Raw genomic sequence first — 55,248 nt, 5'->3', positions numbered from 1 at the left:
GCTCGTCATCATCCCGATCACCGGCGCCATCAACTGGTTCGTGAGTGTCTATATCGCCGTGGCGCTGTGCCAGGTCTATCTGACGCTCGAAAAGATCGTCTGACGCCGTCGGGGTGAGGTCCCCGGAGGCGAGGTCGACGAGGCAACTGGGTCGCCGCCTCGTCTTGCAAGATTGCTCACATCCGGTCGCGCTTGGCCAGCGTCCTCAGACGCAGGGAATTGAGCTTGATGAAGCCGGCGGCGTCCTTCTGGTCGTAGGCGCCGTGGTCGTCCTCGAAGGTGACGAGGGCTTCGGAGTAGAGCGATTTGTCGCTCGCGCGGCCGATGACCATGACATTGCCCTTGTAGAGCTTCAGCGTCACCTCGCCCTCGACATGCTCCTGGCTCTTGTCGATCGCGGCCTGCAGCATCGCCCGTTCCGGCGAGAACCAGAAGCCGTAATAGATCAGCTCGGCATATTTCGGCATCAGCTCGTCCTTGAGGTGAGCCGCACCCCGGTCGAGCGTGATGCTTTCGATCGCGCGGTGTGCGGCCAGCAGGATGGTGCCGCCGGGGGTCTCGTAGACGCCGCGCGACTTCATGCCGACGAAGCGGTTTTCGACGAGATCAAGCCGGCCGATGCCGTTGTCGCGGCCATAATCGTTGAGCTTGGCGAGGATCGTCGCCGGGCTGAGGCGCTCGCCATTGATCGAGACGGCGTCGCCCTTTTCGAAACCGATCTTGATAATCGTCGCCTTGTCGGGCGCGGCTTCCGGCGAGACCGTGCGCATATGGACATATTCCGGGGCCTCAACTGCCGGATCTTCCAGCACGCGGCCTTCGGAGGACGAATGCAGCAGGTTGGCGTCGACCGAGAACGGCGCTTCGCCGCGCTTGTTCTTGGCGATCTGGATCTGGTGGCTTTCGGCGAATTCCAGAAGGTCGGTCCGGCTCTTGAACGACCAGTCGCGCCACGGCGCGATGATCTTGATATCGGGGTTCAGCGCATAGGCCGACATTTCGAAACGGACCTGGTCATTGCCCTTGCCGGTGGCGCCATGGGCGATCGCATCGGCGCCGGTCTTCTCGGCGATCTCGATCAGATGCTTGGAAATCAGCGGCCGGGCAATCGAGGTGCCGAGCAGATAGACGCCTTCATAGACGGCATTGGCGCGGAACATCGGGAACACGAAATCGCGGACGAACTCCTCGCGCACATCCTCGATGAAAATTTCCTTCACGCCCGCCTGTTCGGCCTTCAGGCGCGCCGGTTCCAGCTCCTCGCCCTGGCCGAGATCGGCGGTGAAAGTGACGACTTCAGCGCCGAGTTCGGTCTGCAGCCATTTCAGGATGATCGAGGTGTCAAGTCCGCCGGAATAGGCGAGCACGACCTTCTTGACGTCTTTGTGCGTTGCCATGTGAGTTCAGGTCCATATCGTGTTTTGAATGTGTGAGCCGTTTTAGCGGCTTTGCGCCGCCACGCAAGGAAAACCGTGGCGAAGCGCCGCGCGCGCCAGACGATTTGCGCATTGACATGCCGTGTCATCTGCCAAAAAGTCATAGGCAAAGTCAAACCGCGCGCCCGATCGCTCCCCGTAATCAGGCAGAAGGCGGAAAACGGGAGGATATCATGAGCCAGCATCCGGCACTCAAAGCGGGCAATTCCGCCGTCATTACCGGCGGCGCATCCGGAATCGGCCTTGCCGCCGCCAAGGCCTTTATCGACCTCGGCATGAATGTGATGATCGCCGACCTGAAGGGCGAGCGGCTGAAGCGGGCCGGAAACGAACTGGCCGAACTTGCCGAAAAGAAGGGCGTGAAGGCGGAAGCCCACGCCACCGACGTTTCTGATCTCTCGGAACTGGAGGAGCTGGAGCGCGCCGCCCACCGCGCGCTCGGCAATATCCATGTGCTGATGAACAATGCCGGCATCCAGCCCGGCACCGCCATATTCGGCAAGCAGATGCCGTGGGACCGGATCATCGGCGTCAATCTGACGGGCGTGATCAACGGCACCCGCATCTTCGCGCCGGAAATGCGCGCCCATGGCGAACCGGCGATCATCATCAACACCGGCTCCAAGCAGGGCATCACCACGCCGCCCGGCAACCCGGCCTATAATGTCGCCAAGGCCGGCGTGAAGGCCTTTACCGAAGCCTTGCAGCATGAATTGCGCAATATCGAGGGTTGCCAACTCGAGGCGCATCTCTTGATCCCCGGCTTCGTGTTCACGCCGCTGACCGCCAATGGCCGCGACGAAAAGCCGAAGGGCGCCTGGACGCCGAAGCAGACCGTCGAGTTCATGCTGAAAAGCCTGGAAGACGGCGATTTCTACATCCTGTGCCCGGATGGCGAGGTCGACCGCGCCACCGACGAGAAGCGGATGATGTGGGCGATCGGCGATATCGTCGAAAACCGCCCGCCGCTGTCGCGCTGGCATCCCGATTACGGCGAGGCCTTCAAGGCCTATCTGAACGGCGACGGACATGGCCATTGACGAGGAACTGAGCGCCAGGGTTCGCGACCGCCTCGAAGGCCTTGAGGGTCTCGGCGAGAAGAAGATGTTCGGCGGGCTCTGCTTTCTGGTGAACGGCCATATGGTGGTCGCCGTCAGCCGGCGCAAATCCGGAGAGGGCAATTACCTGTTCCGCATCGGCAAGGAAAACGCCGATGCCGCAGCCAGGCTCGGACGTTCGGAGCCGATGGTCCATGGCGGGCGCAAGATGAGCGGGTTTTACCATGTCGACGCCGACGACTGCCCGGACGCAACCTTCAACGAATGGCTGTCGATCGCCGTTGAAAACGCCTATTCCCTGCCGCCCAAGGCATGAACGCACCGTCTTCGGCGCCGCACTTGTTTTCAGGCGTAAGCCCGCTCATATTGCCGGCGATCCGATGATTTCGAGCAAGCTCGCGCCATGCCCGCGCGACGGGAGAATTCCATGTATACCGGCATCGTCCAGGCCGTCCGGCCGCTCGCCGACATCACCGCCTATCCCGGCGGCAAGACATTCACCATCGAATTCACCGATGAACTGCTTGGCGATCTGAAGCTCGGCGCCAGTGTCAACATCGAGGGCGTGTGCCTGTCGGTCACCGGTATTTCCGGCCACAATGTCACCTTCGATGCCATGAACGCCACGCTGGAGCGCACCAATCTCGGCACGCTTGCCGCAGGCGACGGCGTCAATCTGGAGCGCTCGGCCAAGATGACGGATGAGAATGGCGGCCACGTGATCGCCGGGCATGTGGCGACAACCGCCACCGTGGAAGCAATCAGCACCGCGGAGGAAAGGGCCTTCATTCGCTTCCGCGTGCCGGAAGACTGGGCGAAATATATCTTCCCGCGCGGCTATCTGGCCGTCAACGGCTGCAGCCTGACGGTGGCGGAGGTCGAGGACAATCTGTTCACCATCAACCTGATCCCGGAAACCTTGCGCCAGACCACATTTTCCCGCTACCGGCCCGGCGACCTTCTGAACATCGAGGTCGATCACCAGACCATGGTGCTGGTCGACGTGATCGAACGCACCGTCTCGCGCGTCCTGCCGGGACTGATTGCCGGGCGCTGATCGGGTTTTCCTCGTAAAGAATCCAAACGCTTTCGAGCGCTTGGCGAGCAAGATTAACTGGCCAGTAACCATCTTTTCCTCTCAACCCTTCCCCGTCGTCCTGGCTTCACATTCGGCGCTATACTCCGCGTGACGGACCAGGGCAGTCGGAGGCAAACGATGACATTCAAATTTCTACTGGCGGCGGCATGTCTGGTCGCCTCCTCCGCTGCGGCCGAGCCCGCGAATTTCATCTATTCGGGCGATGCCGATGAGACGACGCTGACGCACCTGTTGCAGCGGCCCGATATTGAAGGTTTCCAGCAGATCTACAGCTGGCGGCAACTCGAGCCCGGCGAAGGTGTGTATGACTTCTCCGAGATCGAAGCGGATCTCGCCCGCACCGAGGCGCTGGGCAAGCAATTCTACGTCCAGCTCCAGGACCGGTTCTTCTCCAACGAAGCCCGCCGCCTGCCCGACTATATCCTGACAGATCCGATCTATGACGGCGGCCTCGTGGCCCAGATGGACGGCAATGGCAAGGAACTGCCCGTTCAGCAGGGCTGGGCCGCGATCCAGTGGAACGACGCGCTGCGGACGCGCTTTCAAGCGCTGCTGACGGCGCTGGCGCAGGAATTCGACGGGCGCATCGCCGGCATCAATCTTCCCGAAACCGCGATCGATATCGACATGAAGGCCGACACGACCGGTTTTTCCTGCGACGCCTATTTTGACGCCGAGCTCGACAATCTCCGCCACGCCCGATCCGTTTTCACCGAGAGCGACGTGGTGCAGTATGTGAATTTCTGGCCATGCGAATGGAATAACGACCACGGCTATATGGAACGGCTATTCGAAATGGCGGCGGCGGAAGGCATCGGCCTTGGCGGTCCCGACATCGCGCCGTATCGGAAGGGCCAGATGAAGAACGCCTATCCGTTCTTCCACGACTATCACGACCGGCTGCCGGTGGTCGCCATGGCGATTCAGGAATCCACGCTGAAATACAAAAACGACAAGACCGGCAAGCCCTATACCAGGGCGGAATTCGTCGATTTTGCCGAGAATTACCTTGGCGTCGATATCATCCTCTGGACGCCCGACGCGCCCTGGCTTTCCGAAGACTGAGCTGATTGCTCGGCCGGTATCTTCAGCCGTGATGGGCGAACCGGCCGAAGGCGCCGCGTGAGAAGATCAGCGGCTCGCCCTCGCCATGGGCGGCGCGCAGCACCCGGCCGACGACGATGGTGTGGTCGCCGGCGTCATGGGCATCGGCGCGGGCGCATTCGAACCGGGCAAGCGTTCCCGCAAGCACCGGCACGCCCTCCTCGTTCAGATGATGGTCGAGACCTTCAAACGCCGCTCCGCCGCGGGTGAAGCGGGCGGAGAGATCGTGCTGGTCGGCCTTCAGCACATGGATGGCGAAATGGCGCGCGCCGGAAAACAGGTCGTGGCGACGCGAAGACTTGGCCGGCGACCACAGCACCAGCGGCGGATCGAGCGACACCGAGGCGAAGCTGTTGACCGTCATGCCCTGCGGCCCGGCATCGCCCTTAAGCGTGACCACGGTGACCCCGGTCGAAAACGCGCCCAGCGCATGGCGATAGCGGCGGCTGTCGGCCGGGTCCGGCACGAACACATTGTCTTTTGCGATCGCCATCTGGTGCACTGTCATTCTCCATATCTTGCCGCATTTTCGCGGACGTCCGGCGTGACTGCGAAATGCGCTAAGGAACCTCGTATCCGCGCGCGGTCTCGAACAGGGCGAACCAGTCCTGGCGGTCGAGTTCGACCTTCTCGGCATCGGCAATCGCGGCAATCCGGTTGAGATTGTTGGTGCCGAGCACGGGCAGTATATTGGCCGGATGCGCTAAAAGCCATGCGATCGCAACGGCCGAAGCATCGACGCCGAAGCGCTTGCCGATCGCCTCAAGCGCGGAAAGCAACGGCTTTCCGGCTTCGGAAAACAGCCGGCCCCCGCCAAGCGGCGACCATGCCATGACCGGCAGTTTGCGCTCCTGCAGAAAGGCGAGATCGCCATTGGTGAAGGGGTCGGTCGCCAGCAGGCCCAGTTCGATCTGGTTGGTGGCGAGCCAGGTTTCCATATTGGCCTGCAGCAGGGTGAAATCATGCGGGCGGAAATTGGAGACGCCGGCGGCAAGGATCTTGCCCTCGGCCACCAGATCGTCCAGCACCCGGCCGGTCTCCTCCGGATCGATCATGGGATCGGGACGGTGGATCAGCAGCAGATCGACATGATCCGTCGCCATATCCTTGAGCGATGCCTCGACCGAGGCGCGGATATGTTCCGCCGACGTGTCGTAATGCTTCACCCGCGCACCGGCATGCCGCCCCGTGGGCGCGACGATGCCGCATTTGGTGACGATCTCGATCCTGTCGCGCAGGCCGGGTGACGCCTTCAGCGCGCCGCCAAGCACGGCTTCCGCCGTGTAGCCGCCATAGATATCGGCATTGTCCATGGTGGTGATGCCCTGCGCCAGGCAGGCTTCGATCTTGGCCTGAACGGTCTTCGGCGCGGCATCGCCCTCGGCGATCCGCCACATCCCGTAGACCAGACGGCTGAAACTCAAATCCTTCGCGATATCGACCCGCTGCATCAATGCCTCTCTCCAACGCCAAGCGGCGTTGCCGGTGTGGTTTCTGGTACCCGGCCATATACATGCGGCAGCGAACAGGTCTCAAGCGCGGGCAGAACTTTCGTGCCGAAATGATCGGCCTCGTCAAGATGCGGATAGCCGGAGAGGATGAAGGCGCGGATGCCCATTGCGCGATATTCAGCAAGCTTGGACAACACCTGATCGGTGGAGCCGACCAGCGCCGCGCCGCAGCCCGAGCGGGCACGGCCGATTCCGGTCCAGAGACCGGGCTCGACATAACCGAACTGGTCGGCGAGTTCACGCGCGCGGGCCTGATGCGAGACGCCGAGCGAGGCGGCGTCATGGGCGCGGTCGCGGATCAGCCGTCCATATTCATCATCGAGCTTCGAGACCAGATGATCGGCATATTCTCGCGCTTCCTTCTCGGTATCGCGCACGATGACATGGACGCGCAGGCCGTAATCGAGCGTGCGGCCATGGGCGGCGGCGCGTTCATGAACCGCCTTCATCCGTTCGGCGAGCTGGTCCCTGGTTTCCGGCCACATCAGATAGACATCGCATTGCGCGCCGCAAAGATCCAAGGCATCCGGCGAATAGCCGCCGAAATAAAGCAAAGGCCCACCATTTTGCTGGTAGGGCCGCGCGGGCTCGGTCGTCACGTTCTTGAACTTGTAGATCTCGCCGTCGTAATTGATTTCGTCGCGCGTCCAGGCCTGACGCAGGATTTCCACCACCTCGTGGCTGCGGCGGTAGCGATAGGCGCTGTCGGCCTCCTCGCCCGGGAAGTTCGAGGAGATCACATTCAGCGTCAGCCGCCCCTTCAGCATGTGATCGAGGGTGGCGACCGTGCGCGCCAGCATGATCGGCTGCATCTCGCCGCAGCGGATCGCCGCCAGGAAATTGATCTTTTCAGTAATGGGCGCGCAGCCCGCCACGAAACTCAGCGTGTCCTGCCCCACCTGATAGGATGAGGGGCACAGGATATTGCGGAAGCCATGGCTCTCCGCCTTCTTCACGATTGCCGAACAATGTTCGAAGGACGAGCGAAGCCTGCCATCCGGCACGCCGAGATAGGCGTAATCATCCGAACACAGCGCGGAAAACCACGAGACTTCGGCAGCGTTCAGATCGGCGGATGTGACGGGCACGACGGTCATGCGTTTCTCCCAATTTTTTTGCTTGCGTATCATCAAATTTCGAGTAAATCAATAGTGTATCAATTTTGAGGTGATGATGAAATCCCGCAATGATGGCAGCCTGCCGGTCTATCTGCAGATCGTGGAACTGATCGTGCGCGATCTGGCGGCGGGGCGGCTGGTCGATGGCGAAAAGCTCGCGCCCGAGCGCAAGCTTGCCGCCGAACTCAACGTCGCGGTGGGCACGCTGCGCAAGGCGCTCAACGAACTGGAGTCGCGCGGCCTGCTGGAGCGCCGCCAGGGCTCGGGCAATTACGTGCGCGCGATTGCCGATCCCGCGAGCGTCTACACCATGTTCCGGCTGGAGCTGATCGAAGGCGGCGGCCTCCCGACGGCGCGGCCGCTCTCCGTGGACCTTATGGAAAAGCCGGCGGATTTGCCGGCATTCGGCGCCTCGTCCAGTGCCCACCGCATCCGCCGCCGCCGTTTCGTCGGCAAGAAATTTGCGGCGCTTGAGGAAATCTGGCTCGACGTGGCCTATGCCGAGACGCTCACCATGACCGACCTTTCGGAAAGCCTCTATCTCCATTACCGCACCCGGCTGGGGCTCTGGATCACGCGGGCCGAGGACCGGATCGGGCTTGGCCGCGTGCCGGACTGGGCGCCGGACGATTTCGGGCTCGCGTCCGGCGCGCCGGTTCCCGAGGTGCAGCGCGTCTCCTTCGACCGGGACGGCGAGAAGGCGGAATTTTCATTCACATGGTTTGACCCGGCGGTGGTGCGTTATGTCGCGCGGCTCAAATAGGAGGGGTTGAGGTGAAGGCAATCTACGGCATTATCGGCTGCGGCATGATGGGTCAGGAGCATCTGCGCAATATCGCGCTTCTGCCCGAGGCGGAGATCGGCGCGATCTTCGAGCCGGACACGGAAATGCGCGCGAAAGCGGCGGCCCTCGCCCCGCAGGCAAGGCTTTGCGACAGCGTCGCCGATCTGCTGGCGGTGGAGGCGATCACCTGCCTGCTGATCGCAAGCCCCAACCACCTGCACCTGTCGCAGATGGAGGAGATCGCCCGCACGCGGCCGCTGCCGCTGATGGTGGAAAAGCCGCTCTTCACCGATCCCGGCGACACCGCCCGGGTGACCGCCTTCAAGGCAGGCTACCCCGCGCCGGTGTGGGTGGCGATGGAATATCGCTACATGCCGCCGATCGCGCGACTTTTGGCCGAGGCTGACGGCGTGACCGGCGGCGTGCGGATGCTGACCATCCGCGAACATCGCTTTCCGTTTCTAAACAAGGTGGGCAACTGGAACCGGTTCAACCGCTATTCCGGCGGCACGCTGGTGGAGAAATGCTGCCATTTCTTCGACCTGATGCGGCTGGTGATGAAAAGCGACCCGGTGCGGATCATGGCAAGCGGCGGCCAGGCCTTCAATCACCGCGACGAGGTGATCGACGGCCATGAGCGGCCGGATGTCTGGGACCACGCCTATGTGATTGTCGACTTCGCCTCGGGAGCCCGCGCGGCGCTGGAGCTTTGCATGTTCGCGGAAGGATCACGCTTTCAGGAGGAGATTTCCGCAATCGGGCCTAACGGCAAGATCGAATGCCATGTGCCCGGCCCGACCCGCTTCTGGCCGGCGGAACTCGGCGCGCCGCCGGAAGCCCGCATGGTCTATTCTCCGCGCCACCCCAAGGGCCCCCGCGAAACGGTTATCCCGGTTGATCCGACGCTTCTGATGGCGGGCGATCACAACGGCTCGACCTTCTACCAGCACCAGAGTTTTGTCGCCGCGATCGCCGGTTCGCGAGCGGTGGAGGTGAGCCTGGAGGATGGCTGGTGGGCCGTTGCCATGGGCCATGCCGCCCAGCAATCGGCCATGAGCGGCCACGCGGTGAAGCTCGAAGGCGACCATTTCAGGGTCCAGACTTGATAAAAGGCAAGAAATTCAAGGCCAAAGCACTGTTTCCGTTGCGTGAGACGCACCATGAAACTGGACGGCGACACAAGATCCGCTGTAGCATGCTGACGAGCTCGAAACAGCGGACGCTAAAAAGATGGGTCGCCTACCCCTGAACCTGACCCTGGGCCCGACAGACCAGCCCAGGGATGCCGTCGATATTATCCTCGAGACGGTGCGCAAGCATTTTGACATGGAGGTCGCCTATCTTTCCGAGATCGTCGATGGCCAGTCCGTTTTCCGCGCGGTCAGCGCGCCGGGTTTCGAGGCGCTTATCAGCCCAGGATCGGTGATCCCGCTTTCCGAGGTCTATTGTCAGCACATTCTCGACGGCGTGTTGCCGAACCTGATGACCGACACCAGCCAGCACCCGGTGGCCGTGGCCATGCCGATCACGCACAACGTGCCGATCGGCGCGCATATGAGCCTGCCGGTCTACCGCGACAACGGCGAGGTATACGGCATGCTTTGCTGCCTGCGCACCACCCCGCATGAAAGCCTCGGCGAACGCGACCTTGCGGTGATGGAGACCTTTGCCGGGCTTGCCGGCAACCAGATCAATGACGGCCTGCGCCGCCGCGCCGAGATCGCCGACATCAATGCCCGCCTGGACAGCGCGCTTGCCGCGGATGGCTTCAGGATCGTGCTGCAGCCGGTAGTCGATCTTGAAACCCTGCGGCCGATCAAGTTCGAGGCCCTGTCGCGGTTTGCCGACGGCAGGCCCCCCAATATCTGGTTCGAGGAGGCCCTACAGGTAGGCCGCCAGGTCGAGCTCGAAATCGCGGCCATTGAGAAGGCCCTGACATTGCTCGGCGACATCCCGCAAGAGATGGCGATCGGCTTCAACGCCTCCCCGCAGACCATCGCCAGCGGCGCGCTGCTGGAAGCAATCGGCCATATGCCGCCCGAGCGGCTTGTGCTGGAGATCACCGAACACGATGTGGCGGAGGATTTCAACGAACTCGCGACCGCGCTCGAAGGTCTGCGTCGGCGCGGCATACGCACCGCCGCCGATGATGTCGGCGCCGGGTTCTCCGGCCTGATCGCGCTTTTGCGCATGCGGCCGGATATCCTCAAGCTCGACATCGAACTGGTACGCGACATCAACGCCAACCTCGCCAAACAGGCGCTTGTGCTGGGTATGGTCGACTTCGCCCGCCAGACAGGCGCGCTCACCATCGCAGAAGGCGTGGAAACCGAAGAGGAATACGCAACCCTGCTCCGCCTCAAGGTCGATCTGGGACAGGGCTACCTGTTCGGCAGACCGATGGATATTGGCGGTGCACGGGAGTGGCTGGCGGAAAGACGTTAAAGCCTGTCAAAAAGAACGCGCCGCCGGTTTTTTACTCGACGACGCGTTCTACGCGATCATTAATCTTCTCCGAGGTCCTTTTCATTATGTATAAGCTCGAGTGCTCCATACATACGAACCGCGGCAGCGCTGTAACCCAGCTTGATGGCAAGATCCAAGGACGTTTCTATGGACCTCAACATTCTCGTTTTCTTTGATTCTTCAATCAGCCAGCGACCAGCGCGCTCCTGATTTTCCGCACTAATATCATGCATTCCTTCACCTCCCTTTTATATTTTCTGAGGCGCGCCCTTTTGCACAATAGCTGTATATTTCGATAGATGAATAATTGAAAATCCTGATACAGGCAATACTAATGATTGTATAAATTGTTACTATTGGGGTGTTTTATTTCAAATCCCGAAGGTAGACTACAACCGAACCGGGAACTTCTGTCAAATCGCACGACTTATACGGCATCAATGACGTCCGGGCGTGACAACAGCCGTCCGGTTCCCGCGAGAATAGCGGGGCAAAACACAATCGGGATATCGAGATGAATTGGTGCCCAGAAGAGGACTCGAACCTCCACACCCTTGCGAGTACCAGCACCTGAAGCTGGCGCGTCTACCAATTCCGCCATCTGGGCAATGACGGCTCGTTTAAGAGGCGTGGCGGCATTAGTCAACGGGTATTTGACGTTTTCGCGACAAAAAAGCTGTTCGCCTCGACCGGACCTGTCGCCTGCCACCTCAGTCCTGCTTTCCGGGCTCGCCCGCGCGATCGACATGGCCGAGATCGCGCTCGGGATCGATGATGTCGCGCACCCTCTGCTTGAGCTCCTTGGGGGCGGGAAAGCCGCCATCGCGCTTGCGCTCCCAGATCAGTTCATCATCGACCCAGATCTCGAAAATACCGCCTGTGCGCGGCTCGAGCGTGACCGCGCCGATTTCGAGCGAGAAGGTCGAAAGCAGTTCCTGCGCCATCCATGCCGAACGCATCAGCCAGTTGCACATGCTGCAATAGACAATTCTGATTCTCGGCTTTTCCGCCATCCGCCGCCTCCTTTTCGCGTTTGCCTCTCAATAGAACAGTTTCGGGTCCGGTGGATACCGGTCATCGTCCCCGACGGCGGAAAACACAGGGAGGTTTCGGCATATGCCGGGTTTGGTTCTGCGGTACCGACACGCACGCGGACAGTGAGCCTTCCATGCAACGGTGCGGCGGGGATGGAACCAAGTCAGCCCTCTTGCAGTTGATTTTTGAAGCCAGATAAGCCTTTCTTGTGTTTGAACCGATTGCGAAAGAGCGCGCCCGTGAAAACGATCCCGATCCTGACCCTCGTCTGCTGCACAGTGCTTGCCGCGTCCTGCACCACCACGCCCCAGTCCGGCCGGCTGCCCGCGACGCCGTCGGCGCCGCAGGCTCCCGTTTCCGCCGTCGACGGCGAATGGCGCGACAAGGACGGGATCATATCGCGCTTTGCCGGTGGCCGGTTCGAGACGCTTTCGGCCGACAGCAACACCACGCTTGCGATCGGCACCTATACCGAGACTGGCAACCTGATCGAGATCGAGCTGACCTCGGTGCTGCGCCGGACCCAGTCCAGGGTCAACTGCGCGCTGGTGGCCCCCTATCTGATGAACTGCACGCCGAGCCAGGGCGCGAAATTCTCGCTCTACAAGCCCAGCATGGCCCCCGTGGGCTTCACCCTGCCCGACCTGTCCCAGCAGGTGGCGAGCGCTCAACCCTCCCAGACGATGCCGGGCAACACCATGACGCCGCCGACATCGATGCCCGCCGCCGCGCCCTCGGTGAATTTCTCCGGCGCGCAGACCGGCGGCAGTTTCTGACAGCGCGGTTTGGCGGCCCGCCTTTGTGGCCGCTCCTGAAATCGGCACTTGACGCGGCGGTTTAAAACGTCGTCACATTCCCGTGTAAAGTTAAGTGCCGGGCGGCAAGTGCCGCGATTTCATTCTTTTCAGGAGTCTGCCATGCATTCCCTTTCGAAAGCCGCCCTCTTCGCGGCATCCGCGCTGACCCTTTCAGCCGGCAGCGCCCTTGCCGATTTCGACCTCGAAATCCTGCATATCAACGACCTCCATTCCCGCATCGAATCAATCAACAAATATGATTCGACCTGCTCGGCCGAAGACGATGCCGCCGGCGAATGCTTCGGCGGCATTGCCAGGGTCAAGACCGCGATCGACCAGAAGCGCGCCGACAACGAAGGCGAAAACCTGCTGGTTCTCGATGCCGGCGACCAGTTTCAGGGCTCGCTGTTCTACACCCAGTACAAGGGCGCCCCGATCGCCGAATTCATGAATGACATCGGCTTCGATGCCATGGCGATCGGCAATCACGAATTCGATGACGGGCCGGAAGAACTGCTCGCCTTCATCGACGCCATCGATTTCCCGATCCTTTCGGGCAACACGATCGCGGCCGAGGACAGCATCGTTCACGGCAAGTTCGAGGGTTATGAGATCTTCGATTTCGACGGCGAGAAGGTCGGGGTCGTCTCGGTGCTGGCAACCGATACCGATGAGACGTCATCGCCCGGCCCCAAGATCACCTTCGAAGACGAGATCGAATATCTGCAGAAGGCGGTTCCCGAACTCGAGGCGCAGGGCGTCAACAAGATCATTCTGCTGTCCCATGTCGGCTACAAGCGCGATCAGGAGATCGCCGCCGCCGTGGACGGCATCGATGTGATCGTCGGCGGCCACAGCCACACCCTGCTTTCCAGCACCGACGACAAGGCCGCCGGCCCCTATCCGACCATGGTCAAGAACCCGTCGGGCGAAGAGGTTCCGGTCGTCACCGCCTATGCCTATTCCAAATATCTCGGCGATCTCAACGTCACCTTCGATGATGACGGCAAGGTGATCGACGTTTCCGGCGCGCCGATCCTGCTGGACGCGTCCGTGACCCCGGACGAAGCCTTCGCGGCACGGGTCGCCGAACTCGATGCGCCGCTTGAGGAGCTGAAGAAGCGGGAAGTCGGCGAAACCGCAAGCGAGGTCAATGGCGACCGCACCGTTTGCCGCGCCGAGGAATGCTCGATGGGCAATCTCGTGGCTGACGCCATGCTCGCCCGCGTCGCCGACCAGGGCATCACGCTCGCGATCCAGAACGGCGGCGGCGTACGCGCCTCAATTGATGCCGGCACGGTGACCATGGGCGAGGTGCTGACCGTGCTGCCGTTCCAGAACACGATCGCGACGTTCCAGCTCAAGGGCGCCGATGTGATCGCCGCTCTGGAAAACGGTCTGTCGGAGATCGAGGACGGCGCCGGCCGCTACCCGCAGGTTTCCGGCATGAAATATACCTATGATTCCAGCAAGGAGCCCGGCAGCCGCGTGGTCTCGGTCGAGGTCGCTGACGGCAATGGTGGCTTCACGCCGATCGATGAGACCGCCACCTATGGCATCGTCACCAACAACTATGTGCGCGGGGGTGGCGACGGCTATGCCGTGTTCGCCGAAAAGGGCATGAACGCCTATGATTTCGGCCCCAACCTGGAAGATGCCGTCGCCGAATATATCGGCATGAACAGCCCCTACCAGCCCTATACCGACGGGCGCATCGTGAACGTGGCGAAGTAATAGAAGCGTCTCAACCCATAATCTCCCCCCTTGAGGGGGAGATGCCCCGACAGGGGCAGAGAGGGGTGCACCCTCTCGGCAAATTCGGAATATGAGGCTTATGCCCATACCCCTCTCTGTCGCGTTCGCGACATCTCCCCCTCAAGGGGGGAGATTGTTTGCTGCCAGGCCCTCACCTCTTCAATGTGAGCAACAGACGGCAGAGCCCCGATCCACCTGCGACACCGTATAATCTGGCGAAGCCTTGTTTGCGTTGTTATATGAAACCCGACAACGACAACAATGGAAAGACTGCCGATGTCAGAAATGCATGCCGCATGGCCGGACAAACACCCCAGCGTCGCCTTCGGCAAGGTCGGCGTCCTGCTCGTCAATCTCGGCACGCCCGACGGCACCGACAAGGCTTCGATGCGGCGCTATCTGGAGGAGTTCCTGAAGGACAAGCGCGTGATCGAATGGCCGCGGGCGCTTTGGTATCCGATCCTCTACGGCATCGTTTTGAACCGCCGGCCGGCCAAGGTCGGCGAGGCCTACAAGCTGATCTGGAACAACGAGCTGGATGAGAGCTATCTGCGCACCTATACCCGCAGCCAGGCCGAAAAGCTCGCCGCGCAATACGCGGACACGCCGAACCTCGTCATCGACTGGGCGATGCGCTACGGCCAGCCTTCCATTCCCGCCCGCATCGAGGCGCTGAAGGCGGCCGGTTGCGAGCGCATCCTGATCTATCCGCTCTATCCGCAATATGCCGCGTCAACCACCGCGACGGTCAATGACAAGGCGTTTCAGGCGCTCCTCGACATGCGCTGGCAGCCGGCGCTGCGCACCGTGCCGCCCTATCACGACGACCCGGTTTATATCGACGCGCTGGCGAAATCGGTCGAAAACCACCTCGCCGCGCTCGACTGGGAGCCGGAGCTGATCATCACCTCGTTCCACGGCATTCCGCAGTCCTATTTCAAAAAGGGCGATCCCTATCACTGCCAGTGTCAGAAGACCGCGCGGCTCTTGCGCGAGCGGCTCGGGCTTTCCAAGGAGCGGCTGATGATCACCTTCCAGTCCCGCTTCGGGCCGGAGGAATGGCTGCAGCCCTATACCGACAAGACGGTCGAGGAACTGCCGAAAAAGGGCATCAAGCGGATCGCGGTGATGAACCCCGGCTTTGTCTCCGACTGTCTGGAAACGCTGGAAGAAATCGGCGAGCAGGCGCGCGAGAGCTTCATGGAGCATGGCGGCGAGAAATTCACCCATATTCCCTGCCTGAATGATTCCGACGAAGGCATGCGAGTGATCGACCACGTGGTTGCGCGCGAGCTGTCGGGCTGGGTAAACTAAACAAGAACCGGCCGAAGGAGGAAATGACATGGAAGCACTGACAGGGTTCTCCATCACGATCATCATTCTGGCGGTGCTGATCCTTCTGACGCTGTTCGCCGGGATCAAGACCGTGCCGCAGGGCTATGGCTATACCGTCGAACGCTTCGGCCGCTACACCCGCACGCTGACCCCCGGCCTCAACCTGATCATCCCGTTCATCGACCGGATCGGCAAGCGCATCAGCATCATGGAACAGGTGCTGGATGTGCCCGAGCAGGAGGTCATCACCCGCGACAATGCCAGCGTCCAGGCCGATGCCGTCTGCTTCTACCAGATCCTCAACCCGGCCTCCGCCGCCTATCAGGTTGCCAATTTGCAGCTCGCGGTTCTCAACCTGACCATGACCAATATCCGCTCGGTCATGGGCTCGATGGACCTCGACGAACTGCTTTCCAACCGCGATTCCATCAATGAACGCCTGCTCAGGGTCGTTGACCTCGCGGTCGAGCCGTGGGGCGTGAAGGTGACGCGCATCGAGATCAAGGATATCCGCCCGCCGGCCGATCTGGTCGAAGCGATGGGCCGGCAGATGAAGGCCGAACGCGAAAAGCGCGCGCAGATTCTAGACGCCGAGGGCCACCGCGCCGCCCAGATTCTCCGCGCCGAAGGCTCCAAGCAATCCGCGATTCTGGAGGCCGAGGGCGAGCGCGAAGCGGCCTATCGCGAGGCCGAGGCCCGCGAACGGCTGGCTGAAGCCGAGGCCAACGCCACCCGTTCCGTCTCCACCGCGATCGCCGAGGGCGATGTCGCTGCGATCAACTACTTCGTGGCGCAGAAATATACCGAGGCGATGGCCTCGATCGGCACGGCCAAGAATTCCAAGGTGGTGCTGATGCCGATGGAGGCCTCGTCGCTGATCGGCTCGCTCGGCGGCATCGGCCAGATCGCCAGGGAAGTCTTCGGCTCCGATGGCGATGGGACGACGGCATCGCGGCCGACGCGTTCCACCCCGTCGGTCTCCGGGTCGCGCCCGAACGACGAAAGCTGACGGCGATGGAGTTGCTCGTCTTCTTCGCCGAGTCGGGGCCCTGGGGCTGGTTCATCGTCGGCCTGCTGTTGCTGTTGGCGGAACTGATCGTGCCGGGCGTGTTCCTGATGTGGGTCGGCATCGCGGCCCTGATCCTCGGCCTGTTGTCGCTGCCTTTCCAGGGTTTCGGCTTCTGGGTATGGCAGTTGCAGCTCGTGCTCTTCGCCGTGCTCGCCTTCGTCAGCATCCTCGTCGGCCGGCGCATTCTTTCGCGCCGCGACACGACCTCCGACCAGCCGCTCCTGAACCAGCGCGCGGCCAGCCTGATCGGCCGCACCGCGATCGTCAGCGAGGCGATCACCAACGGCCGCGGCCGCATCAAACTGGACGACACGACATGGACGGCGGAAGGGCCTGACGCGGCGCAGGGCGCCACGGTGCGCATCACCGGCAATGACGGCGGCAAGCTGGTCGTGGAACCGGTGTAGAAGCCTTCGGAACGAAGCCTAAAAATCCGAAAGCCGCGTCTTCACCGCATTCAGCGCGCCGACCATGTCGGCGAAGCTCTGGCGCAGGCGGTTTTCCATTTCCCGTCCGATATCGGGATATTCCTCGATCAGGCGCAGAAATTGCTCGCGGCGGATCAGCAGGAGTTCCGATGGCGCGCTGGCGCGGGCGGCGAAACGATGGGGCACGGGGCTGATCAGCGCTGCCTCTGCCAGCAGGCTGCCGGGCCCGGCAATGCCGGCGGAGCGCCCGCCGGCTTGAAGATCGAGATGACCGCTTTCTAGCATGTAAGCGCCGGCGCTGTCCTGATCCTCGTCAAACAGCAATTCGCCCTCGCCAAGCGAAAGCCGCGAAATGGTAAAGGCGATGAGACGCAACTGTTCCACCGAAAAGCCGGAGAAAAGCTCCACCCGGCGCAGCGTCGCGATGTCGTCAGACAGTGCCATTATCTCGTCCCCCTCGCCCGAACGCATTACCCCCGAGGCCGCGTCAATGCCGTATCATGGCACCAGCTTGTAGCCGCCGTTTTCGGTCACCAGAATACGCGCGTTCGACGGGTCTTCCTCGATCTTCTGGCGCAGGCGGTAGACATGGGTTTCGAGCGTGTGCGTCGTGACCCCGGAATTATAGCCCCAGACCTCTTCCAGAAGCATGTCGCGGGTTACCACCTTCTGGCCGGCGCGGTAAAGATAGCGGATGATCGAGGCTTCCTTTTCGGTGAGCCTGATCTTCTGGCCGTCTGCTGTATGAAACAGTTTCTGGCCCGGCTTGAACACATAGGGCCCGACATTGAAGGTCGCGTCCTCGCTCTGCTCGTGCTGGCGAAGCTGGGCGCGAATGCGCGCCAGAAGCACGGCGAAGCGGAACGGCTTGGTGACATAGTCGTTGGCGCCCGCCTCGAGCCCTAAAATGGTGTCGCTGTCGGTGTCGTGACCGGTCAGCATGATGATCGGCGCCTTGTAGCCGTTCTTGCGCGCGATCTTCACCGCCTCGCGACCATCCATATCAGGCAGGCCGACATCCATGATCAGAAGATCGATCTGTTCCTCGCGCAGCATCTTCAGCGATTTGGCCGCGCAATCGGCGGAGCGGAGGATGAATTCGTCGTAGAGCTCCAGCTGTTCCACCAGCGTCTCGCGCAAATCCGCATCGTCATCGACGAGAAGTATCGTCCGCTCTGTCATCCGCACCTGCCCTCTGCCTCGCATCCCCGAAGACCATTGCGATACGCCATGGCCCGGCGTATTGCTATGAAACTATATGATTTCACGCACAAAGCAAAAAAAAGTGAAGAAAACCAGCCGTTCCGCGACGAAAACCCGGGGCGTGATCGCGGTGCGCCGCGCGCCGGGTCCCGTCCACCGCGCCATCCTCGCCTTCGGCCCGCTCCGCTTTCAAGCAGCGATCGGCAGGAATGGCATGACGGCCCTGAAACGCGAGGGCGACGGCAAGACGCCGATCGCCGTCATGGCCCTGCTTTACGGCTATCGCGACCCAAGGCATCGGCAAGGCTGGCCGCATTCCGGATTGCGGATCATGGCGACCAAAGCCGATGACGGCTGGTGCGACGCGCCGGGTTCGCCGAATTACAACCGCCCCGTCCGCCTGCCCTTTGCCGCAAGCCATGAACGCCTGCAGCGCGAGGACGGCATTTACGATCTCGTGGTCGTGATGGACTGGAACATGCGCTCGCGCGCCCGCAATCGCGGTTCCGCTGTGTTCTTCCACCTCGCCCGCCCGGATTTTGCACCGACCGCCGGATGCGTGGCGACTGCGCCGGCGGCGATGCGGGTATTGCTGCCCCATCTGAGGCCGGGCATGCGGCTGAAGGTTCTGGGCTGAGGCCGTTCAGATCCGGCCCGGCAACACCCGGTTGGGCGGTCGGTGGCCATCGAAGAAGGTGCGGATATTGATGATCACCTTGTCGCCCATATCGACCCGGCTTTCCAGCGTGGCCGAGCCCATATGCGGCAAAAGCACGGCCTTGCCGGTTCTGGCGAGTTCCAGCAGCCGCGGATTGATCGCCGGCTCGTTCTCGAACACGTCGAGGCCGGCGCCGGCGATGCGATCCTCTTCCAGGCAGCGGATCATCGCCGCCTCGTCGATGACGTCGCCGCGCGCGGTGTTGACGATGTAGGCCTCGGGCCTCAAGAGCGCCAGCCGGCGGGCCGAGATCAGGTGATAGGTCGCCGGCGTCGACGGGCAGTTGACCGACACGATATCGACCCTGGCAAGCATCTGGTCGAGGCTGTCCCAATAGGTCGCCTCCAGCTCCGCCTCGGTCTCCGGATTGACGCGGTTGCGGTTGTGGTAATTCACCGAAAGCCCGAACGCCTTGGCGCGGCGCGCGACCGCGGTGCCGATGCGCCCCATGCCGACAATGCCGAGCCGCTTGCCCCAGATCCTGCGTCCAAGCATCCATGTCGGGCTCCAGCCCTGCCAGGCGTCCGATCCGCTGCCGGCCAGCAGGCGCGCCCCCTCGGCAAGTCTGCGCGGCACCGCCAGCACCAGCGCCATGGTCATGTCGGCGGTATCCTCGGTCAGCACATTCGGCGTATTGGTGACGGTGATGCCTTTTCGCGCGGCGGCATCGACATCGACATTGTCGATGCCGTTGGAAAAGCTCGCGATCAGTTTCAGGTTCGGTCCGGCCTTCTCGATCAGTTGGGCGTCGATCGTGTCGGTCAGCGTCGGCACCAGCACGTCGGCGCGGGCCATGGCCTCGGCGAGCCTTTCGCGCGAAAATGGCCGGTCGTCATGGTTCAGCTCGACGCTGAACAATTCCCCCATGCGCGCCTCCACCGAAGCGGGCAGCTTGCGGGTGACGACGACGACGGGCTTTCTGGGGTTATTCATCGGTTAACAGCTCATTAATCATGTCGGGCGATAATGCACATAATGAGGGCGCTTTTCCACCTGAAGCGGTTCTTCCCGTGATGAAAACCGCGTCGGACACGTAAATCCCTCGTTGAAGGGCAGGCGCGTGGCTGCAAACCCGCGCGAACAGAACAACAACAGGCCGGGAAAACGGCATTCGAAGAGGTCATATGCGTCGTCTGGCAAGATTGCTGATCTGCACATTGCTTGTCTTCGCCATGCTGGAGCCGGCGATGGCGCAGACCGAGCGCAAGGGCGCCTCGGGCGGGCCGCTGCCGCGTTTTGCCATGATCAAGCCGGATCGCGCCCGCATGCGCGTCGGCCCCGGCTTCAACTACGCCACCAAATGGATCTACAAGCGCCCCGGCCTTCCCGTCGAGATCACCGAGGAATACAGCGTCTGGCGGCAGGTGCGCGATGCCGACGGCACCGAGGGCTGGATGCATGTCTCGGTGCTCTCCTCCCAGCGCAACGCCATGATTGCCCCCTGGCTGCGCGACGGCAATGCGGACAGCGAGAATTTTCTGGCGCTGAAGGCCGGCAAGGATGATTCGGCGCGCGATGTCGCAAGCCTGGAGCCCGGGGTGATCGTCCATCTCGAGGAATGCGACGGCACCTGGTGCGAGCTCTCGGTCAAGGGCGTCAACGGCTATATGCGACAGAAAGATATCTGGGGCGTCTATCCGAACGAAGTGTTCAACTGACGCCGCGCAGGGCCGACCGGCGCGCTCAGGCCTCCGGCTTCACCGCAAGCACCATGTAGTTGACGTCGGTATCCTTCGAGCGGTTCCAGCTATCGGTCAGCGGGCTGTAGAACACGCCCTGGCGCTCCACCGGCGTCATGCCGGACGCCTTCAGCGGCGTCTCGATTTCCTCCGGACGCACCAGTTTTTCATACTGGTGGGTGCCGGGCGGCAGCCAGCGCAGCACCCGTTCGGCGGCGAAGATCGCGAGCGCCCCTGCCTTCAGCGTGCGGTTGATGGTGGCGACGAACATCATGCCGCCGGGCTTTACCAGCGACGCGCAGGTCGTGAGGAAGAAATCGACATCGGCGACATGCTCGACCACTTCCATGTTGAGCACGATATCGAAGCTCTCGCCGTCCTCGGCAAGCTTTTCCGCGGTGACGGCGCGGTAATCCACCGGCACGCCGCTTTCAGCGGCGTGGGTCCTGGCGATTCCGATATTCTTTTCCGCCGGGTCGATGCCGACAACGCTTGCGCCCATGCGCGCCATCGGCTCCGACAGCAACCCGCCGCCGCAGCCGACATCGAGCACGCGCAACCCTTCCAGCGGGCGGGCCAGTTTCTCGTCGCGGCCGAAATGACCGCAGGCCTTTTCGCGGATATAGCTGATGCGCACCGGGTTGAACTTGTGCAGCGGCTTGAACTTGCCGTGCGGGTTCCACCACTCGGCGGCCATCTTCGAGAACCACTCGACCTGTGCGTCATCGATCGTCGTCTTGCCGGCAGCCTCGGTCATCGGTCTCTCCAGGGTTGTTTCCCAAGGTTATAGGGGCGAGGGGGCGCTGCGGCAAGGCGCGGGCGGAAGACAGATGCGCGCACCTGCCTCCCGCACGGGGCTGACTTCGCCCGCCTATGCCCGGATCACGCCGCCCGTGGATTTGCCGACATTGGCGACGATCTTTTTCGTCAGCGCCTCGAAATCCTCATCCGTCAGCGTGCGCTCGGCCGGCTGGATCGCGACCTCGATGGCGACCGACTTCTTGCCCTCGCCAAGCGACGCGCCCTCGAAGATATCGAAGACGGTGACGCCGGTGATCAGCTTGCGGTCGGCGCCCGCCGCCGCGCGCTCGATCGCGCCTGCTTCCACCGTACGGTCGACCACGAAGGCGAAGTCGCGGGTGACCGTCTGGAACGGCGACAGCGTCAGCGCCGGCTTGGTGCGGGTCGGCTTCTTCTTCGGCTCCGGCATGGCATCGATGAATATCTCGAAACCGGCGAGCTTGCCGGAAACATCGAGCGCTTCCAGCGCCTTGGGATGAAACTCGCCGAAATGGCCAAGCACAATCTTCGGGCCCATCTTGATGGTGCCGGAGCGGCCGGGGTGATACCAATCCGGCCCGCCGGCGACGATCTGGACATTGCCCATCGGCACGCCGCAGGCCTCGATCACGGCCAGCGCATCGGCCTTGGCGTCGAACACGCCGACTCCACGGCCCGCCCCGGTCTCGCCGTTCGACCACATCCGCCCGGAGCCGGAAAGCGTCGCCGTGCCGCGGCGGATGCCGCCGGCAACGCGGCGCTGGCCTTCCGGCTTGTCATTCTCATAGGTCGCGGCGACCTCGAACAGGGCGACATCGCCGTGGCCGATCGCCGCATTGCGCCGGGCGGCCGAAAGCAGTCCGGGCAGCAGGGAGGGGCGCATGTCCGACATGTCGGCGGCGATCGGGTTCGATAGCTTCAGCGCCGGCGCGCCGCCGCCGAAGAGCCTCGCCTGGTCTTCCGGAATGAACGACCAGGTGACGGCCTCCATCATGCCGCGCGCGGCAAGCTCGCGCCGGGCCGCGCGCGAGCGGATCTGCAGCGTGGTCAGGATCTTTTCATTGACCGCGCCGGCCGCCGGCAGCGGTTCGGGCCTGATCTTGTCGACGCCATGGATGCGCATGACCTCTTCCACCAGATCGGCCTTGCCCTCCACATCCGGCCGCCAGGACGGCACGGAAACGGAAGCCGTCTCGCCATCGCCTTCGAGGCCGAAACCAAGGCGGGTTAGGATATCGCGGCTTTCATCGGCCGATACATCGAGGCCGGTCAGGCGCTTCACCTCGGAGAACGGATAATCGATGATCTTCGGCGCATAGCCGTCATAACCCTCGACCTTCTTCTCCGCAGCCGTGCCGCCGCAGAGTTCCAGCACCAGTTCGGTGGTGCGCTCCAGGCCGGGAACCATATATTCCGGATCGACGCCGCGCTCGAAGCGGTAGCGCGCATCGGTGATGATGCCGAGATCACGGCCCGAACGGGCGATGTTCATCGGGTCCCACAGCGCCGATTCGATCAGCACATCGGTGGTGTTCTCGTCGCAGCCGGAATGCTCGCCGCCCATGATGCCGCCGATCGATTCGACGCCGTTGTCGTCGGCGATGACGACATTGTCATGATTCAATTCATACTCGCGCTCATCAAGCGCCAGCAGCGTTTCGCCTGCCTTCGCCCGGCGCACCACAAGCCCGCCCTTGACCTTGGCCGCATCGAAGACATGCATCGGCCGGCCCTGATCGAAGGTCATGTAGTTGGTGATGTCGACCAGCGCGTTGATGGGGCGAAGGCCGATCGCGATCAGGCGCTGTTGCATCCATTTCGGGCTCGGCCCGTTCTTCACGCCGCGCACCAGACGCAGCGCGAAGCCGGGGCAGAGGTGCTTGTCTTCCGCCGCGAAATCGAGCGTGAGGCCGACCGGCGTGTCGCCCTCCACCTTGAAGGACGGCGCTTTCGGCGCTTTCAGCGTGCCGAGGCCGGAAGCCGCCAGATCGCGGGCGATGCCGTAAATGCTGGTGCAATCCGGCCGGTTCGGCGTCAGGTTGATCTCGATGACCGGATCGTCCAGCCCTGCATATTCGGCAAAGCTTGCGCCCACCGGCGCATCCTCAGGCAGGTCGATGATGCCATCGTGACTGTCCGACATGTCGAGCTCCTTTTCCGAGCACATCATGCCCTGGCTCTCGACGCCGCGGATCTTGCCGACCGACAGCGTCACATCGATGCCCGGCACATAGGTCCCCGGCAGCGCCAGCGCGCCAACTAGGCCAGTGCGCGCATTCGGCGCGCCGCAGACGATCTGAAGCGGCTTGCCGCCATTGATCGCCGGCCCGGCATCGACGGTGAGCACCCGCAGCCTGTCGGCATCCGGATGCTGCTTCGCCTCGATCACCTTGGCAATGGTGAACGGCCTGTAGGCCGCCTTGTCATCGACCTCCTCAACCTCAAGCCCGATCGTCGTCAGCCGCTCGCAGATTTCCGCAAGCGAAGCCTCGGTCTCCAGATGGTCCTTCAACCAGGACAGTGTGAATTTCATGTCTCTCGTCTCGCCATTTCACTCGACTGCAAACCGGATAGATAAACCCAGAGCCGTCGATTTCTGTTCTCATCAAGCGTTTTCGTCGTCACCCAGCGTCACCACCAGCCGGAACCGTTCGCAGATCAGCTCCATGTCCGGCTCGAAGCCGCCATTGCGGGCGAAATAGGCTTCGTGGCCATCGCGCCAGTATTCGAGCGACAGGTCGCCCTCGCCCTCGTCCCGCGCGAACGCCTCGTCGACCTCGTCAAACCGGCGAACCGTCACCTCGGTGGTCTCGATCACGGCAGCGGGCTTGCCGGCGCCGTCGAGCACCACATCGCGGCGGCCGATCTCGGGCATCGGCTCCTGCGCGTCCTTCACATCTCTGAGCGCGGTGCAGGTCGCCGTCTTCTTGCCCTCAAGCACCAGCGCCAGAAGCTCGTCCTTCAGCGCCGGCGTATCGCCGAACGCGAACTGGACGGCGTCCCTGTAGCGCTCCGGAAGCTCGCTCATGACGACAGACCGCCGAACAGCGTCGGGATATCCAGCGGGCGGAAGCCGTAATGGCTGGTCCAGCGTTCATCGGCGGCGAAGAAGTCGCGGAGATCCGGCATGCCGTATTTCAGCATGGCGATGCGGTCGAGGCCCATGCCCCAGGCAAAGCCCTGATAGACATCGGGATCGAGGCCGCAATGACGCAGCACGTTGGGGTGCACCATGCCGCAGCCGAGAATTTCCATCCAGTCCGTGCCGGTTCCGAACTTCACCTGGTCGCCGGAGCGGTCGCACTGGATGTCGACCTCGAAGGACGGTTCGGTGAACGGGAAGAAGGACGGGCGGAAGCGCATGGTCACGCTGTCGACCTCGAAGAAGGCCTTGCAGAATTCCTCCAGCGTCCAGCGCAGATGGCCGACATGGGTGGTCTTGTCGATCACCAGCCCCTCGAGCTGATGGAACATCGGCGAGTGGGTGGCGTCCGAATCCTGACGGTAGGTCTTACCGGGCGCGACGATGCGGATCGGCGGCTCCTGGCTTTCCATCGAGCGGATCTGCACCGGCGAGGTGTGGGTTCGGAGCACCTTGCGCTCGCCGTTTTCGTCCGGATTGAAGAAGAAGGTGTCGTGCATCTCGCGGGCGGGATGACCTTCCGGAAAATTCAGCGCCGTGAAATTATAGTAATCGGTCTCGATTTCCGGCCCTTCGGCAATCGAAAATCCCATGTCACCGAAAATCGCGGTAATCTCGTCGATGACCTGGCTGACGGGATGGATGCGGCCCGAGAGCGACGGCGAGGGCCGCACCGGGAGCGTCACGTCCACGGTCTCGGCGGCAAGCCGGGCCTCGATCGCGGCATCCTTCAGCTCCGCCTTGCGGGCGGCGATGGCCGTGCCGACCTCGTCGCGCAGCGCGTTGATGGCAGCACCCCGGGTCTTGCGCTCCTCCGGGTCCATTTTGCCGAGCGTCTTCAAAAGCTCCGACACCGAGCCTTTCTTGCCGATGGCGTTGACGCGCACCGTCTCGATCGCCGCCTCGTCGGAGGCCGCCGCGATCTCGTCCATCAGCTTCGTCTTCAGATCATCAAGATCGGACATGTTCTCGTCTTCCTGCTGCCGCCTGGACCGATAACGGTCCGTAAGTGTGATCGTCTGAATGCGAAAAACCCGCACTGGTCCTGCCAGCGCGGGTTTCCCAAATGTCGTATAGGTCGGGAAGCGCTGGCTTAAGCTACAGCGCTTTCAAACTCGTTGGCGGTACCTTCTTTCTTGAGGTACTCCAGGCCCTTCTTCGCAGCGGCAACCAGGGCTGCGAACGCTTCCGGCTCATGGATCGCCATGTCGGACAGAACCTTGCGGTCGACTTCGATGCCGGCCTTGTTCAGGCCGTCGATGAAGCGGCCATAGGTCAGGCCGTGTTCACGCACGGCGGCGTTGATGCGCTGGACCCACAGAGCGCGGAAATTGCGCTTGTTTACCTTGCGGTCGCGATAGGCGTACTGCTTGGACTTGTCGACAGCGGCCTTGGCCGTGCGGATGGTGTTCTTGCGGCGGCCATAGAAGCCCTTGGCTTGCTTGATGACCTTCTTGTGCTTGGCGTGGGCGGTAACGCCACGTTTTACGCGAGCCATATCATGATCTCCTTAAATCTATCTGTTGTGCGGGTGTACGGGCGTTACTTGCTGTAAGGCATGAACTGCTTGACGATCTTGGCGTCCGGATCTGCCAGAACCATCGTGCCGCGCGCATCACGGATAAACTTGTTGGAACGCTTGATCATTCCATGGCGCTTGCCGGCGGCTGCCGACTTCACCTTGCCGGTCGCGGTAACCTTGAACCGCTTCTTGACCGACGATTTCGTCTTCATCTTGGGCATTTTGCTACTCCGTTTTATTGATTGCGCCGGGAGACGAACCCCGGCTTCGCATTTGGAGCGGACACGGCATGCCCTGCCGGCCCGCTCGGACGGCGCGTGTATACGCGCTTTGCCCTTATTGTGCAACCTCTCCGTCGCGACAAAAAGACAACGACCGTCACGGGCACAATTCCCGGACGGTCCGTCATCGTTCGTCGACAGTGAAAAGCTTATTTCGGCGCAAGCACCATCAGCATCTGACGGCCCTCAAGCTTCGGCTCGGCTTCCACCTTGGCGATTTCGGCGGTGTCTTCCTTGACCTGGGACAGAAGCTTCATGCCCAGTTCCTGGTGCGCCATTTCGCGCCCGCGGAAGCGGAGCGTGACCTTCACCTTGTCGCCTTCCTCGAAGAACTTGTTCATCGCCTTCATCTTCACCTGATAGTCGTGGGTGTCGATGTTGGGACGCATCTTGATTTCTTTGACTTCGACGATCTTCTGCTTCTTGCGTGCCTCGGCGGCGCGCTTCTGGTTGGCATATTTCAGCTTGCCCAGATCGAGAATCTTGCAAACGGGCGGCGTCGAGTTGGGGGCGATCTCGACGAGATCAAGCCCGGCTTCTTCAGCCATTCTCAACGCATCTTCAGTCAGTACGACGCCCTTGTTCTCCCCGTCCTCGTCAATCAACTGGACTTCGCGGATGCGGATGTCACGGTTGGCGCGGGGACCTTCCTTGGTCGGGGGAGCGGCTCTGTGGGGTCTGCGAATGGTCGTTGTCTCCTCAAATTGTTGAAATTCGACGACTTGTTGAAATTCGGCTGCGTAAGCGCCAACTGCACAAAAACTTGCACGTGTTGGACACAAATGGTTGTTACAGCCGATGAGTCAATAACACAGCGGAAAAAGAAAATCACCTGCCGATCGCCAAAAGCGCGGGTTTGCAGGCGTTTTGAGGGTCGCGGCGGCGCCCGGGACGAGGATGGAGAGCAATATGACCGAAGACAGCCAGCTGACCTATACCGAGATCGACCATGGCGACGGGCCACTCAAGATCGCCATGCGCCTTCGCAAGGGGCGGGACGACGCGCCCACCCTCGTCTGGTTTTCCGGCTACGGCTCCGACATGCTGGGTTCCAAGGCGGAGGCGCTCGACGCCTATGCCGGCGAAAACGGGCTTTCCATGCTGCGCTTCGACTATACCGGCCACGGCGAGAGCGAAGGCGCATTCAAGGACGGCACGATCTCGCGCTGGCTTGCCGATGCACTCGCGGCAATCGAACATGCCGCGCCCGAACGGGTCATCATCATCGGCTCGTCCATGGGCGGCTGGCTGGCGCTTCGCGCGGTGCAGGAGTTGAAAGGCAAGGAAGGCGCACCGGCGATCGACGGGCTTCTGCTGCTCGCGCCCGCGCCCGACTTCACCAGCGAACTGATCGAGCCGGAGCTGACGGACGCCCAGTGCAAGGCGCTTGCCGAGAACGGCTATTTCGAGGAACAGTCGATCTACGGGCCGGAGCCGACCATCTATACCGCCGCCCTTCTCGATGACGGGAGGCGCAACATGGTCCTGACCGGCATTATCGAGACCGGCTGCCCGGTGCACATCATCCAGGGCAAGCAGGACCCCGACGTGCCCTATAAGCACGCGCTGAAACTGATGTCGCATCTGCCGGCCGATGATGTGGTTCTGACGCTGGTGCAGGATGGCGACCACCGCCTTTCGCGGCCTGAGGACATTGCCCGCATGCTGACCGCGCTTTCCGGCCTTCTTGAGACGGCGGCTGAACACCGCGCCGGTTAACCATTTCTTAAGATCTCGGTCCGCCGACCCCTCACGCTGATTGACTCACCGCCCTATTTCTCCTTAACTCTTTGTTAAGAATTCAAGGGCGGATGGGTATAGCGTGCCTCGTTTGGATAGACTGATCATCTCGGCTTTCTGCGCCATTATGGGCCTCGGCTTTGCGACGCCCGCGCTTGCCGCATCGGCCATGCCGGTGGGCGGGGTTACCTCCCAGCCGATCGGCCATTTCGAATTCTGCGAACAGCACCGGCGCGATTGCGCGCCCCACACTGCCAGCACGATTGCAGCACGGCTGACCAATTTCGGCTGGAAGACGGTGGTTTCGATCAACAGCGCGGTCAACGCCGAAATCGAGCCGATGACCGATGAAGAGCTTTACGGTCGCGAGGAAGTCTGGGCCTATCCCGTGAGCGGCGCCGGTGACTGCGAAGATTTCGTGCTGGAGAAGCGTCGCCGCCTGATGAAGGCCGGCATTTCCGCTTCCGATCTGCTGATCACCGTGGTCCGCAAGCCCAACGGCGAAGGCCATGCGGTGTTGACGCTGCGCACCAATGACGGCGACTTCATCCTCGACAATCTGAATGACGATGTGCTCGCCTGGTCGGATACGCCCTATACCTTCCTCAAGCGTCAGGCCTCCTTCGACAGCGGCCGCTGGGTCAAGGTCGAAACCGGAACCGATCTGCCGGTCGCCTCGTTGCGTTGACATCAACCTCGGGCGATGCGCCCGGGGCCCGAGACAGGCGTGACCCATGAAGATTGACACTTCCGCCCCGATCGTTGTTCTGACCGGCGCCGGCATATCGGCGGAGTCCGGCCTTGCCACCTTCCGGGATCAGGGCGGGCTCTGGGAGGGGCACAGCATCGAGGATGTCGCGACCCCTGAGGGCTTTCACAGAAATCCCGATCTGGTTTATGATTTCTACAATATGCGCCGCCGCGAGGCAGCCAAGGCGTCGCCCAATGCCGCCCATAATGCGCTTGCCGCGCTGGAAAACGCCTGGGACGGCGATTTCCTGCTGATCACCCAAAATGTCGACGACCTGCACGAACGCGCCGGCTCGAAGCGGATGTTGCACATGCATGGCCGGCTCGATTCCGCGCTGTGCTATGAATGCGGGAGCCACCAGCACTGGGAGGGTGATCTCGATCGGGACTGTTTCTGCTCAAGCTGCAGCCGCCCCTCGCTGCGCCCCGATATCGTCTGGTTCGGCGAAATGCCCTACGATATGGACGCAATCGAGGTCGCGCTGGAAAATGCTGCCCTGTTCGTGGCGATCGGAACCTCCGGCACGGTATATCCCGCCGCCGGCTTCGTGGCGGCGGCCGCATCCGCGGGCGCGCATACGGTCGAGATCAATCTCGAAGCAACCGGCAACAGCCTGTTCAGCGAATGCCGTACCGGGTCGGCCTCGACCGCCGTTCCCGATTTTGTTGCAGGGCTTATCGGCAAGAAACCCTGATTCCCCATTTGACCTTCGGCGATTTCCGACTTAGAATTATTCTAAACTAAAACCGGAATCAGTCCCATGGTCCTGCCCCTCTTTGGTCGCGCCAAGCGCGACTTCTCGTCCCTGAGCGAAGCCGAAATGCTGGCGCTTGCGATCTCCTCCGAGGAGGACGATGCGCGCATATACAAGGCCTACGCCGCCCATCTGCGCGGCGAATTTCCCGACAGCGCCCGGATTTTCGACGATATGGCCGAGGTGGAGGACAGCCACCGGCGCATGCTGATCGACATGTTCAAGCGCCGCTTCGGCGACGACATTCCGCTGGTCCGGCGCGAGCATGTACGCGGCTTCCTAGAACGCCGCCCCGACTGGCTGATGAAGACGCTGTCGCTGGAGAAGATCCGCCGTCAGGCGGTGCTGATGGAGGAACAGGCCCAGCGTTTCTACCGCGCCGCCATGAACCAGGTTTCGGATGCCGACACCCGCAAGCTCCTCGGCGATCTCGCCATCGCCGAGGAGGCGCATGAGGAGCTCGCCGAGACGCTGACCGAAAAACACGCGCCGGAAGACGTGCGCGACGAGGAGGCCGCCAAGGAGCACCGCCAGTTCCTGCTGACCTGGGTGCAGCCGGGTCTTGCCGGGCTGATGGACGGTTCGGTCTCGACGCTCGCGCCGATCTTCGCCGCCGCCTTCGCCACCCAGGATACCTGGCAGACCTTCCTGATTGGTCTGTCGGCCGCCGTCGGCGCCGGCATTTCCATGGGCTTCACCGAGGCCGCCCATGACGACGGCAAGCTTTCCGGTCGCGGCTCGCCGATCAAGCGCGGCATCGCGTCGGGCGTGATGACCATGCTCGGCGGGCTCGGCCACGCGCTGCCCTATCTGATCCCCGAATTCTGGACCGCGACGATCATCGCCATCGTGATCGTGTTCTTCGAGCTCTGGGCGATCGCCTTCATCCAGAACAAATATATGGAAACCCCGTTCATGCGCGCCGCCTTCCAGGTCGTGCTCGGCGGCGGCCTGGTGCTGGCGGCCGGCATGATCATCGGTAGCGGCTGAGCCGGGAGGGGCCGCTGCCCGACCCTCCAATCCGGCCGCCGCCGACGTTCGGACCTGTTGCCAATCTCACATGCCTTTCATGTCAAAACGGCCTTGCAGCGGAAGTAAGCTTGGCGCGGGCCAGTTGTGTGCTATTTGATATTGTAGCGGTGAGCCATAAACTGAGAAGGCAGCATGGATGAGACCAGCCTGAGCGAAAATCGCGGCCCGACGTCGGCGACAGGCATTTTCCGAAAGCTGGCGACGCCGGTCTTCGCCTTCATCCTGTTGATGACGTGCCTTGCCGCCGGCCCGCTTGCGGCCGATCCGCTCGACCTCACCGATGAGGAACGGGCCTATATCGCCGAAAACCCTGTAGCGAGCATCGGGCTCGTGGCCGACAACGAGCCCTACTCCTTCTACCTCAACGGCAAGATCATGGGCTGGTCGGTGGATGTGCTGGACGCGATCTCCGCAATGACCGGACTTGATTTCGCGGTCCGGCTGGGCTCATGGCCGGAAATCTACGGCCAGTTCCGGCGCGGCGGGCTGGACGTGATCGCGGACATCTCGCTCACCGAGGAGCGCGAGCCCTTTATCGCCTTTACCGAGCCCTACCACCTGCGCCGCACGATAGTGTTCGAAAACATCGACCGTCCGCTTGGCGACCTCGCCGACCTCGATGCGCTGAAAGAGCGCCAGATCGGCGTGATCCGCGACATTTATTACGCCAGCGCCCTGGAAAAGGCCGGGTTCCAGCTTCAGGAATACGCCACCTATCGCGATCTGATGGCGGCGGTCGCCTTCGGCTGGGTCGACGGCGCGCTCGCAGCCGAACTGACCGGCAATTTCTTCATTCGCGAGAACGGGTTCACCAATGTGGTCGCCGCCGGCGCGCTGCCGCTGACAGCGGTGTCACTGGAAGATTTCCGCCTCGGCGTCCTCGAACAGTCCGGCGATGCCGCGGTGCTGTCGTCGATCCTGCAAAAGGCCGTACTGGCGCTGCCCGCCGAAACGCTGGACGAGATTACCGGGCGCTGGCTGACCTATCGCACCGGTCGCACGATGAATGCCGGCCTGCTCAGGCTGCTGCCGGAAGAGCAGGCCTTCATCGAGGAAGCGCCGCCGCTCTCTGTCGGCTTCATCATCGATTACCAGCCCTTCAGCTATCTCGAAAACGGACGCGGTCAGGGCCTTGCCGTCGATCTCGCCCATTATATCAGCGCCAGCACCGGGCTTTCCTTCGAACCGGTCTATGATAATTGGGCCGAACTGTTGCGGCGGTTCAAGGCCGGCGAGCTCGACATCATCACCAATATCTCGCGCACCGAGGCGCGCAGCGACTACACCCTGTTTTCGGAGGAATATCACCGCATCCCCAATGCGGTATTCGTGCGCTCGGGCTTCGGCCCCTACCGGGATATCGCCGATCTGGACGGCAAGCGGATCGGGATCGGCCGCGACATCTATTATGCCGAGGCGGTTTCGGCGCGGTTTGACGACGTGCGCCAATATGACGGCCAGGAAGCGCTGATGCATGCCCTTGCCGATGGCGAAATCGACGCGGCCATCATTTCGCTGAGCAACGGCAATGCGATCATCCGCCGCGACGGTCTGATCAATATCGAGATCGGCGGCGAATTCCTGATGGACGGCGTCGAGCGCGAGGACCTGCGCTTCGGCCTCTCGCCGAAATATCCCTATCTGCAAAGCATCATCGACAGCGTGCTGGTCTCGATCCCGACCGCGCGCTGGCAGGAGATGGAAAACCGCTGGCTCGGCCCGCCGCTGGCCGGGATCGACCGCCACCGCGCTGTGCTCAATGAGGACGAACGCGCCTATCTGCGCGACAGGGGGCCGCTCAGGGTATGCGTCGAGCCGGAATCGCCGCCCTATACCATGGTCGGGCGCGACGGCGAATTCACCGGCGCGGTCGCAGATATCCTCACGCTTCTCGGCGAGAACGGCGAGTTCTCCTGGCGGATCCAGCCGGTGCCGCTTGCCGGGAGAAACGAAAAGGACCCAGCGCTTGCCGGTTGCGACGTCCTGCCTTTCGTCGTCAACGCCGATTTCGCGGCAGACGCCTTCGATACGGCGCCGGCCTATCTCGAAATTGCGCTCGCGGTGGCAAGCCCGCTCCAGGCGCCGTTCGTGGAAAGCATGCGCGATCTCGCCGGGCAGCGCGTCGGCCTGGTTTCCAGCCATGCGCCGGCGGCGATGCTTGCGGCGCGCTATCCCGATGTCACGATCGTTCAGCTCGACAGCGAAGGCGACGGGCTGGATGCCGTGCTTGACGGCGAACTCGATGCCGTGGTCGGCCCGCTCGACACGCTCGTCTATCTGATCGCCGCCATGGATACCAACGACATCAAGATCTCCGGCCGGATACCCGAAAACATCCAGGCGGCGGCGGCCACGGCGGCCGACCAGCCGGTCCTCGGCATTATCTTTGAAAAGCTGATCGCCAGGCTCGACCCCGCCGAGGTCGACCGCATCCTCAACCGCCAGAAGCTCGCGCCGTTCAAGCGCACGATCGACTATCGCCTGCTGTTCGCAACGGCGGCGCTGATCGCCGTCGTGTTCCTCATCTTCCTCTACTGGGTGCGCAAGCTGCGGCTGCTCAACAGGGCGCTGAACACGGCCAACGACCTGCTGCAGCAAACCTCGATCACTGACGGCCTGACCGGGCTCTATAACCGCACCTATTTCATTACCCGCGCCGAAGAGATCTTCGAACAGTGCCAGCGCGATGGCGAGCGCTTTACCCTGGCAATGCTCGATGTCGACCACTTCAAGCCGATCAACGACCGACTGGGCCATGTTTTCGGCGATGCCTGCCTGAAACATCTCGCCGCAATCTTCCGGTCCCACTTCCTGAGGTCCGAGGATCTGGTCGCGCGCTATGGCGGCGAGGAGTTCATTGCCTACCACATCGCCGGAGGGCCGGAGGAAATCCACGCTTTTCACGAAAACCTGCGCGCCAAGGTGGAGGCGCGGCCGGTAGAGCATGGGGTGAATGTCGAGCCGCTGACGGTGAGCATCGGCTACTATTCCGCCATTCCCGCAGAAGGCGACACGCTCGACCGCTTCATCGCCGAGGCCGACCAGCGGCTCTACGAAGCCAAGGAAGCCGGCCGCAACCGCGTCATCGGCAACGACTGAGCGCGGCCTTCATCCGACCCGCGCAGACCTCAGTTCTCGCGTGAGGCCACGAAGCGGGCGGCGGCGATCAGCGTTGCGGCCCGCGCGCCGAAGGGGCTAAGCAGGGCCTCGGCCTCTTCGACCAGTTCCGACAGCCTGCGCTCGGCCCAGTCCGTGCCGTGGAGCGACACCAGCGTGCCCTTGCCGCGCCCGGCATCCTTGCCGGTTGCCTTGCCCATGGTTTCGGCATCGGCCCTCAAATCGAGAAGATCGTCGGCAAGCTGAAAGGCGAGGCCGATCACCGCGCCGAAACGGGCAAGGCGGGCGCGCTCGTCCGCCGCCGCGCCGGCAATGATCGCGCCGGCTTCCGCCCCAAAACGGATCAGCGCGCCGGTCTTCATCGCCTGTAGCGTCACGATGCCGGCCTCGTCCGGCGGGGTCTTTTCCGCCGCCAGATCGAGCGCCTGCCCGCCCGCCATGCCGCCAATGCCCGCCGCCCGCGAGAGCGCGCTGACAAGGGCAAGACGGGCTGCGGGCTCAAGCCCGGTCGCATCGTCGGCAATGATATCGAAGGCGAGCGTCAGCAGGCTGTCGCCGGCGAGAATCGCGGCGGCCTCGTCGAAGGCCTTGTGCACCGTCGGTCGGCCCCGGCGCAGATCGTCGTCGTCCATGGCCGGCAGGTCGTCGTGAATCAGCGAGTAGCAGTGGATACATTCCAGCGCCGCGGCCACCCTGAGCGCCGCATCCGCCGGCCCGCCGAGAAGCCGGGTGGTCTCGATCACCAGAAACGGGCGGAAGCGTTTGCCGCCGTTCAGCACGCCGTGACGGATCGCCGCCATCAGCGTTTCCGGCCGCGCGGTTTCGCCGTCAAGCGGTTCGGGGCCGAGCAGTTGGTCGAGGCAGGCTTCGACGTCCTTGCGGGCGCTTTCGAGGCGGGTGGTGAATTCGGTCTCTGACATGGGGCCATGTCTTGGCACGAGGGGGCGCGGCGTTCAAGCGGTTTCGCGCGCGCTTCCATGCACGGGCGCCACGGCTTTTCTTGGCGGCCGCATCACGCTATGGAAGGGGCGGATTTCACGAAAGCTAATGAACCGATGCGCGACGACGACATGCCGGAAGACGATGAGGATGATGCCCCGCGCCGTTCGCTTTTTCGCCGCCTGATCCGCTACGGCGTGATTGTCATCATCGTGATCGTGCTTTTGCCCTACATGCTGCTGCCGCTTTACCGGCCATCCTTCGTGCACCCCGTATCCGTGCCGATGATGACCCGGCTTTTTACCGGCTATGACCGGCAATGGGTGCCGTTCGATGAGATCGCGCCGGTACTGGTGCAATCGGTGATGATGTCGGAGGACGGGCAGTTCTGCAATCACGACGGCATCGACTGGGGCGAGTACAAGGCGGTCGTCGAGGATGCGCTGGCCGGCAAGGCCGTGCGCGGGGCGAGCACGATACCGATGCAGACGGTGAAGAACCTCTACCTCTGGAACAGCCGCTCCTATATCCGCAAGGCGCTGGAGCTGCCGCTGGCGATCTCCGCCGATATCGTCTGGCCCAAGAAGCGGATCATGGAGATTTATCTCAACATCGCGCAATGGGGACCGGAGACCTTCGGCATCGAGGCGGCGGCGCGCGAACAGTTCGGCGTCTCGGCTTCGGACCTAACGGCGCGGCAGGCCGCGCTGCTCGCCGTGTCGCTGCCCGATCCGGTGGGCCGGCAGGCCGCCGCCCCGAGCCGCCACATGCAGGCCCTCGCCGCCCGCGTGGAGCGGCTAGCCGGGCGTTCGGGCGCCTATATCACCTGCCTTTATGACTGACATTCGACATTGTTGTTGGCGCGGGGCTCCAAAATCGGCTTAACTCCCGCGCAAACGTGGTGGAAGGGCGAGGCATGAGCGATCTGACGCTTTATATCGGCAACAAGAAATACTCCTCATGGTCGCTCAGGCCATGGCTGGCGATGGAGGCTGCCGGGATTCCGTTCAAGGAAGTGCTGATCCCGTTCGATTTTCCCGCCGGCAATCCGCGCTTTCGCGAAGTCTCGCCCGTCGGTCAGGTGCCGGTGCTGCATCACGGCAGGTTCCGGGTCTGGGAATCGCTCGCGATCATCGAATATGTCGCCGAACTCTACCCGGAAGCCCAGCTCTGGCCCGCCGACAGGGTGGAGCGGGCGGCGGCGCGCGCCGTCTCGGCGGAAATGCATGCGGGTTTCCGGGCGCTGCGCGGGGCCTGCCCGATGAATTTCGGCCGCAAACCCGCGCCGCTCGCCGTCGATGACGCCGTCAAGGCCGATATCCGGCGCATCGAAACGCTGTGGGCCGATGCGCTTGAGGCCTCGGGCGGGCCGTTCCTGTTCGGCAGCTTTTCGGCGGCCGATGCGATGTATGCGCCGGTGGTCAACCGTTTCGAGGTCTATGAACTCACCGACAATGCGACGTCGCTCGCCTATATGAATGCCATCAAAAGCGTGCCGGCGTTCCAGCGCTGGCGCGACGGCGCGCTGGCCGAAAGCTGGGTGGTTCCCGAAGACGAGGTGTGAGCCCGGTTTCGCCCCTGTTGCCGCCCAGCTTCCGGATGAGTCAAAAAAATGCCGGGGGGACTGGTCAAACGCCGGTTTGCCCTGTATAAGCGCGCCAAATTTCAAGAATTCCAGGGACGATCTTGCGGTGGTTTCACCCGCCGTCGATTGAGCCTTGCGCCTCAAGTGGAGTAGTCCAATGGCTGTACCGAAAAGAAAAACGACCCCGTCCAAGCGCGGTATGCGCCGTGCTGCAGACGCTCTCAAGGCTCCGACCTATGTCGAAGACAAGAACTCCGGCGAACTGCGCCGTCCGCATCATATCGATCTGAAGACCGGCATGTATCGCGGCCGCCAGGTTCTGACGCCGAAGGAAAACGCCTGATTCATCAGGCAGCTTTCCGCTGAAATTGAAAAAAGCCGTCCCGTGGGGCGGCTTTTTTGTTGGGGCGAATTTTATGGCCGGGCGTTTCCGCCCGGCGTCACTCACATATTGTCGATACGGTCCTGCAGCACCCGCAGCTGGCGGCGCAGGTCGTCGAGGTCGCCGGGGGCTGCATTGTGCATGCCTTCGAGGTCTTCCTCTTCCGCCGCACCGCGATACCGTGTCGCGGCGAGGCCCGCCTGACGCGCGGCCTCTTCCTTGCGGTAGTATTCCCGCTTCAGCGGATTGGCGTAGAGCGCCTTGTCCATCTGCTCGCGCATATGGGTCTGCTGCTCGGAAAACGCCTTCATGGCGTTGTCGAGAAAGCCCGGCAGCATGGCCTGCATCTGGTCGCCGTAATAGCCGATGATCTCGCGCAGGAATGACACCGGCAGGATCGCCTGATCGGACTTCGCCTCCTGTTCGAAGATGATCTGGGTCAGCACAGTGTGGGTGATGTCGTCGCCGGCCCTGGCGTCCTTCACGGTGAAATCCTCTCCTCTTTTCACCATGTCGGCCAGGTCTTCCAGCGTGACGTAGCTGCTGGTGCCGGTATTGTAGAGCCGGCGGTTCGCGTATTTCTTGATGATTGTCGGTCCGTCGCTTACGGGCATTGTGCCTCCTCCCGCGATCTGTTTCCTCTTCCCGCTCTGATGTAACCTCAAAACCGGCCCCGGTACAATGATTTTGTCGCAATGCAGCGACGCCGGCGGCGGGGTCTTTGCTGCGGGGCAAAGCGGCGGCGGCGGCCCGTTTGACTTCGCAAACCGGCTTCTGCACAGTGCCGCTATCGTGAAATGGGGAGAGAGAAACATGTCCGGTTCGGCCATTGTTATTGCAGGCGCGGCGCGCACGCCGATCGGCGTTCTGGGCGGCGCGCTTTCCAGCGTGCCCGCCCATGAGCTGGGGGCCGTGGCGATCGCGGAAGCGCTTGCCCGCGCGGGCGTTTCGCCGGCTGATGTCGATGAGGCGATCCTCGGCCAGGTGCTGACGGCGGGCGCCGGCCAGAACCCCGCCCGACAGGCGGCGATGGCCGCGGGCATGCCGGCCGAGAAGACCGCCCTCGTCATCAACCAACTCTGCGGATCGGGGCTTCGGGCCGTCGCGCTCGGCATGCAGCAGATCCTTTCCGGCGATGCCGAGATCGTGGTGGCGGGCGGACAGGAATCGATGTCGCTGTCGCCGCATTGCGCCCATCTTCGCAGCGCAACGCGCATGGGCGACGCCGCCATGGTCGACACCATGCTGAAGGACGGGCTGGTCGACGCCTTCTATGGCTATCACATGGGCGTGACCGCGGAAAACATCGCCGAGCGCTGGGGGCTGACCCGTGCGGTGCAGGACGACTATGCCGTCCGCTCGCAAAACCGCGCCGAGGCCGCCCGCGCAGCAGGCCGCTTCGCCGACGAGATCGTGCCGGTCACCGTCGCCACCCGCAAGTCCGAGGTGGTGGTCGACCAGGACGAGGGCATCCGCGAGGGCATGACCGCGCACGCGCTCGAACGCCTGCGCCCGGCCTTCATGGATGGCGGCAGCGTGACCTCCGGCAATGCCTCGGGCATCAATGACGGCGCGGCGGCGCTGGTGCTGATGGAGGCGGCGAATGCCGAACGGCGCGGCATCGCGCCGCTGGCGCGGATCGTGTCATGGGCGACCGCCGGCGTCGATCCGCAGGTGATGGGCACGGGCCCGATCCCGGCCTCGCAGAAGGCGCTGGCCAGGGCCGGCTGGCAGGTCGGCGATCTCGACCTGATCGAGGCCAACGAGGCGTTCGCGGCGCAGGCCTGTGCGGTGGTGCGCGAGCTCGCGCTCGACCCGGAAAAGGTCAATGTCAATGGCGGGGCGATCGCGCTCGGCCATCCGATCGGCGCTTCCGGTGCGCGGGTGTTGACGACCCTGCTTCACGAAATGCGCCGGCGCGATGTAAAGAAGGGCCTCGCCACGCTCTGCATCGGCGGCGGCATGGGCGTTGCGATGTGCGTGGAACGCGCCTGAGCGCAAAAGAAAAGGCGTCGCAAAACGCGACGCCTGGATCGACGAGCGGGGGGATGCTGCGAGCCGATCTTGACGCGACAGCCCTAGGCGCGCGCCGCTTTCGATAAGGATCGCCGGCCGGGGTTTGCCCGACCGGCGCATTGGCGATCAGTTGGCCGTTGCAGCGCCGATGCCGCCGCCGATCAGGCCGCCCGCCACGGCGCCGCCGGCACTGTTGGTGGCAAGCGCGCCCACGCCCGCGCCGATGCCGGCGCCAGCAGCGGTGTTGCGTTCCTGCGTGGTGCAGGCGGCCAGCGGAAGAATGAATGCGATGGCGATAACGGTCTTCTTCATGATGTCAGGTCTCCAATGTTCTTCAGTCTTTGTCAGATATAGCCCGCCAAAAGCAGGATTATGACGATCAGCAGCACGAGGCCGAGACCGCCGGACGGCCCGTAGCCCCAGTTGGTGGAATAACCCCACCGCGGCAGCGCGCCGATCAGCAGCAATATCAGAATAATAAGAAGAATGGTGCCCAGCATGTGATTGCCCTCTCCGGTCATATGTTCGCAGCCTAAACGCGGCCGGGCAAAATTTTGTTCCCAGCCCATCTTCCGAACGTGGCGCGGAAAAGGTTAACGGCTGTGCGCGCGGGCAGCGCCAACCGCTTGAAAAATATGGTTAACAAATCCTTCCCGCACCATATCTAGCGGTGAACAAAACCGGAAAATCGCCGGGTAAGCGATTCGTCGCTGATTCGTTCCGGCTTTGACCTGAAAGTTAATGCGAAGCACTTTCACCGGCTTTTGCGAGCCTCTTTACCTTGAGCAGATAGGCCGCGGCGCGAGCGGTGGAAAAGCCCGTGGCGAGGCCGATGACGGCGTTGACCGCGAGCATGAAAAGCACGTTGTTGGCCAGACCCGGGTTTACGGCGAGGCCGGCATTCTGCGCATAGAGCGCGGCAAACAGCGCCAGAACCATCGCCAACGTGTGCCATTCGCCCTCGACACGGGCGCGGTTCCCGCCGGCATAGGAAAGCCGATCCTGCGGCCGCAGCATGACCGTCAGCAACGCGCCGACAATGAGGCCACCGACGAGCCCGACAAGCACCGCATGGGTGTAGTCAAGCGTGGCCAGCCGGTGACCGGCGAGAAACAGAAACAGAAGCGGCAGGATCACGAAGGCGCGCAGATGAACATCGCGCGGATAAAGCCGCTTCACGCCGCGATAGACGAGCAGCGCCAGGATGAGCCAGACGTAAAGGGGCGTGCCTTTGATGATGTCGATAAACATGTCCGCTGTTCCTTTCATCTTGGGGAAACGATAACCTCGGCCGCTGCCATAACATTCCGGGACATCGGGAAAACAGGGAATGAACGAACTGCGCGAAAACTTCGCGAATGACAGCGGCCTGCAATTCACGCTTCGCCAGATGCGGCGCGATCTCGCCAATTGGCGGGTGCATGGCCTGCTTCTTATCCTCGCCGCCGTGCTCGCCTGGTCCGGCCCGTTCGATACGCAATCGGCGTTTTCGCTCGTCGGGCGCTTCGCCTTCTGGGGGGCAACCACGTTTCTGACCTATTGGGCGGCGCATTTCTTTGCAAAGTGGACGCGGTTTCACCTCAGAGCCCGCCGGACGCCGCGCCATTACGCGCTTGTGGCCGTCATTCTCGTTGCGGGTTCTGTCGCCACCATTGCGGTGCTGCCTGTCACGATCGCGGTCGAGGGCCTTGCGGCGCTCGCGCCCTCTGCGATCGCCGCGACCGCGACCCATGCCTTCATCATCGCCACCGCCGCCGTTGCGGCAATGGAGCTTCTTGCGCGCGACGAGTCGGTGGAAGCGGAGACGCCGCAAAGGCCCGAACCGCCGCGACTGCTAACGCGCCTGCCGGTCGAGAGGCGCGGACCGCTGATCTCGCTCAGCGTCAGCGACCACTATGTCGAGGTCACCACCGGCGCGGGCCGCCACATGCTGCTGATCCGGCTGAAGGATGCCATCGACGAGACTGCCCCCGTAAACGGTCTGCAAATCCACCGCTCCCACTGGGTTGCGCTCGATGCCGTCTCTGCCGTCCGGCGCGAGAGTGGCAAGGTGTTCGTCGAAACCACCGCCGGCGACCGCCTGCCCGTCAGCCGTTCCTGTCTCGACGACCTACGTCGGTCAGGCCTTCTGGTGCGTTGAGGCAAATGGTTAATGCGACGGCCGAATCCGGCGCTTCGCCATGGCCCCGGGAAAATCCGAATCCAGATGTGGACCGCCCGCAGTCCCTTTCCGCAATATCTAGCCGTGAACAAATCGGGAAAACGACAGAGTCAGCGATTCGTCTGTGATTCGTTCGCATCTGTTCCAAAACTTAACGGAACGGCGTTTTCGCGGCCGAAATCCAAAGGCCCCTCTTGCTTGTCGGCGATCGGCAGGCCATCTATAGGCGAGCGACCGCTGCGGGCCGATGGAGCCGGCCCGCGCGGATATGAAAGACCGTCGGGGGCGAGCATTTGGCCCCGGCCACATCATTCGGGACCGGACATTGAATTCTGAAGCAATGATCTTGAGCGGGCGCGGCGTTACCGCGATGCTCGGTCCGACCAATACCGGCAAGACCCATTTCGCGATCGAGCGCATGGTGGCGCATTCCTCCGGCGTCATCGGCCTGCCGCTGCGCCTGCTGGCGCGCGAGGTCTATACCCGCATCGTCGAACGCGTCGGCGTCAACAATGTCGCGCTGATCACCGGCGAGGAGAAGATCGCCCCGCCGAAAGCGCGTTTCAGCGTCTGCACCGTGGAAGCCATGCCGCGCGAGGCCGATGTCGCCTTCGTCGCCATCGACGAGGTGCAGCTCGCCAGCGACATGGAGCGCGGCCACATCTTCACCGACCGCATCCTGCATCTGCGCGGGCGCGAGGAAACGTTGCTTCTCGGCTCGGCGACCATGCGGCCGATCCTGCAGAAACTGCTTCCCGGCATTTCCGTGGTCGAGCGGCCGCGCCTGTCGCAGCTTTTCTATGCCGGCCAGAAGCGGATCACGCGCCTGCCGCGACGCTCCGCCGTCGTCGCCTTTTCCACCGAGGAAGTCTATTCGATCGCCGAGCTGATCCGCCGCCAGCGCGGCGGGGCGGCGGTGGTGCTGGGCGCGCTTTCGCCACGCACCCGCAACGCCCAGGTCGAGCTCTACCAGAACGGCGACGTCGAATACCTGGTGGCGACCGACGCGATCGGCATGGGGCTCAATCTCGATGTCGACCACGTCGCCTTTGCCCAGGACCGCAAATTCGACGGCCATCAGTATCGCAATCTCAACCCCGGCGAACTCGGCCAGATCGCGGGCCGCGCCGGACGCCACATGCGCGACGGCACGTTCGGCGTCACCAGCAGGGTCGCGCCGTTCGACGATGAACTCGTGGAACGGCTGCAATCGCACCAGTTCGATCCCGTCCGTGTGCTGCAATGGCGTTCCAAGGCGCTCGATTTCTCCTCGCTCGACAGCCTGAAGGCGAGCCTTGACGACGTGCCGCGCGTGCCGGGCCTGACGCGGGCGCTGCCGGCGGTCGACCAGCGCGCGCTCGAATTTCTGGCGCGCAATCCCGACGTTGCCGGCAAGGCCGATCGCCGCGCCCGCATCGAGCTTCTGTGGGAAGCCTGCGCGCTGCCGGATTATCGCCGGATCACCCCCGCCCAGCATGCCGAGCTGATCGCCTCGCTCTATCTCGACCTTGTCGAGCACGGCACGGTGGACGAGGATTTCCTGGCAAAGCAGGTAAAACACGCCGACCGGATCGATGGCGAAATCGATACGCTGTCGGCGCGGATTGCCCAGATCAGAACATGGACTTATGTTTCGAACCGGCCCGGATGGCTTGCCGATCCGACACACTGGCAGGAAAAGACACGGAAAATCGAGGATCGGCTGTCAGATGCGCTGCATGAGAGGTTGACGAAACGCTTCGTTGACCGCAGGACATCTGTGCTGATGAAGCGCCTGAGAGAGAATGCGATGCTTGAAGCTGAAGTGAGCGTGAATGGTGATGTCTTTGTCGAAGGACATCATGTGGGGGAACTGGCGGGCTTCCGTTTCAAAGCCGTGTCCGGGGCCGAGGGTCCCGATGCCAAGGCGATCGAAGCGGCGGCGCTGAAGGCGCTGGCGTTGGAGTTCGAGGCGCGCGCCGCGCGCCTGCATGCCTCGGGCAATGGCGATCTGGCGCTTGATGCGTCTGGCACCGTGCGCTGGCTCGGCGATCCCGTGGCCCGGCTTGTCGCCTCCGACAACGTGTTGCGCCCGCGCGTGATCCTGCTGGCCGACGAGCGATTGACCGGTCCGGCGCGCGATCATGTCGCAGCCCGTATCGAGCGCTACGTTAATCACCAGATCCAGACCGTGTTGAAGCCGCTCGACGATCTCGCCAATGCCGAGGATCTCGAAGGCATTGCCCGCGGCCTCGCCTTCCAGCTTGTCGAGGCCTACGGCGTGCTGTTCCGCCGCGATGTCGCCAATGAGGTGAAGTCGCTGGATCAGGATGCGCGCGCCTCGTTGCGCCGCTACGGCGTGCGCTTCGGCGCCTACCATGTGTTCATGCCCGCTTTGCTGAAGCCGGCACCGGCGGAGATGATCACGCTACTCTGGGCGCTGAAGAATGACGGACTTGAGAAGCCCGGCTATGGCGACCTGATCTCGGTGCTGGCGGCCGGCCGCACCTCGGTCGTCACCGACCCGACCTATGAGCGCGAGTTCTACAAGCTCGCCGGCTTCCGTTTCCTCGGAAAGCGCGCCGTGCGCATTGACATTCTCGAGCGCCTCGCCGACCTGATTCGCCCGCTGACCCAGTGGAAGCCGGAAGGCGGTTCGCCCCGGCCGGAAGGCGCATTCGACGGCCGCCGCTTCGTCACCACGCCGGCGATGATGTCGATCCTCGGCGCGACCGCCGACGACATGGAGGAAATCCTCAAAGGTCTCGGCTATCGCGCCGATGTCGCCTCGGAAGAAGAGGTCGCCACGCTTGCCGAAATCCAGGCCGCGCGCGACGCCGAAAAGGCCGCCCGCCAGGCTCCGAGCGGCGTGATGGTGGAAACCGTCGCCAAGAAGGCCGTCGCGGAAAAGCCTGCCGAAACGCCGACTGAAGAGACCGCCGAAGCCGCAATGACGGCCGAGCGCGCCGACGCAGCAGAGGCGAAGACTGCCGAAGAAACAACCGAGGTTGCCGCGACGGAAACCGCTGCGACGCAGACGGCCGAAGCGCCGGCGGAACAGCCGTCGGAACCGGCCGCGGAAGACGCTCCTGCCGCCGGCAAGGCGGAAGAAACCGCCGAGGCGCCTGCCGAAGACAAGCCGGAAGAAGAGGCCAAGCCTGTTCTGCTGTGGCGTCAGGCTGGCCGCAATGAACGCAACGCCCGTCCCCAGCATGGCCGTGGCCAGCAGCGCGGCGAAGGCCGCGGGCGCGGACAGCAGGGCGGCCGCAAGGGCGGCGGCGAGGCCGGTGAGAACCGGGGCGACGGCGAGCGTTTCGGCAGAAACGACCGCGGCGGAAAGGGCGGCAAAGGCGGCAAGGGGCCGCGTCGCGACCGCAAGGACGATCACGCAAACCAGCGCCCGCCGCGCCGCGAAAAGGACAAGCCGATCGATCCGGATTCGCCGTTCGCCAAGCTCGCTGCCCTGAAAGAGCAGATGAAGCGCTAGAACCATGGACGAAGCCGCCGAAAAACAGCGCATCGACAAATGGCTGTTCTTCGCGCGCATCGTCAAATCGCGCTCGCTGGCGCAGAAACTGGTGCGCGATGGCCATGTCCGGCTCAACGGGTCGCGGGTCATCCGCCCGAGCGTCGATGTCGGCGACGGCGACAAGCTCGTCGTTGCGCTGGAGCGACGCGATGTCCATGTGATCGTGCGCGCGGCAGGAACCCGCCGGGGGCCGTTTGCCGAAGCGCAGACGCTGTACGAGCACATCAGCTCGCCGCCGGAGGCGCGCGAAAAGCTCAACGCGTTCGAACAGGCCCAGCGGGTTCCGGGTTCAGGCCGGCCGACCAAGAAGGAACGCCGCGACCTTTCGAAATTGCGCGGCGACTGAATTGCCGACGCGGGTTTGGAAAGTTCTACCCGTCACGCCCCGGTTTCGAGCATGAAATGGTCTTGCCCGGCCGTCTGAAAGCCGGTAGTTCCGGGCAGAGTTTATGGGTGCGAAGCCTGCGGCGAACCGGTTTTCGGTTTCAAAGGGCGCGCGCCGGCCGCTTTTCTGGAGTCTTTCATGACCTATGTCGTGACCGATAATTGCATCAAGTGCAAATATACCGATTGTGTCGAAGTCTGCCCGGTGGACTGTTTCTACGAGGGCGAGAATTTTCTCGTCATCCACCCCGATGAATGCATCGATTGCGGCGTCTGCGAGCCGGAATGTCCCGCCGAGGCGATCAAGCCCGATACCGAGCCCGGCCTCGACAAGTGGTTGAAGCTGAACGCCGATTTCTCCGAATCCTGGCCCAACATCACCATCAAGAAAGAGCCGCTGCCCGAAGCGGAGGAGATGGATGGCGTCGAAAACAAGTTCGAGAAGTTCTTCTCCGACAAGCCCGGCGCGGGCGACTGAGCGTCGCGCCGACCGGCTGATCCCGGCATGCTGCGGTAATTGACGCATCGTCAACAAGCGCAGCTTTTTTCCGGCCGGGGCACAATTTTGGGCTTGGCGAAGCGCGCCAATTCGGTTACGTGTCGGCCATGGACCACCCTCCCGCCGGTGACGATGCGTCACGGGTGCACGGCTCATTGATTTCTGCTGCACAACATGCTATATAATTGGCACTGACCCATAAAACGGCAGCTTTGTCTTAAAAGCCGAAGAAAGAAATCAACCCAAACGTCGAATAATCGGAATTTTTTTGAAGGCCTTTGTCTTCAGATCAGGATTTCGTGTCGCTTTTCGTTGCCCGTTCGATGGAAACAGTGGGTGGCAACCTCCGTTGCCCCACCCTCCGGATCATGCATGTCCGGAACCGGCGCCCGCCGGATGCGTAACAGGGAGTTTTTGAAAGCCTATGACAGTACAACAGAAAAAACCTGCCGGCCGCCACGGTTTCAAGCCCGGCGAGTCGATCGTCTACCCTGCCCACGGCGTTGGCACGATCAGCGCGATCGAGGAGCAGGAAGTGGCCGGCATGAAGCTCGAGCTTTTCGTGATCGAATTCGACAAGGACAAGATGCGTCTGAAGGTGCCGGTGGCCAAGGCCATGAGCATCGGCATGCGCAAGCTGTCGGAGACCGATTTCGTCGAGCGCGCGCTGAAGGTTGTGCAGGGCAAGGCCCGCGTGAAGCGCACCATGTGGTCGCGCCGCGCGCAGGAATATGATGCCAAGATCAATTCCGGCGACCTGATCTCGATCGCCGAGGTGGTCCGCGATCTCTATCGCGCCGAGAACCAGCCCGAGCAGTCCTATTCCGAACGCCAGCTCTATGAAGCGGCGCTTGACCGCATGGCGCGCGAAATCGCCGCCGTCAACAAGATGTCGGAAACCGAGGCTGTCCGCCTGATCGAAACCCACCTTGCCAAGGGTCCCAAGCGCGGCAAGGCGGCGGAAGACGAAGACGACGCCCGCGAGGAAGCGGCCTGATCAAGGCGCTTCCAGCAACATGTTGAATGAAAAATCCGGTCTTTTAGGCCGGATTTTTTTATGATCCAGCCCTTTGAACTGAAAAAATGAATTCCATGTTGAACTAAATGCCCCCGCTTTGCGTTGATATTTTCGAGGAGCAACGGATGCGCTTGTCGTCCCGAAGCCCTCGTTGGCCCAAACAACGCGCCTTCCGGGAGCCACGCCATGGATATCGACGTACAGGACCACCGCATTGCCAGCGCAGCAATGGCAGCGCCTTATCTTTCACGCGAACAGGAAACCGAGCTTGCCACCCGCTGGCGAGTGAAGGATGACAGCGATGCGCGCGATGATATCGCCATGGCGCATCTGAGGTTGGTGGTCTCGATGGCCGGCAAGTTCCGCGGCTTCGGCCTTCCCAAGTCGGATCTGGTGCAGGAAGGCTATGTCGGCCTTCTGGAAGCGGCTGCCCGTTTCGATCATCAGCGCGGCGTCCGGTTTTCGACCTACGCAAGCTGGTGGGTTCGCGCCTCGATGCAGGATTACGTGCTGCGCAACTGGTCGATCGTGCGCGGCGGAACCAGTTCCACCCAGAAAGCGCTGTTCTTCAAGCTCCGTCGCCTGCGCGCCAAGATCGCCGCGCGCGACCGCAGCATGAGTTCGCAGGCGATTTACGAAGAAATCGCCGCCAGCCTCGGCGTTTCGGTCTCCGACGTGCAGGTCATGGACGCCCGGCTTTCCGGCAATGACGCCTCGCTTCAGGCCCCCGTCGGCAATGACGGCGAAGAGGGCGCCGAGCGGATCGACCTTCTGGTCTGCGACGCGCCGCTACCGGAAGAGCAGGTCTCCGGCATCATCGACGGCGAACGGCTTCATTTGCGGCTTAAGCGCGCCCTGACCAAGCTGACCGCCCGGGAAAACCGCGTGATCCGCGCCCGCAAGCTTGCCGACGACAGCGCCACGCTCGCCGAACTCGGCGCGGAGCTTGGCATTTCCAAGGAACGCGTGCGCCAGATCGAAACCCGGGCGCTCGAAAAGCTGAAGATGGCAATGACCTCCGACGGCCCGTCGGAACTCGCGATAGCCTAAAAAACGCGCGTTGCCCGCCCGTTACTGCGAAACGATCTTCACCGTCTCGCCCGCAGAAAGCGTCGCCCCCGGCGGCAGCGCGTTCAGGACCTGAAACAGCGCGAGCTTGCGGTTGGTGCCCATCATCTTCGCGGCGAGGCTGGCGACCGTGTCGCCCGGCTGAACGGTGACGATGCGAATTCTCAATGGCTTCAGATCGGCGGCTTCGGCGGGCGACAGCTTGCGGAACGAAGACCGCACGGAAAAGGCGGTATCCTCCAGCGCGCCGCTGCCGCGCGGCGCGGCGGTCAGCAGGCGATAGATATCGCCGCCGTCGCGGATCACCGTGACATCGAACACCCAGTCGCCCGCGACGGCCTTTGCGGTTGCTGCGGGCATGCCGTTGACGGTGGTGGACTGGACCGAGCCTTCCACCAGCCCCGTCACCCAGCCGCTTTTTATATAATCCTCGAGATCGCGCCGGCCATTCGCCTTGACGCCATCGAAACGGATCGCGACATCGCCGGGACCGGTGGCGACCACCGCATTGGCCTTGTCCGTCATCACGAAACCGGGCGGCACCTGGAAGGCGATCTGCAGCTTGGGATGATAGAAATCGCGATTGCGGATATAGCCCTGGTCCGGATTGCTACCATAAAGCAGCCCGTTGATTCCGTTCAGGAAATAATCGCGGCCGACTTCCGAGGCGCCGACATTGTCATAGAGCGCGGCCTGCTGGGCGGCGAGCTCGATACGGCGCGGCGTGTTGGGATGGCTCGACAGGAAGTCGAGGCTCTCGCCCTCCGCGCCCGCCGATTCATACTGCGCATAGGCCGCCATCGAGCGCAGGAAGCGCGAGGCGGCATATGGGTCGTAACCGGCTTCCGCCAGCATGCGGATGCCGATCGCGTCGGCCTCCAGCTCCTGCTGCCGCGAAAAGGCGGCAAGGCGCATCTTGCCGCGCGCGGCGATCTGGTCGACCTCCGGATTGCCCGGCAGAACCTCGGAAATCACCTCGTTGGAAATCGCTTCCGCTTCCTCGCGGCGCTGGCGTTCAATGCCGTGATTGGCGGTGACATGCGCCATCTCGTGCGACAGCACGGCGGCGATCTCGGAGGCATCGGTGGCAAGCGCCAGAAGCCCGCGCGTGACATAGAGATAGCCGCCCGGCAGCGCGAACGCATTAATGCTGGGCGAATTGAGGATGGTGATCCGGTAGGTCTGGCGCGGATTTTCCGACACCGCCGTCAGCGCGCCGGCGACGCGGGCCACCAGTTTTTCGACCTGCGGATCGCGGTACTGGCCGCCGTAGTTTTCGAGAATGCGCGGATGCTCGCGCGCGCCCATGGCCGCGTTCGGATCATTGCGGGTCAGTGCGTCGACGGTCTGCTCGGCGCTGGCAGGCGTTTCCGGCAGGATGAAGAAGGTGTCGTTAGTCTGGCACGAGGCGAGCCCCAGCGCCGCGATCAGTACGAACACGGATGGCCGCACTCCCGGCAGGAAGCGCCTGCGTCTGTCTTGCGTGAGGCCGCGGCCGACCTTATTCACCATACCTGTCGCGTTCGGATGAACGCGTCCCTGATCACTGCGGTCCGGCGAAAGCCGCCCGGCGCCTGTTTTACTTTATCATATTTGTCGTTTCGTGCGCCAAGGGTCAATAGCGCGCGGAAAGTCGCCCGTTCTCGACAACCAGCCGGTGGTCGGCGATCGCCTCCACCTCGTCCGGCTCGTGCGAGACGATAACGACGGTATTGCCGGATTCGCGATGAAGTTCAAGCAGCAGCCTGCCCATCTCGCCGCGCATATCGGGATCGAGCGCCGCGAATGGCTCGTCGAGCAGCAGAACCGGCCGGTCGCGCACCAGTGCCCGGGCAAAGGACGCGCGCTGGCGTTCGCCGCCGGACAGCGTCGCGGGCTTACGCTTGTCATAGCCTTCGAGCCCGACCCGTTTCAACGCATCGCGCACGTTCTCCCGTCCGGCATCGTCAAGCCGCAGCGCCGGGTCAAGGCCTAGGCCGACATTGGTGAAGATATCGAGATGGGCAAACAGGTTGTTTTCCTGAAACACCACCGTCACCGGCCGCCTCGAAACATGAAGCCCGTTCATCCGCTCGCCGGCAATCAGAATGTCGCCGCTGTCGGGCCTTTCGAAGCCGGCGATCAGGTTCAGCAGCGTCGTCTTGCCTGAGCCGGAGCGGCCGGTCACGGCACTCACCTTCGCGCCCGCGATCCGGCCGTCGAAGCGGAAGTCCTTGTCGCCGAGCCTCAGGGCAACATCGTCAAGCGTGATATCGACGGGCATGGTCGCTTTCCCTTTCATCGCGCAGCCTGCCGGCGGGTGCCGGCGACCATCAGGATAAGGCAGATCGCGCCGAGGATCAGTGCCAGGCCGTTGGCATCCGCCGTGCGGTAGCTGCCGAGCCGGCTGTAGAGCAGCCAGGGCAACGTGGTGAGATCATCGCCGCCGAACAGCGCCACGGCACCAAGATCGCCGAGCGACAGCGCCATGGCGAAGGAGAGCGCCGTCAGAAGCGGCCGTTTCAGCCCCGGCCAGTCGACGATCCTCAGCCGGGCGAAACCGGAAAGTCCAAGACTAGCCGCAAGCCGCGCGGTGCGCGCGCGGTGAACCGCGATCGCCGGCTGCAGAACCCGCAGCACGAAGGGCAACGCCATCAGCGCGTTGATGCCGGCGACCACGAGCGGCGCGGCCGCATCGGTCAGCCCGAAGGGGCGCAGCAGCAGAAACCATCCGGTGCCCAGCACGATCGGCGGCACCAGCAGCACCAGCGATCCCATCGCCGCCATCGTCGCGCTGAAACCCTTCTCGACGGTGCTCGGACGTTTTGCCGCAGCCACCGCCCCGGTCGCGGCAATGAAGGCGAGCGCCACGAAAAGCGAGAGCAGTGCGGCGCCAAGCGCAATCGAAAGGCTTGTCGCCGTCGCCCGCAGAAAAATCCTTTCGCCGAGCAGCTTGATGAGGTCCGCCTCCACGCCCTTGATGACGATCATGGCGAGCGGGAGCGCGAGGGCAACCGTGAACAGCGCGATGATGCCGGCGTCGGCCAGCGCCTTCAGCCGGCCCGCGCCATCCGGGCGGGCGATGGCGGTGTCGGCGCTGGTGCCGGGATCGTCGGCCTTGGGCAGGAAGGCGAGCGCGATCAGCACCAGGCCGGTCAGCGCGATCTGCATGCCGGCAAGGGCGACGGCGCGGGCGGGATTGAAATCGAAGCGCAGCGCCTGATAGATCGCGACCTCGATCGTGGTCGCCGCCGGCCCGCCGCCCAGGATCAGCACCAGCGTGAACGAGGTGGCGCACAGCATGAAGATCAGCCCGGCGACGCCGGCGATCAGCGGCGCAATCACCGGCCATTCGACGAAGCGGAACACCGCGCGGCCGGGCATGGCGAGCATCGCCGCCGATTTGAAATATTCCTGCGGCACCCGCTCCAGCCCCGCCAGAAACAGGCGGGCGGCAAGCGGCAGGTTGAAATAGACATGGGCCAGCAGAATGCCCTGCAGGCCGTAGATCTGGAGCGGGCGGCCGAGGCCCACCAGCGTCAGCAGATCGTTGAATATCCCCTGCCGGCCCCAGATACCGATCAAGCCCAGCGCGCCGATCAGCACCGGCAGGCCGAGCGGCACCGCCATTAGCCGCACGATCCACAGCCGACCCGGAAAATGCGGTCTTCGCGCCAGCGCCAGCGCCACCGGGATGGCCAAGGTCACCGAAATCAGCGTCGACAGCGTGGCCTGCCAGAGCGTGAAGCGCAGGATGCGCCAGACATAGGGTTCCTCGAACACCGCCACCGAAGCCTGCAGCCGCCCGAACCCGGAAAGTGCGATAATGGCGATCGCGATAAAGCCGATCACGCCGGCAAGGGCGATGATGCCATAGCCATAGCTGCGGCGGCGTTCCGAGGAGGACATCAGCATGGCGCAGTCCTCGCGTTCAGGCGCAGGCGGGCAGGTTTGCCCGGCAGCGGCTGGAGGATGAATTTGCAGCCTTTTGCTGGACCCGCCGGCCACTTCGCGCCTCAGGGAGCGGGTCTAGTGCATATGTGGCCCGCGTCTTGCTCCCAATACTCTCTCCCGCTGGCGGGAGAGATGCCCCGAAAGGGGCCGTGAGGGTGGCGCGGCATCTCAAAACGTGAGAGCGTTCGCGGGGATAGACTCCCCCCTCACTGTCGCTGTCGCGACATCTCTCCCCTCCGGGGCGAGAAGATTGGGGGGCTATGCGGAGCGGTTCGCCGCAGTATGCGGGAGGTGAGGCAATGTCACGCACCCGCCGCACAGCCAGCCCACGGCCTCGCCTATAAAGGAGCGGGTCTGTTGCATCGGGGCGCGGCACCTTGCTCCCAATACTCTCTCCCGCTGGCGGGAGAGATGCCCCGAAAGGGGCAGTGAGGGTGGCGCGGCATCTCGTCTCGTGAGGGCGTTCGCGGTGATAGGCTCCCCTCTCACTGTCGCTTTCGCGACATCTCTCCCCTCCGGGGCGAGAAGATTGGGGGGCTATGCGGCGCGGTCGTTTGCTGTGGCGCGGCACCAAGCGAGAGGCAGCCTCGCGCCCTCGCCTCACCGCCGGACCTGTCGCTCTCACCGCGCACTCATGGCGTTCAGCCATTCGTCGATCCATTTCTGGCGGTTTTCGGCGACGATGTCGGGGGGAAATTGCAGGGTCTTTTGCGGCTTCACTGCGTTTTCGAAAGCGGCGGGCAGCGGGTCGCTGGTCGCGGCTGCCGGCATCATCCAGTTATGGGTCGGGATCGCGTCCTGGAAGCCGGGGGTGAGGATGAATTCGAGGAAGGACCTTGCAAGGTCCGGATCATCGGCCATCGTCGTCATGCCGGCGACCTCGATCTGGATGTAGAGCCCGTCCTTGAAATCGATCGCCTTGTAGCGGTCGCTCCCCTCCTCGATCTCGTGATAGGCCGGAGACGTGGTGTAGGACAGCACCATCGGCGCCTCGCCGCTGGTGAACAGGCCGTAAGCCTCCGACCAGCCCGGCGCGACCGTCAGGATCCGGTCGGAGAGTTTTTCCCATTGGGCGGCAGCGTCATCGCCATAGACCGATTTCATCCACAACAGCATTCCGAGGCCCGGCGTCGAGGTGCGCGGGTCCTCGATCACCAGTTTCTGGTCGGCGGGGCCGTTCACCAATTCGTCGAGCGTTGTCGGCGGGTTGTCGATGCTTTGGGTGTCATAAACAATGTCGAACCAGCCGTAATCGAAGGGCACGAAGATATCGTCGGAAAAGCCGCCGGGGATATCAGCGGCCTCAGTCGAGACGCCGGATTGCGCGAAAAAGCCGGTTTCCTTCGCCTCGTGGATGAGGTTGTTGTCGAGACCGAGAACGATATCGGCGGGGCTCGACTGGCCCTCGAGCTTCAGCCGGTTGAGGAGCGCAACGCCGTCCTCGACGCTGACGAATTTCAGCGTGCAATCACAGGTCTTCTCGAAGGCGTCCTTCACCACCGGCCCCGGGCCCCATTCGGCATCGAAGCTTTCATAGGTATAGACGGTGAGAACCTTGTTCTCCTCGGCGCCCGCCGGCAGCGCCGGAAGGGCCGCAAGCGCGAGAATGGCGATGGTCGTGCGATAGGTCATGACGCCTCCTTGTGTTCGGTAACTGAGGGGAAAACGGCGTCCTGCGCGTCTAATCCCTCCGCCGGTGCTAGCCGGATCAGGTTCTTCGGGTTGGCTCAAAGCCTCTCAGCGAAAATCGCACCCCGTTAGAGCTGACCAAACACCTATCGCGGCGCACCCGGCATTTCAAGTGGCGCACGATTTGAAAAATCGGCTCACAAGCATTAGGTAAAAGGCTTGTCCGGCGTGCCGGACGAAAAGTCGGTCGTCATGCGAAGTAAAGCGTGTCGGCTCATCCTTCAGGGGCGAAAGCACTCTGGAAAACCGAAAACGGCGCGGCCGATCTCGGCCAGCGTGCAGTGTTTCAAGGAAGGAGCACACGAGATGACAGAAGCAAAAGCGGGCGATACCGTTCGTATTCACTACACCGGAACCCTCAATGACGGTTCGACCTTCGACAGTTCCGAAGGCCGCCAGCCGCTGGAATTCACCGTGGGCGCGGGCCAGATCATTCCCGGCCTCGATCGCGAGATCGCCGGCATGAATGTTGGCGACAGCCGCGACGTGAAGGTCGATTCCAGCGAAGCCTATGGCCCCCATGACCCGCAGAAGGTGCAGGTCGTGCCGCGCTCCGCCATGCCGCAGGAAGTGGAAGTTGCCCCCGGCATGCAGCTTCAGGCGCGCACGCCCGATGGCCAGACCGTACCGCTGATCGTGACCAAGGTCGAGGAACAGGAAGTCACCGTCGACGCCAATCATCCGCTCGCGGGCCAGGATTTGAATTTTGCCGTCGAACTGGTCGAGATCGTGAAGGCCGCCTGATCAGGGCCTGTCGCGCCGTTTTCGAACTATGTGAAAATATTGCGGCGCGAAGGTGGCACATTGCCATGATTTTGCCATTCTTTGGCTGAATGGCTTTGCTAATAATGGGCTGGTACGCAAATGTGTGTGTCAGCCCTTTTTGATGAGCCATCCCCATGCCGGATTCCCGGAACGTCTATTTTATCGATCGAAAATATTCTTCTTCAGCGATGGAACCGAAACGGGCCTGCCTCGTTTGTGACTCGTCCGCGCCCGTCTGGCGACGGGCGTTCGCGCAACCGCGCCTGCGCGCTTCCGGCGGGCGAAGGGAATGAGTATGCTGCTCTGCACCATTTCATTTTATCTATCCATTTAAAGCCAACGGGATTTACGCATGAAGAGACGAACCTTTCTGGCCCAGACCGCGGTCGGCGTGCTCGCTCTTTCGGGGGTGGGCGGCAAGGCCTTCGCGCAGCAGGCGGTCGAGCCGGGAAAGATGCCGGAAGCCAATGCAACGGTCGAGGCGTCAGCGCCGCCTCCTGACGCGTTCAATTTCGACACGCTTACCGAACAGATGAAGGCCAAGGCCGGGGAGGCTTACGAGGAACCCTCCCAGGAGGTCCCCGAACCGTTCCGGGACCTTCAATATGATGATTACCGCGCTATCCGCTACGATCCCAACAAGGCGATCTGGCGCGACCAGTCCGATTTTCAGCTTCAGGCCTTCGCGCTCGGCTGGCTGTTCAAGACGCCGGTTGATATCTACGAGGTCGCCGACGGCGTTGCGCAGAAACTCGAGTTTACGGGCGATGACTTCATCTACCGCGCGCCGCTCGACGTCGAGCAGTTTCATGGCGTCAAGCTGCCGGGGGTCGCGGGCTTCCGGATCAACTATCCGCTGAACCGCCCGGAAGTTTCCGACGAGCTGATCTCGTTCCTGGGTTCGTCCTATTTCCGCGCGCTCGGCCAGAACAATCTCTATGGCCTTTCAGCGCGCGGCCTTGCGATCAACACCGCGACCAGCCAGGGCGAGGAGTTTCCACGCTTTTCCGCCTTCTACATCATGCGGCCGGGCACGGAGAAGGACAAGATCACCGTTTTCGCCGCACTTGAGGGGCCGAGCGTCACCGGCGCCTACCGTTTCGTGATCACGCCGGGCAAGAACACGCGCATGGATGTCACCGCGCGGCTGTTTTTCCGGAACGATATCGAGCGTCTCGGCGTTGCCCCTATGACTTCCATGTTCCTGTTCGGTCCCGCCAACCATCATGCCTTTGATGATTATCGGGAGCGGGTCCACGACAGCGAGGGTCTCAAGATCGTGCGCGCCGACGGCACGGAGCTTTGGCGCAATCTGCAGAATGCCAAGACGCTCGCCAATTCGTTCTTCGGCGAGACCAATCCACGGGCGTTCGGCCTCTACCAGCGCCATCGCGCGTTCGAGGATTATCAGGACGCCGAGGCCCATTACGAGCGGAGGCCTTCGCTTCTGGTGGAGCCGGCCGGAAACTGGGGCAAGGGCACGATTTCGCTGGTCGAGATCCCGACCGACAAGGAAGTCAACGACAATATCGTTTGCTTCTGGCAGCCGGAAGCGCCCGCCAAGAAAGGCGGATCGGCCGAGTTCGG

The 55,248-nt window shown here is 62.9% G+C and carries 57 protein-coding genes, 1 tRNA gene and 1 riboswitch (2 of these 59 only partly in view); of the genes, 32 read left to right on the top strand and 26 right to left on the bottom strand.

From position 1 onward, the window contains the following. On the top strand, positions 1-103 hold the final stretch of the coding sequence (locus tag V6767_RS14325) for a hypothetical protein (protein ID WP_448474091.1). Its footprint begins 587 nt before the window's first position; 103 of the gene's 690 nt are visible here — the last part of the coding sequence; the start codon falls outside the window, past its left edge; the stop codon is at positions 101-103. A gap of 73 nt (positions 104-176) precedes the next feature. Here the strand turns inward: V6767_RS14325 and V6767_RS14320 are convergent, their stop codons facing one another. Further along, entirely contained in the window at positions 177-1,397 is a 1,221-nt protein-coding gene (locus V6767_RS14320) for an argininosuccinate synthase (RefSeq protein ID WP_448474090.1), read from the bottom strand. A gap of 212 nt (positions 1,398-1,609) precedes the next feature. Here V6767_RS14320 and V6767_RS14315 point away from each other — a divergent pair, with 212 nt between their 5' ends. The 4 genes from V6767_RS14315 (at position 1,610) to V6767_RS14300 (ending at position 4,658) form a co-directional block, all read left to right on the top strand. Continuing rightward, positions 1,610-2,476: an SDR family NAD(P)-dependent oxidoreductase gene (locus V6767_RS14315; protein WP_448474089.1), complete on the top strand. Its 867-nt coding sequence runs from the start codon at positions 1,610-1,612 to the stop codon at positions 2,474-2,476. After that, on the top strand, positions 2,466-2,810 hold the full coding sequence (locus V6767_RS14310; protein WP_292058163.1) for a TfoX/Sxy family protein: 345 nt from the start codon (positions 2,466-2,468) through the stop codon (positions 2,808-2,810). Before V6767_RS14315 ends, V6767_RS14310 begins: the two co-directional genes overlap by 11 nt. A 111-nt stretch (positions 2,811-2,921) precedes the next feature. Next, complete coding sequence (locus V6767_RS14305; protein WP_448474088.1) at positions 2,922-3,551, top strand: riboflavin synthase subunit alpha; 630 nt, start codon at positions 2,922-2,924, stop codon at positions 3,549-3,551. 159 nt (positions 3,552-3,710) lie between these two features. After that, positions 3,711-4,658: a hypothetical protein gene (locus tag V6767_RS14300; protein ID WP_448474087.1), complete on the top strand. Its 948-nt coding sequence runs from the start codon at positions 3,711-3,713 to the stop codon at positions 4,656-4,658. Between the two features lie 22 nt (positions 4,659-4,680). On the opposite strand, the gene V6767_RS14295 is transcribed toward V6767_RS14300, so the two are convergent. From V6767_RS14295 to V6767_RS14285, 3 genes are read right to left on the bottom strand one after another with little or no spacing between them, the layout of a single operon-like run. Then, positions 4,681-5,205 (bottom strand): flavin reductase family protein, encoded by a 525-nt coding sequence (locus V6767_RS14295; RefSeq protein WP_448474086.1) that lies wholly within the window; start codon positions 5,203-5,205, stop codon positions 4,681-4,683. 52 nt (positions 5,206-5,257) lie between these two features. Beyond that, entirely contained in the window at positions 5,258-6,148 is an 891-nt protein-coding gene (locus V6767_RS14290) for an aldo/keto reductase (RefSeq protein ID WP_448474085.1), read from the bottom strand. Then, complete coding sequence (locus V6767_RS14285) at positions 6,148-7,305, bottom strand: LLM class flavin-dependent oxidoreductase (RefSeq protein WP_448474084.1); 1,158 nt, start codon at positions 7,303-7,305, stop codon at positions 6,148-6,150. Before V6767_RS14285 ends, V6767_RS14290 begins: the two co-directional genes overlap by 1 nt. A 76-nt stretch (positions 7,306-7,381) precedes the next feature. On the opposite strand from V6767_RS14285, the gene V6767_RS14280 reads away from it, so the two are divergent. The 3 genes from V6767_RS14280 (at position 7,382) to V6767_RS14270 (ending at position 10,555) form a co-directional block, all read left to right on the top strand. Then, positions 7,382-8,089: a GntR family transcriptional regulator gene (locus V6767_RS14280; protein WP_448474083.1), complete on the top strand. Its 708-nt coding sequence runs from the start codon at positions 7,382-7,384 to the stop codon at positions 8,087-8,089. A gap of 11 nt (positions 8,090-8,100) precedes the next feature. After that, the gene (locus tag V6767_RS14275; RefSeq protein WP_448474082.1) at positions 8,101-9,216 is read left to right on the top strand and encodes a Gfo/Idh/MocA family protein; all 1,116 of its coding nucleotides are present in this window, start codon (positions 8,101-8,103) and stop codon (positions 9,214-9,216) included. 124 nt (positions 9,217-9,340) lie between these two features. Beyond that, positions 9,341-10,555 (top strand): sensor domain-containing phosphodiesterase, encoded by a 1,215-nt coding sequence (locus tag V6767_RS14270; RefSeq protein WP_448474081.1) that lies wholly within the window; start codon positions 9,341-9,343, stop codon positions 10,553-10,555. Positions 10,556-10,614: 59 nt separating this feature from the next. Here V6767_RS14270 and V6767_RS14265 read toward each other — a convergent pair whose 3' ends face one another. From V6767_RS14265 to V6767_RS14255, 3 genes are all read right to left on the bottom strand, one after another. Beyond that, positions 10,615-10,809: a hypothetical protein gene (locus tag V6767_RS14265; RefSeq protein WP_230720106.1), complete on the bottom strand. Its 195-nt coding sequence runs from the start codon at positions 10,807-10,809 to the stop codon at positions 10,615-10,617. Positions 10,810-11,096: 287 nt separating this feature from the next. Further along, positions 11,097-11,183, bottom strand: a tRNA-Leu gene (locus V6767_RS14260). Between the two features lie 103 nt (positions 11,184-11,286). Beyond that, positions 11,287-11,589 carry a SelT/SelW/SelH family protein gene (locus V6767_RS14255; protein ID WP_448474080.1) on the bottom strand — a complete coding sequence of 101 codons (303 nt, stop codon included), beginning with the start codon at positions 11,587-11,589 and terminating at the stop codon, positions 11,287-11,289. A gap of 261 nt (positions 11,590-11,850) precedes the next feature. On the opposite strand from V6767_RS14255, the gene V6767_RS14250 reads away from it, so the two are divergent. From V6767_RS14250 to V6767_RS14230, 5 genes are all read left to right on the top strand, one after another. Further along, positions 11,851-12,387 (top strand): hypothetical protein, encoded by a 537-nt coding sequence (locus V6767_RS14250; RefSeq protein WP_448474079.1) that lies wholly within the window; start codon positions 11,851-11,853, stop codon positions 12,385-12,387. A gap of 141 nt (positions 12,388-12,528) precedes the next feature. Beyond that, positions 12,529-14,142: a bifunctional metallophosphatase/5'-nucleotidase gene (locus tag V6767_RS14245; RefSeq protein WP_448474078.1), complete on the top strand. Its 1,614-nt coding sequence runs from the start codon at positions 12,529-12,531 to the stop codon at positions 14,140-14,142. A gap of 297 nt (positions 14,143-14,439) precedes the next feature. Continuing rightward, a complete protein-coding gene (hemH, locus tag V6767_RS14240; RefSeq protein ID WP_448474077.1) occupies positions 14,440-15,477 on the top strand; it encodes a ferrochelatase in 1,038 nt (345 codons plus the stop codon). Between the two features lie 28 nt (positions 15,478-15,505). After that, positions 15,506-16,507 carry an SPFH domain-containing protein gene (locus tag V6767_RS14235; protein WP_448430476.1) on the top strand — a complete coding sequence of 334 codons (1,002 nt, stop codon included), beginning with the start codon at positions 15,506-15,508 and terminating at the stop codon, positions 16,505-16,507. A 5-nt stretch (positions 16,508-16,512) separates the two neighbouring features. After that, a complete protein-coding gene (locus tag V6767_RS14230; protein WP_448474076.1) occupies positions 16,513-16,974 on the top strand; it encodes an NfeD family protein in 462 nt (153 codons plus the stop codon). Between the two features lie 18 nt (positions 16,975-16,992). Here V6767_RS14230 and V6767_RS14225 read toward each other — a convergent pair whose 3' ends face one another. Beyond that, positions 16,993-17,439 (bottom strand): Crp/Fnr family transcriptional regulator, encoded by a 447-nt coding sequence (locus V6767_RS14225; RefSeq protein ID WP_448474075.1) that lies wholly within the window; start codon positions 17,437-17,439, stop codon positions 16,993-16,995. Between the two features lie 54 nt (positions 17,440-17,493). Then, positions 17,494-18,177 carry a response regulator transcription factor gene (locus V6767_RS14220; RefSeq protein WP_230720098.1) on the bottom strand — a complete coding sequence of 228 codons (684 nt, stop codon included), beginning with the start codon at positions 18,175-18,177 and terminating at the stop codon, positions 17,494-17,496. Positions 18,178-18,253: 76 nt separating this feature from the next. Here V6767_RS14220 and V6767_RS14215 point away from each other — a divergent pair, with 76 nt between their 5' ends. Next, a complete protein-coding gene (locus V6767_RS14215) occupies positions 18,254-18,835 on the top strand; it encodes a L,D-transpeptidase family protein (RefSeq protein WP_448474074.1) in 582 nt (193 codons plus the stop codon). A 6-nt stretch (positions 18,836-18,841) separates the two neighbouring features. Here V6767_RS14215 and V6767_RS14210 read toward each other — a convergent pair whose 3' ends face one another. Beyond that, entirely contained in the window at positions 18,842-19,849 is a 1,008-nt protein-coding gene (locus tag V6767_RS14210; protein ID WP_448474073.1) for a 2-hydroxyacid dehydrogenase, read from the bottom strand. A gap of 191 nt (positions 19,850-20,040) precedes the next feature. Between V6767_RS14210 and V6767_RS14205 the strand changes: the two genes are divergently transcribed. Further along, positions 20,041-20,574, top strand: coding sequence for an SH3 domain-containing protein (locus V6767_RS14205; protein ID WP_448430464.1), 534 nt, complete (start codon positions 20,041-20,043; stop codon positions 20,572-20,574). Positions 20,575-20,599: 25 nt separating this feature from the next. On the opposite strand, the gene ubiG is transcribed toward V6767_RS14205, so the two are convergent. From ubiG to infC, 7 genes are all read right to left on the bottom strand, one after another. After that, positions 20,600-21,352 carry a bifunctional 2-polyprenyl-6-hydroxyphenol methylase/3-demethylubiquinol 3-O-methyltransferase UbiG gene (gene ubiG / locus V6767_RS14200; RefSeq protein WP_448474072.1) on the bottom strand — a complete coding sequence of 251 codons (753 nt, stop codon included), beginning with the start codon at positions 21,350-21,352 and terminating at the stop codon, positions 20,600-20,602. Between the two features lie 114 nt (positions 21,353-21,466). Further along, the gene (gene pheT, locus V6767_RS14195; RefSeq protein ID WP_448474071.1) at positions 21,467-23,908 is read right to left on the bottom strand and encodes a phenylalanine--tRNA ligase subunit beta; all 2,442 of its coding nucleotides are present in this window, start codon (positions 23,906-23,908) and stop codon (positions 21,467-21,469) included. A 72-nt stretch (positions 23,909-23,980) separates the two neighbouring features. Continuing rightward, a complete protein-coding gene (locus V6767_RS14190) occupies positions 23,981-24,403 on the bottom strand; it encodes an ASCH domain-containing protein (RefSeq protein WP_448474070.1) in 423 nt (140 codons plus the stop codon). Then, on the bottom strand, positions 24,400-25,482 hold the full coding sequence (gene pheS / locus V6767_RS14185; protein ID WP_448474069.1) for a phenylalanine--tRNA ligase subunit alpha: 1,083 nt from the start codon (positions 25,480-25,482) through the stop codon (positions 24,400-24,402). Before pheS ends, V6767_RS14190 begins: the two co-directional genes overlap by 4 nt. Before the next feature lie 128 nt (positions 25,483-25,610). Continuing rightward, positions 25,611-26,015, bottom strand: coding sequence for a 50S ribosomal protein L20 (gene rplT / locus V6767_RS14180; protein ID WP_448430448.1), 405 nt, complete (start codon positions 26,013-26,015; stop codon positions 25,611-25,613). A 44-nt stretch (positions 26,016-26,059) separates the two neighbouring features. Then, positions 26,060-26,260: a 50S ribosomal protein L35 gene (rpmI, locus tag V6767_RS14175; protein WP_448474068.1), complete on the bottom strand. Its 201-nt coding sequence runs from the start codon at positions 26,258-26,260 to the stop codon at positions 26,060-26,062. Positions 26,261-26,469: 209 nt separating this feature from the next. Then, positions 26,470-27,006: a translation initiation factor IF-3 gene (gene infC, locus V6767_RS14170; protein ID WP_448430932.1), complete on the bottom strand. Its 537-nt coding sequence runs from the start codon at positions 27,004-27,006 to the stop codon at positions 26,470-26,472. A 223-nt stretch (positions 27,007-27,229) separates the two neighbouring features. On the opposite strand from infC, the gene V6767_RS14165 reads away from it, so the two are divergent. From V6767_RS14165 to V6767_RS14145, 5 genes are all read left to right on the top strand, one after another. After that, the gene (locus V6767_RS14165; protein ID WP_448474067.1) at positions 27,230-28,039 is read left to right on the top strand and encodes an alpha/beta hydrolase; all 810 of its coding nucleotides are present in this window, start codon (positions 27,230-27,232) and stop codon (positions 28,037-28,039) included. Positions 28,040-28,187: 148 nt separating this feature from the next. After that, the gene (locus V6767_RS14160) at positions 28,188-28,748 is read left to right on the top strand and encodes a transglutaminase-like cysteine peptidase (RefSeq protein ID WP_448474101.1); all 561 of its coding nucleotides are present in this window, start codon (positions 28,188-28,190) and stop codon (positions 28,746-28,748) included. Positions 28,749-28,794: 46 nt separating this feature from the next. Beyond that, positions 28,795-29,505, top strand: coding sequence for an NAD-dependent deacylase (locus tag V6767_RS14155; RefSeq protein WP_448474066.1), 711 nt, complete (start codon positions 28,795-28,797; stop codon positions 29,503-29,505). A gap of 66 nt (positions 29,506-29,571) precedes the next feature. Further along, positions 29,572-30,555 carry an iron exporter MbfA gene (gene mbfA, locus V6767_RS14150; RefSeq protein WP_448430440.1) on the top strand — a complete coding sequence of 328 codons (984 nt, stop codon included), beginning with the start codon at positions 29,572-29,574 and terminating at the stop codon, positions 30,553-30,555. Between the two features lie 174 nt (positions 30,556-30,729). After that, on the top strand, positions 30,730-33,696 hold the full coding sequence (locus V6767_RS14145) for a diguanylate cyclase (protein ID WP_448474065.1): 2,967 nt from the start codon (positions 30,730-30,732) through the stop codon (positions 33,694-33,696). 29 nt (positions 33,697-33,725) lie between these two features. Here the strand turns inward: V6767_RS14145 and V6767_RS14140 are convergent, their stop codons facing one another. Then, positions 33,726-34,634: a polyprenyl synthetase family protein gene (locus V6767_RS14140; protein WP_448474064.1), complete on the bottom strand. Its 909-nt coding sequence runs from the start codon at positions 34,632-34,634 to the stop codon at positions 33,726-33,728. A 135-nt stretch (positions 34,635-34,769) separates the two neighbouring features. Between V6767_RS14140 and V6767_RS14135 the strand changes: the two genes are divergently transcribed. The 3 genes from V6767_RS14135 (at position 34,770) to rpmF (ending at position 36,581) form a co-directional block, all read left to right on the top strand. After that, complete coding sequence (locus V6767_RS14135; RefSeq protein ID WP_448474063.1) at positions 34,770-35,495, top strand: biosynthetic peptidoglycan transglycosylase; 726 nt, start codon at positions 34,770-34,772, stop codon at positions 35,493-35,495. A 74-nt stretch (positions 35,496-35,569) separates the two neighbouring features. Next, positions 35,570-36,217, top strand: coding sequence for a glutathione S-transferase family protein (locus V6767_RS14130; protein ID WP_448474062.1), 648 nt, complete (start codon positions 35,570-35,572; stop codon positions 36,215-36,217). Positions 36,218-36,395: 178 nt separating this feature from the next. Then, a complete protein-coding gene (gene rpmF / locus V6767_RS14125; protein ID WP_133282438.1) occupies positions 36,396-36,581 on the top strand; it encodes a 50S ribosomal protein L32 in 186 nt (61 codons plus the stop codon). A 101-nt stretch (positions 36,582-36,682) separates the two neighbouring features. Here rpmF and phaR read toward each other — a convergent pair whose 3' ends face one another. Further along, a complete protein-coding gene (phaR, locus tag V6767_RS14120) occupies positions 36,683-37,234 on the bottom strand; it encodes a polyhydroxyalkanoate synthesis repressor PhaR (RefSeq protein WP_448474061.1) in 552 nt (183 codons plus the stop codon). A 199-nt stretch (positions 37,235-37,433) separates the two neighbouring features. Here phaR and V6767_RS14115 point away from each other — a divergent pair, with 199 nt between their 5' ends. Then, positions 37,434-38,615 carry an acetyl-CoA C-acetyltransferase gene (locus tag V6767_RS14115; protein WP_448474060.1) on the top strand — a complete coding sequence of 394 codons (1,182 nt, stop codon included), beginning with the start codon at positions 37,434-37,436 and terminating at the stop codon, positions 38,613-38,615. A 147-nt stretch (positions 38,616-38,762) separates the two neighbouring features. Here the strand turns inward: V6767_RS14115 and V6767_RS14110 are convergent, their stop codons facing one another. The 3 genes from V6767_RS14110 to V6767_RS14100 form a co-directional block, all read right to left on the bottom strand. Continuing rightward, the gene (locus V6767_RS14110) at positions 38,763-38,948 is read right to left on the bottom strand and encodes a hypothetical protein (RefSeq protein WP_448430426.1); all 186 of its coding nucleotides are present in this window, start codon (positions 38,946-38,948) and stop codon (positions 38,763-38,765) included. A gap of 32 nt (positions 38,949-38,980) precedes the next feature. Further along, positions 38,981-39,136, bottom strand: coding sequence for a DUF3309 family protein (locus tag V6767_RS14105; RefSeq protein ID WP_018067473.1), 156 nt, complete (start codon positions 39,134-39,136; stop codon positions 38,981-38,983). Between the two features lie 238 nt (positions 39,137-39,374). After that, entirely contained in the window at positions 39,375-39,887 is a 513-nt protein-coding gene (locus V6767_RS14100) for a DUF6622 family protein (RefSeq protein WP_448474059.1), read from the bottom strand. A 79-nt stretch (positions 39,888-39,966) separates the two neighbouring features. Between V6767_RS14100 and V6767_RS14095 the strand changes: the two genes are divergently transcribed. The 6 genes from V6767_RS14095 (at position 39,967) to V6767_RS14070 (ending at position 47,256) form a co-directional block, all read left to right on the top strand. Further along, positions 39,967-40,776, top strand: a complete 810-nt coding sequence (locus V6767_RS14095; RefSeq protein ID WP_448474058.1) for a LytTR family DNA-binding domain-containing protein — start codon at positions 39,967-39,969, stop codon at positions 40,774-40,776. Between the two features lie 361 nt (positions 40,777-41,137). Next, the gene (locus V6767_RS14090) at positions 41,138-44,263 is read left to right on the top strand and encodes a helicase-related protein (protein WP_448474100.1); all 3,126 of its coding nucleotides are present in this window, start codon (positions 41,138-41,140) and stop codon (positions 44,261-44,263) included. Positions 44,264-44,267: 4 nt separating this feature from the next. After that, entirely contained in the window at positions 44,268-44,651 is a 384-nt protein-coding gene (locus V6767_RS14085) for an RNA-binding S4 domain-containing protein (protein WP_448474057.1), read from the top strand. A gap of 177 nt (positions 44,652-44,828) precedes the next feature. Next, positions 44,829-45,167: a ferredoxin FdxA gene (gene fdxA, locus V6767_RS14080; RefSeq protein WP_230720070.1), complete on the top strand. Its 339-nt coding sequence runs from the start codon at positions 44,829-44,831 to the stop codon at positions 45,165-45,167. Positions 45,168-45,612: 445 nt separating this feature from the next. Then, positions 45,613-46,185, top strand: coding sequence for a CarD family transcriptional regulator (locus V6767_RS14075; protein ID WP_230720069.1), 573 nt, complete (start codon positions 45,613-45,615; stop codon positions 46,183-46,185). A gap of 207 nt (positions 46,186-46,392) precedes the next feature. Further along, positions 46,393-47,256 (top strand): RNA polymerase factor sigma-32, encoded by an 864-nt coding sequence (locus tag V6767_RS14070; protein WP_448474056.1) that lies wholly within the window; start codon positions 46,393-46,395, stop codon positions 47,254-47,256. Positions 47,257-47,277: 21 nt separating this feature from the next. Here the strand turns inward: V6767_RS14070 and V6767_RS14065 are convergent, their stop codons facing one another. The 4 genes from V6767_RS14065 to thiB all read right to left on the bottom strand — a co-directional run bounded on the left by V6767_RS14065 (position 47,278) and on the right by thiB (position 52,839). Continuing rightward, a complete protein-coding gene (locus tag V6767_RS14065) occupies positions 47,278-48,786 on the bottom strand; it encodes a M48 family metalloprotease (protein WP_448474055.1) in 1,509 nt (502 codons plus the stop codon). 103 nt (positions 48,787-48,889) lie between these two features. After that, on the bottom strand, positions 48,890-49,537 hold the full coding sequence (locus tag V6767_RS14060; RefSeq protein WP_448474054.1) for a thiamine ABC transporter ATP-binding protein: 648 nt from the start codon (positions 49,535-49,537) through the stop codon (positions 48,890-48,892). Between the two features lie 14 nt (positions 49,538-49,551). Continuing rightward, on the bottom strand, positions 49,552-51,168 hold the full coding sequence (thiP, locus tag V6767_RS14055) for a thiamine/thiamine pyrophosphate ABC transporter permease (RefSeq protein WP_448474053.1): 1,617 nt from the start codon (positions 51,166-51,168) through the stop codon (positions 49,552-49,554). Positions 51,169-51,828: 660 nt separating this feature from the next. Then, entirely contained in the window at positions 51,829-52,839 is a 1,011-nt protein-coding gene (thiB, locus tag V6767_RS14050) for a thiamine ABC transporter substrate binding subunit (protein WP_448474052.1), read from the bottom strand. Between the two features lie 36 nt (positions 52,840-52,875). Beyond that, positions 52,876-52,974, bottom strand: a riboswitch (TPP riboswitch). Between the two features lie 228 nt (positions 52,975-53,202). On the opposite strand from thiB, the gene V6767_RS14045 reads away from it, so the two are divergent. Together V6767_RS14045 and V6767_RS14040 are read left to right on the top strand one after the other, a co-directional pair. Then, positions 53,203-53,640, top strand: a complete 438-nt coding sequence (locus V6767_RS14045; RefSeq protein ID WP_018064943.1) for an FKBP-type peptidyl-prolyl cis-trans isomerase — start codon at positions 53,203-53,205, stop codon at positions 53,638-53,640. A 373-nt stretch (positions 53,641-54,013) separates the two neighbouring features. Next, on the top strand, positions 54,014-55,248 hold the 5' portion of the coding sequence (locus tag V6767_RS14040; protein ID WP_448474051.1) for a glucan biosynthesis protein. 385 nt of this gene lie beyond the right edge of the window; 1,235 of the gene's 1,620 nt are visible here — the first part of the coding sequence; the start codon lies at positions 54,014-54,016; its stop codon lies beyond the right edge, outside the window.

The sequence above is a fragment of the Martelella sp. FLE1502 genome (assembly GCF_053484255.1).
The sequence above is the reverse complement of the archived record's forward strand: the minus strand, read 5'-3'. Positions and strand labels throughout refer to the sequence as shown.

What these genes read in the sequence shown, in the direction of transcription:
- V6767_RS14320 (WP_448474090.1), bottom strand. Translation starts at nt 1,397, where the DNA reads ATGGCAACGCACAAAGACGTCAAGAAGGTCGTGCTCGCCTATTCCGGC.
- V6767_RS14090 (WP_448474100.1), top strand. Translation starts at nt 41,138, where the DNA reads ATGATCTTGAGCGGGCGCGGCGTTACCGCGATGCTCGGTCCGACCAAT.
- V6767_RS14140 (WP_448474064.1), bottom strand. Translation starts at nt 34,634, where the DNA reads ATGTCAGAGACCGAATTCACCACCCGCCTCGAAAGCGCCCGCAAGGAC.
- V6767_RS14295 (WP_448474086.1), bottom strand. Translation starts at nt 5,205, where the DNA reads ATGACAGTGCACCAGATGGCGATCGCAAAAGACAATGTGTTCGTGCCG.
- V6767_RS14155 (WP_448474066.1), top strand. Translation starts at nt 28,795, where the DNA reads ATGAAGATTGACACTTCCGCCCCGATCGTTGTTCTGACCGGCGCCGGC.
- V6767_RS14215 (WP_448474074.1), top strand. Translation starts at nt 18,254, where the DNA reads ATGATTTCACGCACAAAGCAAAAAAAAGTGAAGAAAACCAGCCGTTCC.
- V6767_RS14255 (WP_448474080.1), bottom strand. Translation starts at nt 11,589, where the DNA reads ATGGCGGAAAAGCCGAGAATCAGAATTGTCTATTGCAGCATGTGCAAC.
- pheS (WP_448474069.1), bottom strand. Translation starts at nt 25,482, where the DNA reads ATGTCCGATCTTGATGATCTGAAGACGAAGCTGATGGACGAGATCGCG.
- V6767_RS14130 (WP_448474062.1), top strand. Translation starts at nt 35,570, where the DNA reads ATGAGCGATCTGACGCTTTATATCGGCAACAAGAAATACTCCTCATGG.
- V6767_RS14075 (WP_230720069.1), top strand. Translation starts at nt 45,613, where the DNA reads ATGACAGTACAACAGAAAAAACCTGCCGGCCGCCACGGTTTCAAGCCC.
- V6767_RS14235 (WP_448430476.1), top strand. Translation starts at nt 15,506, where the DNA reads ATGGAAGCACTGACAGGGTTCTCCATCACGATCATCATTCTGGCGGTG.
- V6767_RS14100 (WP_448474059.1), bottom strand. Translation starts at nt 39,887, where the DNA reads ATGTTTATCGACATCATCAAAGGCACGCCCCTTTACGTCTGGCTCATC.
- thiP (WP_448474053.1), bottom strand. Translation starts at nt 51,168, where the DNA reads ATGCTGATGTCCTCCTCGGAACGCCGCCGCAGCTATGGCTATGGCATC.
- ubiG (WP_448474072.1), bottom strand. Translation starts at nt 21,352, where the DNA reads ATGACCGAGGCTGCCGGCAAGACGACGATCGATGACGCACAGGTCGAG.
- fdxA (WP_230720070.1), top strand. Translation starts at nt 44,829, where the DNA reads ATGACCTATGTCGTGACCGATAATTGCATCAAGTGCAAATATACCGAT.
- V6767_RS14110 (WP_448430426.1), bottom strand. Translation starts at nt 38,948, where the DNA reads ATGAAGAAGACCGTTATCGCCATCGCATTCATTCTTCCGCTGGCCGCC.
- V6767_RS14085 (WP_448474057.1), top strand. Translation starts at nt 44,268, where the DNA reads ATGGACGAAGCCGCCGAAAAACAGCGCATCGACAAATGGCTGTTCTTC.
- V6767_RS14230 (WP_448474076.1), top strand. Translation starts at nt 16,513, where the DNA reads ATGGAGTTGCTCGTCTTCTTCGCCGAGTCGGGGCCCTGGGGCTGGTTC.
- rplT (WP_448430448.1), bottom strand. Translation starts at nt 26,015, where the DNA reads ATGGCTCGCGTAAAACGTGGCGTTACCGCCCACGCCAAGCACAAGAAG.
- V6767_RS14305 (WP_448474088.1), top strand. Translation starts at nt 2,922, where the DNA reads ATGTATACCGGCATCGTCCAGGCCGTCCGGCCGCTCGCCGACATCACC.
- V6767_RS14115 (WP_448474060.1), top strand. Translation starts at nt 37,434, where the DNA reads ATGTCCGGTTCGGCCATTGTTATTGCAGGCGCGGCGCGCACGCCGATC.
- V6767_RS14300 (WP_448474087.1), top strand. Translation starts at nt 3,711, where the DNA reads ATGACATTCAAATTTCTACTGGCGGCGGCATGTCTGGTCGCCTCCTCC.
- V6767_RS14220 (WP_230720098.1), bottom strand. Translation starts at nt 18,177, where the DNA reads ATGACAGAGCGGACGATACTTCTCGTCGATGACGATGCGGATTTGCGC.
- rpmF (WP_133282438.1), top strand. Translation starts at nt 36,396, where the DNA reads ATGGCTGTACCGAAAAGAAAAACGACCCCGTCCAAGCGCGGTATGCGC.
- mbfA (WP_448430440.1), top strand. Translation starts at nt 29,572, where the DNA reads ATGGTCCTGCCCCTCTTTGGTCGCGCCAAGCGCGACTTCTCGTCCCTG.
- V6767_RS14070 (WP_448474056.1), top strand. Translation starts at nt 46,393, where the DNA reads ATGGATATCGACGTACAGGACCACCGCATTGCCAGCGCAGCAATGGCA.
- V6767_RS14135 (WP_448474063.1), top strand. Translation starts at nt 34,770, where the DNA reads ATGCGCGACGACGACATGCCGGAAGACGATGAGGATGATGCCCCGCGC.
- phaR (WP_448474061.1), bottom strand. Translation starts at nt 37,234, where the DNA reads ATGCCCGTAAGCGACGGACCGACAATCATCAAGAAATACGCGAACCGC.
- V6767_RS14190 (WP_448474070.1), bottom strand. Translation starts at nt 24,403, where the DNA reads ATGAGCGAGCTTCCGGAGCGCTACAGGGACGCCGTCCAGTTCGCGTTC.
- V6767_RS14265 (WP_230720106.1), bottom strand. Translation starts at nt 10,809, where the DNA reads ATGCATGATATTAGTGCGGAAAATCAGGAGCGCGCTGGTCGCTGGCTG.
- V6767_RS14225 (WP_448474075.1), bottom strand. Translation starts at nt 17,439, where the DNA reads ATGGCACTGTCTGACGACATCGCGACGCTGCGCCGGGTGGAGCTTTTC.
- pheT (WP_448474071.1), bottom strand. Translation starts at nt 23,908, where the DNA reads ATGAAATTCACACTGTCCTGGTTGAAGGACCATCTGGAGACCGAGGCT.
- V6767_RS14315 (WP_448474089.1), top strand. Translation starts at nt 1,610, where the DNA reads ATGAGCCAGCATCCGGCACTCAAAGCGGGCAATTCCGCCGTCATTACC.
- V6767_RS14095 (WP_448474058.1), top strand. Translation starts at nt 39,967, where the DNA reads ATGAACGAACTGCGCGAAAACTTCGCGAATGACAGCGGCCTGCAATTC.
- V6767_RS14045 (WP_018064943.1), top strand. Translation starts at nt 53,203, where the DNA reads ATGACAGAAGCAAAAGCGGGCGATACCGTTCGTATTCACTACACCGGA.
- V6767_RS14270 (WP_448474081.1), top strand. Translation starts at nt 9,341, where the DNA reads ATGGGTCGCCTACCCCTGAACCTGACCCTGGGCCCGACAGACCAGCCC.
- V6767_RS14160 (WP_448474101.1), top strand. Translation starts at nt 28,188, where the DNA reads ATGGGCCTCGGCTTTGCGACGCCCGCGCTTGCCGCATCGGCCATGCCG.
- V6767_RS14280 (WP_448474083.1), top strand. Translation starts at nt 7,382, where the DNA reads ATGAAATCCCGCAATGATGGCAGCCTGCCGGTCTATCTGCAGATCGTG.
- V6767_RS14165 (WP_448474067.1), top strand. Translation starts at nt 27,230, where the DNA reads ATGACCGAAGACAGCCAGCTGACCTATACCGAGATCGACCATGGCGAC.
- V6767_RS14145 (WP_448474065.1), top strand. Translation starts at nt 30,730, where the DNA reads ATGGATGAGACCAGCCTGAGCGAAAATCGCGGCCCGACGTCGGCGACA.
- V6767_RS14210 (WP_448474073.1), bottom strand. Translation starts at nt 19,849, where the DNA reads ATGAATAACCCCAGAAAGCCCGTCGTCGTCGTCACCCGCAAGCTGCCC.
- V6767_RS14285 (WP_448474084.1), bottom strand. Translation starts at nt 7,305, where the DNA reads ATGACCGTCGTGCCCGTCACATCCGCCGATCTGAACGCTGCCGAAGTC.
- V6767_RS14105 (WP_018067473.1), bottom strand. Translation starts at nt 39,136, where the DNA reads ATGCTGGGCACCATTCTTCTTATTATTCTGATATTGCTGCTGATCGGC.
- rpmI (WP_448474068.1), bottom strand. Translation starts at nt 26,260, where the DNA reads ATGCCCAAGATGAAGACGAAATCGTCGGTCAAGAAGCGGTTCAAGGTT.
- V6767_RS14310 (WP_292058163.1), top strand. Translation starts at nt 2,466, where the DNA reads ATGGCCATTGACGAGGAACTGAGCGCCAGGGTTCGCGACCGCCTCGAA.
- V6767_RS14245 (WP_448474078.1), top strand. Translation starts at nt 12,529, where the DNA reads ATGCATTCCCTTTCGAAAGCCGCCCTCTTCGCGGCATCCGCGCTGACC.
- V6767_RS14205 (WP_448430464.1), top strand. Translation starts at nt 20,041, where the DNA reads ATGCGTCGTCTGGCAAGATTGCTGATCTGCACATTGCTTGTCTTCGCC.
- thiB (WP_448474052.1), bottom strand. Translation starts at nt 52,839, where the DNA reads ATGACCTATCGCACGACCATCGCCATTCTCGCGCTTGCGGCCCTTCCG.
- V6767_RS14060 (WP_448474054.1), bottom strand. Translation starts at nt 49,537, where the DNA reads ATGCCCGTCGATATCACGCTTGACGATGTTGCCCTGAGGCTCGGCGAC.
- V6767_RS14065 (WP_448474055.1), bottom strand. Translation starts at nt 48,786, where the DNA reads ATGGTGAATAAGGTCGGCCGCGGCCTCACGCAAGACAGACGCAGGCGC.
- V6767_RS14290 (WP_448474085.1), bottom strand. Translation starts at nt 6,148, where the DNA reads ATGCAGCGGGTCGATATCGCGAAGGATTTGAGTTTCAGCCGTCTGGTC.
- hemH (WP_448474077.1), top strand. Translation starts at nt 14,440, where the DNA reads ATGTCAGAAATGCATGCCGCATGGCCGGACAAACACCCCAGCGTCGCC.